Genomic DNA, 57,671 nt, shown 5'->3' with positions numbered 1-57,671 from the left:
ACGTCCAGAGACGTTTTGGGCGTTAATGCTCGTTCTGCCTTCGCATTGAGCATATAGCCCAACTGACCTTCCGCGTACACATAATCACGTACGCCTTTAGTCGAATGGTTTCGCACATACACAAAGCTCCGCACCAGGCCAGCGGACACGCCAACTTTAACTTGTTGAGCGATAGAGTAATTAGTAGATAATATAAAGGCTATAACCAATAAGGATCTGTGGAGCATAACAAAAAAATAGCAGACAGTCTATATGGACTGTCTGCTAAAGTAGAGATTAGAATAAAACTATTTATGTAGTCTGTTTATAATGCACAGCTGGCAAGCTACGCAGGCGCTCAGCGGCAAACTCGGGTGTCACGTCGCGCTGGGGGTTTGCTAGCAGCTCGTAGCCTACCATGAATTTGCGCACCGTAGCCGAGCGCAGCAGCGGCGGGAAGAAGTGCATATGTAAGTGCCAGCTTTCGTGTGCTTGTCCGTCGGTGGGGCGCTGGTGCAGGCCGGCGGAGTAAGGAAAGGAAATCTGAAACAGGTTGTCGTAGCGAATCGTGAGTTGCTTCAAAATAGCGGCAAAGGCGTCGCGCTCCTCACTGGTTAGCTGCTCGATGCTGGTCACGTGGCGGCGCGATACAAGCAGCGTTTCGTAGGGCCACACGGCCCAAAACGGCACTAGCACCACAAAATGCTCGTTTTCGAGCACCACGCGGGTTTTCTCCTGTAGCTCTACTTCCAGGTAAGCGCTGAGCAAGCTGCGGCCGTGCTCGGAGAAGTAGGCGGCCTGTTGCACTGTCTCCTTGGCCGGGTCGGCGGGCACGGTGCGCTGGGCCCAGATCTGGCCGTGGGGGTGGGGGTTGCTGGCGCCCATCATCGCGCCTTTGTTCTCAAATATCTGCACGTAGTTGATGTCCGGCATCGCGCCCAACTCCTGGTATTGCTCCACCCACAAGTCCACCACGGTGCGGATGGCCGGCTCGTCCATTTCGGGCAAAGTCAGATCGTGGCGGGGCGAAAAACAAATAACCCGCGCCACCCCAGATTCGGCCTCAGCGCGCAGCAAACCGCCCACACTTACCTCGCCCGTGGGCGCATCGGATTGCAGAGCTGCAAAGTCGTTGGCAAATACGAACGTGCTGTCGTACTGGGGGTTAATGACGCCGCCCGCGCGGGTATTGCCAGGGCACAGGTAGCACGTAGGGTCGTAGGTAGGCCGCTCGTCAATGGGAGTTTCCTCCTGTTGTCCCTGCCAGGGCCGCTTCGAGCGGTGGGGCGACACCAGTATCCACTCGCCCGTGAGTGGGTTATAGCGGCGGTGGGAGTGTTCGGCAGTATCAAATGTCATAGCAAGTAGAAATTAAGAGTGAGCAAGTAAGCAGCAGAATAGGGCCTCAAGTGTTGCCCCAGCGGGAATACTTTCTGCTGGGGGGCATTTTTAGCTACCTGCCGGTACGGCGTTCACTAGGTCCACGCCATCTACTATAACTACCTGATACGTTTCGAGCGGCAAATCCAACTGCTGCTTGTAGCCTGCCGTCATACGCTCCACGAAGTCTTCGGCATGCGCGGTTTCTACTAAGTTGATGGTGCAACCGCCGAAGCCGCCGCCCATCATGCGCGCGCCCAATACGCCCGGAGCGTCTTGGGCTAACTCTACTAGAACGTCCAGCTCTTTGCAACTCACTTCGTATTTGTCGCGGAGGCCGGCGTGCGAGCCGTACATTTCTTGGCCAAACGCGGGCATGTCACCCGCCAGCAAATGAAGGCAAGCCGCTTCTACCCGCTGGTTTTCCTCTACTACATAGGAGCAACGGCGGTACAGCAGGTCGCCTAGTTCTGTTTGGTGCTCTTTCAACATGGTGAGCGTGATATCCCGTAGGCTGTGCACGGCTGGATAATATTGCTTGATCAGCGCCACGCCCTGTTCGCACTCCTGACGACGAGTGTTATACTCCGAGCTGGCCAGGGAGTGCTTCACGCCTGAGTTGCAGAGGATTAGCCGGTACGTCGTCGTGTCGAAGGGGAAGTACTCGTAGTCCAAAGAGCGGCAATCCAGACGCACCACGTGCCCGGCGCGGCCATACAAACTGGCAAACTGGTCCATGAGGCCGCTTTTCACGCCCGCAAATTCATGCTCCGCCGCCTGCGACATATGTGCCATTTCCAGGCGGTCAAATTTGCCCCCCAGCAGCTTATTCAAGGCAAAAGCCAGCCCACACTCTACCGCCGCCGACGACGACATACCCGCCCCAATTGGGATGTCACCCCCAAACACACAGTCGAAGCCCGGTACCGCGAGGCCCTTGCGCTGCATTTGCGCTACCACGCCCTTCAAGTAGTTCGCCCACTGGATGTCGCTTTTTGTTACTTCCTCTGCCAGCGAAAACGTGTAGGTTTTGTCCAGATCATGCGCTACAAGATTAGCCATATCAGTCCCATTCAGCCCAACCGCAAAGTGAATCTCTTTGTCCACGGCCGCCGGCAGCACAAATCCCCCATTATAATCAGTGTGTTCCCCAATCAAATTGACGCGTCCGGGCGCACGCACAACGAGTGGCTCGTAACCAAAATGAGTTTGAAATGTGGCGACTATGGCTTGAGACATCATAAGAGTAATGGCTAGGGATGGACGGAAAATAAGAAAGGAAAAGCGAAGTGATAAAGGTGAAACTTGAGCGACAAATACGCAAACGATTGCGAAACTTTAATGCTAACATACCAACTCTAAATCTGCCTTAAAAGCAACATTAGGTGCCCTTCAACTGACCAGTATAAAAAAGCAACAGTACAGCTTAGCATAAGCATGTTTTGAGGCTAAGTTGGTTGAAAAAAGCGCAGGGTAAATGATGTAATCATCTGTTTGTCAAAGTTTAAAAGATGAGTTGTATTGAGGGAATATCCATTTTTGTCCAGTTCGTTTTTTCTCAGATAAGCTTTCTTAACTGCGGAATATATGTAAACGTAAGAGCAAAAAAGGCAGATGCAGAACAGTCGACTTTACTTGTTAGAATACAGAAATTTTGAGCAAAACTTTGCTGAAATGGCATCTGGCCCAGCGCAAATTGCATGATTTTAATTGACATTAGGTATTTTTCCTCTTATCCTTACAGTGTATAATTTCAATTTTTAAGAAAACACAGCCGCTTGTATCTGGATACTTCGCCCCAGATTTTGTTTTTAAGATCCATAGCTAGTCAGCGCAGCCCGAAGAGTACTTCGTTATCTGTTTGCTGATTTTTTTAGGCCTTTAACCGCAAACGTTTGCGCCGAGTGTGTAAACTTGAATTGTTGAACATCGATTCACTGCCTCTTTCACCTTAATTCCCACCAATTATTCTTCTCATATGAAAAAGCCCGTACCCAAACTGCGTTGGCTAGCACTTCCAGCGCTCATGTGCTCCTTGCCGCTTACGGTAGCTGCCAAAGCTCACGTGGCTGTCAGCGTCCGTGCCGCACTGCCTTATGCAGTGGTGCAAGCGGCCGATATTACCGTTACCGGCCGTGTTACCGATGAAAGAGGTGATGGTCTGCCCGGCGTGAACGTTGTGGTAAAAGGCACCACCAACGGCACCCAAACTGATGTAGATGGCCGTTATACCATCACCGCTCCCGACAATGCCACTTTAGTTATCTCCTATGTAGGCTACACCTCTAGGGAAATAGCCGTGGGAGGTCGTACAACCATTGACGTGCCTTTAACTCCCGATGCTCAGTCATTGAGTGAAGTGGTCGTGGTAGGTTACCTCACCCAGAATCGGCAGGATGTGACGGGCTCGGTGGCTTCGGTTTCCTCCGAGGATATTCGGCGGGCACCAGTAGCTACCGTGAACGAAGCCATTCAGGGCCGTCTGCCTGGCGTAACGGTTACGAGTTCGGGTCAGCCAGGCCAAGCATCTAACGTGAACGTGCGCGGTATCGGCACGCTGGGTGGTACCAGCAGTGGCCCGCTGTACATCATTGACGGCCTGTGGACTGATAACGTGCGTGACTTCAATCCGGCCGATGCTGAATCGGTGCAGGTATTAAAAGATGCTGCTTCGTTGGCCGCGTATGGTTCACGCGGTGCTAACGGCGTTATTATTATCACTACGCGTAAAGGTCGCACAGGTGCCCCGGCTATTAATTTCAATGCCTATGCCGGTGTACAGAACATAGCGAAGCGCTATGATTTCCTAGAAGCTCCAGAGTGGGCAGCTATTAACAACTTAGCGTACGAGAATGCGGGCTTACCACGCCAGCCTTCGTCCAACCAGCTGACAGGCACAAATACCGACTGGCAGGAGGAGCTATTTCAAACGGGTAGCATTCAGGATTATAACCTTGGCTTCTCGGGTGGTGGCGAATCGTCGAACTACTTGATTTCAGCAGGTTACTTCAAACAAAAAGGCACTATTGTAGGGCCAGAATTTGATCGGTATAGCTTACGTATAAACACGGGTTTCAACCGTGGTCGTTTACGTGTTGGCCAGAACGCTCTGCTCACCCGTGCCGACCAAGTAAGGGTAAACGCCTTTAATACGGGCGCTGGGGGAGGGGATGCTGTTCGCCTGCCCTTTATTGATGTAGTGCGTCTGCCCCCGACGCTACCAGTCTTGGATCCAGCTAATCCTGGTGGGTTTGCCTTTGGTAACTCCAATAATTCCACCTTTGGTACTAACCCTATTGCCTCGCAGAGCTTGCTGCGCAGCACCTCGCTTTCTAACCGTTTGCAGGGCAATGTTTATGGAGAACTAACAATTTTCGACTTCCTGCGCTACCGGCTCAACCTGGCGACAGAGTTTCACTCCTTCCGCGATGAGGACCGTCGCCGGTATGGACAGCAGCGCCAGAACGACCCGCTTAATCCTTCCTATTTTTATCAAGGCCGGGGAACGGAGTTGTTTTTGATGGCTGAGAATACCCTGACCTTTGATAAAAGCTTTGGTCAAAATAACTTCACGGGTGTAGTGGGCTATTCGGAGCAAAAAAATACATTCGAGATATCACGCGCTGTTAATCGGGGTTACGGTACGGGACCAACATACTATTGGTCATTGGATGCAGGTTCACAGAATCCAGCTGTCAGCGGGAGTACTGATGTCTGGACCAAGCGCTCCTATTTTGCTCAGGTAACCTATGATTATGACCAGCGCTACTTGCTGACGGGTGCCTACCGTCGCGACGGTTCTTCCCGTTTCAGCCCCGAAAATCTATATGGCAACTTCTACTCTGCCTCAGTTGGCTGGCGCGTTTCGGAGGAGGCTTTCTTTGATGGCATAACAGCTATCAGCAACCTGAAGGTACGGGGTAGCTACGGACAACTAGGTAATGATGGCTTGCCTGGTAACTACCTGTACCAGGGTTTCATCAATCCCAACGTTAACTATCCATTTGGAACAGGACAAACGGTGCTGAATGGCAACTCTCAAACCCAATTGGCTAGCACTGGTATTAAATGGGAAACCCGAGCTACTACAAACATTGGCTTTGACTTAGGAATGCTGGAAGACCGGTTTACGTTCTCCGCCGATTACTACGTATCGCGCACGAAAGATGCCTTGGTGAACCCTGATCCTGCTTTATCCTTAGGTAATGCTGGCATCAATCCTTACGTTAACCTAGGCCAAATTGAGAACCGTGGTTTCGAGTTTATTGCTAGTTACAACGAGAACCGGAGCAAGTTGCGCTACGGAATTCAAGCCAATCTGAGCACTCTGAAGAACAAAGTTCTGGAACTGACCAGGCCAGGCGAGGTATTCGTAGCTGGACCTGAAGGAGGCATCACTCGCACGGAAGTAGGCTACCCAGTTGGGTCATTCTACTTGTATCAGTTCGATGGCATTTTCCAGACTGGCGACAACATTGCCAACAGTGCTCAGCCTGATGCTCAGCCCGGCGACGTACGATATAAAGATCTGAATGGCGACCGGGTAATTAATGAAGCAGACCGGGCTCATTCAGGTAGCCCTTTTCCCAAAATCCAGTACGGTATCAATCTTACCTCAGGGTACGGTGGGTTTGACCTGGCTGTGTTCTTCCAAGGCATTGCGGGCAACGACGTATGGAACGGCACCCGCTTCTGGACCGACCGGCTAGATGAGAACAGTGCCTATCGGAGCGATTTGAATCCGTGGACTGTAACCAACCCCTCCAACAGCACGCCTCGGCCAGTGAAAGAAGGCCCATCGGCCCGTAACAATAGCCGGGCAGCTTCTACCCGCTGGCTAGAAAGCGGATCGTATCTGCGTATGAAAAACGTACAGCTTGGTTACACGATTCCCAAGACAATGCTGGAGCGTGTGAAAGGGATAGGTAGCTTGCGGGTTTACATCACAGGCCAAAACGTGTTCACGATAACGGACTACACCGGCTACGACCCCGAGACTATCGGTGGTGTAACGGGTGGTGTACTTACGCGCGGGCTCGATGAAGGCAGCTACCCCAACGTGCGCACCTTCACCGCAGGTATTCAGCTGGGCTTTTAGACTCCGGCGTTTCCTCCAACTTTCAACTGATCAGACATGAATATTTCAAAACTCGGACTTTGCGCGCTGGCTGGCTCTTTGCTGCTGACTACGGCCTGCGAAAAAGATCTGCTCAAACAGAATAACCCTAACATAGCCACTAGCCAGTCGTTCTGGCAAACCAGCGATGATGCGGTTAAAGGCGTAAACGCCGTATACAGCGGCTTGCAGCAACTCGGTACCTACCGGCGCTGGCTTCACTTTGCTTTAGACTTGCGCTCCGATGACGGCTTTAGCACTAGTCCTTGGGGCGAACTGGCCGACTTTACCAAGTTTCGGCAGGTAAACTACGATTTCGAGCCCTCGCGCGACATCTGGCGCGACCACTACCGCGCTATCAACCGGGCTAACCAGGTTATTGCGTCGGTGCCGGGCATCACCATGAACGAAGGCTTGAAAAAGCGCGTGATTGCGGAAGCTAGATTTCTGCGGGCGTTGTACTACTACAATCTGGTGTCTTTGTATGGCAATGTACCCTTGGCCTTAGAGCCGTCTACGGTAACGTCGCGGCCTGCGCAGGGTACGGAGGCTCAGGTGTGGGACCAGGTTATTGCCGATTTGCAGGCTGCTGAGCCTGACTTAGAGGTTTCTTACACCGGCAGTGATGTAGGCCGCGCGACCCGCGCGGCGGCAGCTACTTTGCTGGGCAAGGCGTACATGCAGCTCCGGCGTTGGCCCGAGGCATCCACTCAGTTTCAGAAGGTGATAGCCGACACGCGCTATAGCCTAGTAGCTGATTATCAGGATAACTTCAAGCACACTACCGAGTACAATTCGGAATCAATCTTTGAAGTTGGCTTCTCGGATGTGAACCTGGGGGGCAATGATGGCGACGACGCTAGCTCATCGGAAGGTGGCCAACGCTCGCAGTTCTGGGGAGTGCCCGGCGATGGCTTTACCGACGGTGAAGTGCGCCCTTGGGTACGCGACGAGTTCTTGACCGAAGCTACTGCCGCCGGTACCCGCGACCCACGGTTGGGTATTACTCTGTTTTATAATCCCCAGCTCACGCCGAATACCATTCCGCGTGGCCCTGAGCCCACGGTTTATGGCGAGCCATTTAATACCCGCTTCGCACCCGGCAGCACCAACAACTCGCGCATTTACTGGCGTAAATACTCCACCGATTACTATCGGGATTTCGAAAACTTCGACTCACCTATCAATCACCGGGTGATGCGCCTGGCCGACGTACTGCTGTTGCAAGCCGAAGCATTGAACGAGCAAGGGCAGACCGCCGCCGCTGTTCCGCTTATCAATCGGGTGCGGGCACGGGCTGGCATGACACCACTGGTAGCAGGCAGCTTTACGCAGGCCAGCTTGCGTACACGCATCATGCATGAGCGAGTAACGGAACTCACGGGTGAAGGTCTGCGCTGGTTTGACTTGAAGCGCTGGGGTGTGGTTGATCCGCAGCCCGGCATCGACCAAACTGCCGCGCTTAATGCTGCTAGAACCCGCGACCCCGATTTTACCAGCTTCGAGCTAAATAAGTCACGCTTGATACCTATCCCGCGTACGGACGTCGACGTAGCTCGCTTCACGCAGAACCCCGGATGGCAATAAGCTAAGTGTCAGCCTAGTTAATTGTTGCGTAACAGCCGCTCCGGCCCTGGTCGGGGCGGCTGTTACGTTGGCGGGCCTGCTAATTGGTTCACCGCGCAACAGGGTTTAGCGTATTGCTAGTATCCGTAACTAATACTCAACATTATGCTTTCCATTCTGCTTCGCCGCCTCCTGAGTAGTGTATTGGTGCTAGGGTTGGTGGCTTGTGAAAAAGACAAGCCACAGACCTCTGTTCCGCAGCCTACTCCTAGCGTTGATGCCATCACTTTCCAAAACCCAATCTTGTCCTCCGGCCCTGACCCATGGGTGACGGAGAAGGACGGCTTCTATTATTACATGCACACCACGGGCAATAACCTGCGGCTGTGGAAAACGGCGAAGATGTCGGAGTTGGGGTCGGCAACGAGCAAGGTAATTTGGACGCCGTCGGCTTCTGGTGTCGCCTCACGGGACATTTGGGCCCCCGAGATTCACTTTCTAGACGGGAAGTGGTACGTGTATTTCACGGCCGGTCCAGGTAATTGCTGCGGCGGACAGCGGCTGTGGGTGTTGGAAAACGCTGCTGCTGATCCAACTACCGGTACTTGGGTAGAGAAAGGTCAGATTGCGGTACCCAATCAGGATCTGTGGGCCATTGATGCCACTATTTTGGAGCAAAACAACAAGCGCTACCTGCTCTGGTCGGGTCAGGAAGCCGGATCTGTGGAGCAACGCTTATATATTGCCCCTATGAGTAACCCATGGACGATAAGCGGCCCCCGAGCCGAGTTGAGCCGACCTGAATACCCGTGGGAAAGAAACGGCGACCCTAAGGTGAACGAAGCTCCCCAGGTACTAAAGCGCAACAATAAAACCTTCATCGTATACTCGGCCAGCCACTGCAATACCGATGATTACGGCCTGGGTTTGCTCACTACCAGCAGCACCGCCGACCCAATGATTCCGACTTCCTGGACTAAGTTGGCTACGCCCGTCTTTATCAAAGATCCAGCGGACCGAGCCTATGGGCCGGGTCACAACAGCTTTTTTAAATCGAAAAACGGGCAGGAAGACTGGATTCTGTACCACGCCAACGCGGGCCCCAATCAAGGTTGCGGCGACGCCCGTAGTCCGCGCATGCAAAAGTTTACCTGGAACGCCGATGACACGCCCAACTTTGGGACCCCGGAGCCTATTGGGGTGCAGTTGCCGGAGCCGGGTGGCGAGTAAGCCTCAAATTGCCCCCCAGCGTGTCTCCACCTATTAAAGTACTTGTAGCTCTCTCCTTTATGACACTAAACAAGCCTACAAACCTGATTTTAGGGCTAGCCCTCAGCTTATTGGGCGCTTGCCAGCAAAAAGCCTCTACTGTTGTCAGCACCCCGACGGCCAATACGGCCGAAACACTGGCTGAAGCCGACGTGCCCGCACTGAACATCGTCAATCCCGTGTTGGCCGGCGACTTTCCTGATCCGTCGATTACCAAAGTGGGCGACACATACTGGGCCACGGCTACTTCCTCAAACTGGGGGCCGGTCTTTCCCTTGCTGAAATCGACGAACTTAACGGATTGGGAGCTGGCGGGGCATGTATTCCCCAATGAGCTGCCCGAGTGGGCCGATTACTACTTCTGGGCGCCGGAAATTAGTCAGGAAGGCAACAAAACGTATATCTATTATACCGCTCACCAAAAGGGCGGCAACTTGGCCGTAGGCATCGCCAGCGCCGATAGCCCCGAGGGGCCTTACCGCGACCATGGGCCCATAGTAGGGCAGGAGGTAGGCTCCATCGATGGGTTTCCGATGCGCGACGAGAAAGGTGAGCTGTACCTGATTTGGAAGGAAGATGGCAATAGCCGCAACCTGCCCACTCCCATTTGGGCTCAGCGCCTCAACGAGGAGCACACGGCCTTGATGGGAGAAAAAAAGGAGCTGTTTCGCAACACGGATCCATGGGAGGGCAACCTCGTGGAGGGCGTAGCTATGGTAAAGCGCAACGACTACTACTATGCCTTTTATGCCGGTAACGGCTGCTGTGGGCCCACCTGTACCTACGGCATAGGGGTGGCACGGGCGAAGAACCTGCTGGGCCCGTGGGAGAAATACGACAAGAACCCGATCCTGACCAAGAATGACAAGTGGGCTTGCCCCGGTCATGGTACCGTGTTCAACCGCGGCAACCGTTGGTACATGTTGCACCACGCTTACGATACGCGCAGCTTCGAATTTGTGGGCCGCCAAGGTGTAATAAGCGAATTCACCTGGACGGCCAATGAGTGGCCGGAGTTCCGGGCCGACAATACGGTGGCCGCCAGCACTGCTTCCGCTCCCAAGCCCCGCAACTTGAACGATGAATTTGACCAGGCTACCCTGCTGCCGACCTGGCAGTGGCCTGTTGAAGAGCGGCCCACAGTAGCCCTGCGCGACGGAAAGCTGCAACTCACGGCCCGTCCTCAGCACAGCGGCGCCGTACTCGGCCAGCACACCACCACCGCCAACTATACCGCTACCACTACGCTGCTTAACCCCAGTAAGCTGCCAGCTGGCACCGTAGCTGGATTGGCCGCCCACGGCGACCCGGAAAACACCCTGGCACTTACCACGGGCAACGGCAAAATGCAGCTCTGGCAACTGCAAAAAGGCAAACAGAAAACTTTAAGCGAAGTGAAAATGCCCCCCAACGCTGCCCTTACTTTACGAATGCAGGCCCAAGGTGGCAATCAGTTCCGCTTTGACTGGAGCACCGACGGCGGCAAAACCTGGCAAGCCATGCCGGGTATGAGTGCGCCCGTGAATGGCACCTACCTACCGCCTTGGGATCGGGGCGTGCGGGCTGGCGTGCTGGCAAAAGGTCCGGTTACGGCTACCGTGGCTTTTGAGAATTTTACCTTGGAAAATCAGTAATCGACGTTTGCAGCGTCATATGACTTAGTCACAGAGGGTGGGCAGGTCAGGATTGCGAGCAAAGGCAAACATGGTGTCAAGCTGGGAAGCCGTGACGCGGTCAGTAGAGAGGTCCAAGGCCGCAATCTCCTCTCGTCGCACCCAGCGTGCTCCTAAGGTTTCGGAGGTCTCGGAGGATAAATCGCCCCCCACTACCTCGCAGTGCACAAAGCATTTGTACACGTATGCATACTGAAGCGGGTGCATGTGCTTTCTCTTGTCGAGTAAGGCTAGTAGCCGCCTAGCCTGTACTTGCAGGCCACTTTCCTCACGCGCTTCTTTTACGGCTACTTCAAAGGGTGTCAGGCCTATATCGGCCCAGCCGCCGGGCAAGGTCCAGCGGTTACCATCCATTTTTTCCTGAACCAACAACACCTCGTTCTCTCCCCGAAACATAACTGCGCGCACGTCTACCTTAGGAGTTTGGTAGCCGGTTTCGGAGGCAAAGAGCGTTGTTATTTTTTCAAGTGGTACTCCAGATAGCTCTTGCATTAAAGCTGCACTGATAGAGCGTATTTCGGCGTAGCGCTCGGTGTCGTAAGCGTTTTCGGCGTATGTGAGACCGGCCTGCGCTAGCGCTTGCAGACGTTGAGTTAGAGCTAGTACAGCAGAAGCAGACATAGGTAAGCGTATAAGTAGTAGGAGAAGCCAGTAAACGACGATGCTTAGCTGACGTTTAAAATTATCAGTACAGTGAATGAATCAATTGTAAAATTAGATAATGGGTCTGATAACAAAGTTCGTTTAGCGTAGTAGGCTGATCTTAATGATGATACAAATACTATATAGTTCACTTACTCCGTTCAAGCATGCTGGTTACACATAGTGGCAGTTAACAAATACATATAATGAAAAGCCTCTCAAACTTCAATTGGGGGGCTTTTTTGTGTCATGGTAAATGCGTAAGAGCACGAGATACAGTAGCGCTTGCTGCCTCATAGTGACAATGACTCGTCTTCATTCTGTATTGTGCTATTGAATTTTTTCAATAATAGGTAGGAGCTGTCTTGTGCAATTATAGCGTATTAACTAGGTACTATTCTATGAAAAATGGCGTAAATGCTGCAGCCAAGCGGTTTTTGGGACGTCTCTAAGAAAATCTGCCTGGTTTTTGCGAAATTGTAGCTCTCTTATTACGGTCCTGATGGAGTGAGTATGAAGCATCTTGTCTTTGGTTGGTTTTGTTTGATAATAATGGGGGGAAGCGTGCCCTTGTGGGCGCAGCAAGCCAAGCCCCAAGCCCCCGCTCCCGGTGCGGCTGCTCCGGCGCCACGCAGCTCGGGCGGTAAGCTCTCACAAGAGCCGGCTCAATACATAGTAGATGTACAGGCCATGATGGCCAGTACCAACAATGCGGCGGCTAAAGCCACCGCGGCCAGCTTACAGCAACTGTGGGGAACCAACAAGCTCACCGCTACGCACCAAGCAACTATTGTGGCGATTTCCCAGCAGATGCTGGCCAAGAAATACCGTCCGCGCCCGCACTTCGACTCCTTCTTCCAGACCCTTCTGGCTGGAGCTACCAAGCAGAATCTCTCCGATCAGCAAATGACGGAACTACTGGGGGTAGTAGCCAAAGCGGTGGAAAAAGAGGAGCCAGCTACTACTGAGAAGTTTTTGGCTAGTGCTGCCCAGTTTTTGAACACCAAGACCCTGTATACCTCGCGCTACAATAATCTGCGGGTGCTGGGGGGCAATTTTAGCTTTGCCTACAACGAGAACGATAATCCGCTGCCCGCGCCGCCGCGCCCAAAGCCCGTAGCGCCCGCGCCCGTAGTTGCCAAGACTGAGCCGCTGGCTACCACGCCCAAGCCAGCCGCAGTTCCAGCTAAGCCTAAGCCCAAGAAAAAAAGCAACGACGGCTGGGATACCGCCGACCTCTGGGACTCCGGCAGCGACAATGGCTGGGGCAGCGATGATGGTTGGGGTACTCCCAAGAAGAAAGCCGCAGCGAAGGCGCCCGCCAAAATCAGCACGGCCAAAACGCCCGCTAAGGCTGCTGAGCCTGTCGTGAAAGCTCCCGAGCCTGCACCAACGCCCGCCTTCGACAACTACGACACCTATATGGCGCCGCCTACCCGCGGACCGGTGCTTATTATCAAAGACGCCGACCTAATGATGGCCACCGCCGGTGACAGCGTGGTGCTGCGCAAAACCAGTGGCATCGTAGTGCCCGGCCGTAGCAGCTTCGTGGGCCAGGGTGGACAAATGGCCTGGACGTTGAACAGCAACCCTGTAACGGCTGACCTAACTAGCTACGATTTCGATATTGCCAAAGCCGAGTTTACCGCTGAGCCCGTCACGCTCACATATCCGGCGGTGTTGGAAGCGCCTATTCAGGGGGCATTTTCTTACAAAAGCGTAAAGAAAAAGCCCGGTGCTACCGACTCAGGCTATCCGCGCTTTATCTCGCTGACCAACGATGCTCGCGTAAAGAATCTAGGCGACAACATTCGCTATGTGGGGGGCTTTTCGCTGGCTGGCAACAAAATGCTGAGCGCCTCGCTCGATGGCAGTTTATCACGCATTACTGTGCAGGCCGATGGCAAAACCAAGTTTGCTGCGGCTTCGCGGGCCTACGTGCTCGGCGATTCTCTGCTGACGGCTGCTCGTGCCGCCGTGACCATCTATCAGGACAAAGCGGACTCACTCACCCACCCCGGCGTTAAACTCAAATACAACAAGCGCAACCAGGTGTTGCAGCTAAACCGGGAGGATGGTTTGTACAAAACCACGCCGTACTACGACTCTTATCATCAGATGGAAATCGCGACGGAGCTGCTTACTTGGCCCATTCGCACGCCGCTGATCGACTTTTCGATGCTGACCGCCAAGAATCAGGTAACGGCCAGCTTCGAGTCGAAGGAGTTCTATACCAACACCCGCTACCAGCAGATTAAGGCTATAAATAAGCTGCATCCCCTGCAAATGGTAGTAGGCTATAGTCAAGCCCACGGCGACGTTAAATCCTTCACAGTAAGTCAAATGGCCACTGATTTGAAGGTGAAGGAGGCCAATGTGCGCTCGGCGGTGGCCGGTTTGGCGCGCGATGGCTACGTAGCCTGGAATGCGGAAGCCGACGAGGTTACCTTATTGCCCAAAGCGAGCCATTATGTGCGCTCCTCGCGCGGCAAGAAAGACTACGACCACATTGCCATCAAGTCGCTGTCGCCGAGCGGTAAGAACGCGACCCTAGATTTGAATAGCAACGACTTGATCGTGCGCGGCGTGGACCGCTTCAACTTCTCCGACGACTCCGTGACGGTGTACGTGAAGCCCGACAGCAGTACAATTCGCATTCAGAAAAACAGGGGCGTATTATTTAACGGAACGGTAGTCGCTTCCGCCTTTATCTTCAAGGGCAAAGAGTTCAGGTTCGACTACGACGGTTTCTTCATTGATCTGGTGAAGATTGACTCTATCATTGTAAAGGGCAAGAACTCGAAAGGCTCGGTGATGAAGACGCGCAAAGACGCCGATTTTGCCCTCACTAACAAAAAGAAAACATCGTCTGGTAAGCTTTACATCAACGACCCGAAGAATAAGTCAGGCCGGAAGCGGCTAGGTGCTTATCCATCCTTCGATGCTTCTACGGGTGCTTACGTGTTCTTCAACAAGCCCGAAGTACTAGGTGGCGCCTACGATACGGCCGTTTACTTCGACATTCCTCCTTTTCGCCTCGACTCGCTGAACAACAAGAACCGCTCGGCTGTCGGGTTCAAGGGTACGTTTATGTCGGGGGGCATTTTGCCGCCTATTCAAACCAAGCTGAGCCTGCAGGATGATGGCTCGCTGGGCTTCAATTACAACGCGCCTAAAGAGGGCTTGCCTGTGTACGGGGGCAAAGGCCGCCTGTACAATAAGGTGCAGATGAGCAACCGCGGTATTCAGGGCAATGGCGAGCTGACTTACTTGGTGGGTAAGCTGCAAAGTGAGCAGTTTATCTTCTACCAGGACTCCGTGGTGACCGCCGGCAAATCAGGGACTATTGCGCAGGGGCCGCTGAATGGGGTTAGCTACGCCAACGTCGCGCTGCTGCCCGGGTATGAGATGAAGTGGGTCGTAAAAGCCGACTCCATGTACATCAGCACTCCGAAAGATGGGATGGCGCTGAAGTTTTATGCCGGTGAGTATGGCTTTAAGGGTACTGCCATTTTAACGCCCGGTGGCCTGTACGGCGACGGACGGATGGATGGCCCCCAGTCCTTTATCCGCTCCCCGCAGTTTACATTTTTGCCCACCAGCTATAAGGGAAGAAAATCTACGCTCAGCATCAAGTCTTCGGAAGCCAACAAGCCGGCTCTGACGGCTAATGAGGTAGGATTCGACTACGACATCAAGCAGGGCTACGCCAACTTCACCCGTGAGGAAGGCAGCAAAGCCAGTATCGACCTGCCGTACTCTGACTTCAAAACTACGCTGAGCGGCGGCCGCTGGGATTTCAAGAAGAAGTTTGTACAGATGCGCGTGGCGCCCGGCGCCGACTCAACCAAGGCATATTTCTACTCGACTAAAGAAGAGCAAAAAGGCCTGAAATTCCGGGGTACCAGTGGGGAGTACGACCTAAGCCGCTACCGCCTCGTGGCTGGTGGCGTGCCTTACATTGCCTCCGCTGACGCCTGGATTGTACCCGACAGCAGCAAGGTATACGTGCTGGCCAACGCCCAAATGCGCTCCTTTAAGAACGCGGGCATCGTGATGGATACGCTAACCAAGTACCACGACCTGTACAAGGGTGAGATTGAAGTAAAGTCGCGCACGTCGTTTACTGGCAGTGCCTTGCATAGCTACCGCAATGCCACTGCTGATTCTTTTGCCATCAAGTTTGCCAACTTCACCGTGGACTCGGTGGCAACCCGTGGCAGCTTAGCGCAGACGGGCCGCGGGAGTGGTAAAGGGCTGCTGGGGGGCAAAAAAGAAAGTATTATGAGCCCGTTGGCGCCGCCGACTGTGGCGGTAGCCAACATTCAGGCCGCCGAGAAATTCCGGCTCGGGCCCCGTATTCCTTACCGGGGCAGTGTGCGGCTCAACTCGCAGCGGCGCGGCTTTATCTTCGATGGACAGGCCCGCTTGGACTTCACCTCCCAGCCCGCGGCCAGTGGTTGGTTTGCAGTCCAGGATAGTATCGACCCCAAGAATATGCGCATCAAGCTCCGTGACTTGACCACGGAAGACGGCACGCCCATGCTCACGGGCTTGTTCCTGTCGGGAAGTACGGCCAAGGTGTATCCACTCTTTGCTGCTCCCAAGCCCGATGTTACTGATCTGAACGTCTTTAAGGTAGATGGCACGCTGAGCTTCAATGCCAAGAAGCGCAACTACACCATCGCCCGCCACGACGCCAATGACATCAATATCTACGAAGGTCAGGTATTGAAGCTCGACGACTCTACGGGCACTATGACGTTTCGGGGCAAGATGGAGCTGATTCAATCCAACAAAGACTACGCTCTGACGGCTGCCGGCGTGGGCCGGGCCAACCCCGACAGCAACCGCTACGAGTTGGATACCTTCTTGGCCTTTGACATCAACATGCCTGAGAAAGCCATTGAAGCCATGGCCGCTGACATAGCCAATAACATCAAAGGAGCGCCCGAAGCACTAGATGGCTCTCAGAACGAGTTGTATAAGCTAGGAGAATTTATCGGCAGCAAAGCCGTACAGAGCTACGCTGCCAGCAAGGGTAAATATGTGCCGCTGCAAAAGCTCTCGTCCAAATTCCTGCATACAATCGTGCTGAATAAGGTAAACTTTGAGTGGTCGGAGAAGAAAAAGGCGTGGTATTCGGTGGGCAAAATTGGCTTAGCTAGTATTGGCAAGAAAGACCTAAACGCTCTGATTGACGGCTACATCGAAATCAAGCGCGAAAGTACCGGCGACGCCGTCGAGATTTATCTGGAAGCTGAGCCCCGCACGTGGTACTACATCAAGTACACTAACAACGTGGTGCTGGCGAAAGCCCAGCATGGCTCCTTCGACGAGATTATCAGCTTGAAGGCTAAAGGCGACTACAACACCGCCACCACCTATGGCTTCTACCTCGGCGACGACCAAGAAGTACAGCTTTTCCTCGACCATTTCCGCAAAGACTACCTCGGTGAGGATATCAAGAAGCGGAAGGTAGCGCCCATCTCCAGCGGCAACGACGAGGGCAACTTCGATAACATGGAGGACACCGGCAAAAAGAAGAAAAAGAAAAAGGAGCCGATAGTAGACCAGGGCACCACGCCTGCTCCCGATGCACCCGCTGAAGACACTGGCCGCAAGAAAAAGAAGAAAGACGAAGCCGTAGATCAAGCCGCTCCGCCGACTGAAAAGCCGGTAGAAGAGCCGAAAAAAGAGAAGGAGAAGAAGAAGAAGAAAAAAGCCGACGAAGAAGATCCTTTCGGTGATTCGTAACACATTCAGATTCTGCTTAAGAAAAAGCCCCCCAGAAATGATCTGGGGGGCTTTTTACTGCTAACGGTCATGCAGAGCGGGAGCGAAGCAGCTCGCGTGCTGATGATTGATTAGTAATCCTGCCACCGCTGGCGAGCTGCTTCGCTCCCGCTCTGCCTGACCGCCAGAATAATGATGATGGTCAGTGAAGAGAGGTCATGACAACCATTATGACCGCCATTTCAGTATTCTGTTATAGCTGCGCTGACACTTACGTATAAGTTAAGATAACAAGGCTTCTATCTTTGAGCACATCCGTACTTCCCGCCTCTTCACCCTATGAACATTGCTACTATACTCGGTCTGCTTGTGGCCGCTTACCTTATCGGCTCCATCCCCACGGCTTTGTGGGTAGGGAAGTGGTTTTTTGGTTTGGATATTCGGGAGCACGGTAGCGGTAACTCGGGCGCTACCAATACCTTTCGCGTACTGGGTAAGCGACCTGGCTCGGTCGTAATGGCCATTGATGTGCTGAAAGGCTGGGCGGCAACTTCGCTGGCTACAGTCATGCTGAACCGGGGGGCAATTCAGGCGGAGCACTTGCTATACTTCCAACTGGCGTGCGGCGTGCTGGCGGTAGTTGGCCATATCTATCCCATCTACGCGGGCTTTCGGGGCGGCAAGGGCGTGGCTACGGTGCTGGGCATGATGCTGGCCATTGCGCCGGGTACGGTGGGTGTGTGCATTCTGGTATTTCTAGCTGTGTTGCTGCTTTCTCGCTACGTGTCGCTCTCCTCTATGGCAGCGGGCGTCGCCTTCGCTCTTTTGCAACTGCTGCCCCCGTTTCGGCCGGATAATACGCTGCTATTAGTGTTCGGCTTCGTGCTGGCCGGTCTGCTGATTTATACTCATCGGGCTAACATTGGAAGACTTCGGGCTGGGACGGAGAGTAGGGTGCCGTTGTTTGGGCGCAAGTAGGTTTCTTGAATAATATCAACTACAACTTTTATGGGCTATCAATGCGTGTGTTGTGGGCAGATCCATGAAGGCTTGCCTGACATTGGTTCGGCTATGCCCTACATCTTATATGATATGCCAGAGGAGGAGCGAAAGGAAAGAGTACAATTAACGGCAGACACCTGCATCGTTGATGAAGAAGATTATTTTATTCGGGGAATAGTAGAAGTACCAGTTCACGGGCAGGAAGAAAGCTTTGGTTTTGGAGTTTGGGTTAGCCAAAAAAAGGAGCATTTTCATCTATATCAGCAACATCCAAATTCTTCAGAAATTGGTCCCTTTTTTGGGTGGCTTTGCACAGAAATCAAATCTTTCCCTTTTACCATCAGCTTGAAAACTATGGCGCATTTCCAAGGGCAGGGATTGCGGCCCTCCATCGAGTTGGAGCCTACTGAGCACCCCTTTGCCATAGCTCAACGCGAAGGAATTAGTTTGAATAGCGCGTGGGAAATAGTACATGAGTACTTGGCAAAGAGTATCAATAGATAACGAGGGCGAGATGCTGATTGTGGGCGGGGTATATAACCTGACCACGGGTAAAGTGGAGTTTTTGCTCGAGACATTGAAAGATTTGCCCGAATTCCGCGTATCAACGATTAAATGAGAACACAACATCACTTTATACTAAAGCGTCTGGCCCTCTGGGCTGGGCGCTGCGTTTTTGCCAGCCTGCTGCTGGCCGGCCCGGCAATGGGCCAAAATACCCGCCTTAATGACCGCAACACCATCGGCTGGTTTACCAATTTCAGCACGCTGCGCCTGACTGACCGTTGGAGCGGCCATTTCGAGTACCAGTTTCGCCGCGATGAGCTGGTCCTCAACTGGCAGCAGAGTCTGCTGCGTACGGGCCTGAACTACCACGCTACCGATAATTTTACCCTGCGGCTGGGCTACGCCTGGATTGAAACCTTCCCGTACGGCGACTTTCCGCTCCAAGCCGCCGGGCGGCGCTTTCCTGAGCACCGGGTTTATCAAATGGCTACGCTTAGCAACCCGATGGGGCGCGTAGAAATCACGCATCGGTTTATGCTCGAGCAGCGGTGGGTGGGCCGCTTTCTGAGCCCCAACAGCCCCCGCCCCGACGAAACCGTGTATCTGAACCGAGCCCGCTATATGCTGCGTCTGCAAGTGCCGCTCGGTCAGCCTTCACCTAAGGAACGCCAGGCCTACCTAGCCACCTACGACGAGGTATTTCTGGGCTTCGGCCGCAATGTGGGCGAAAATGTGTTCGACCAGAATCGTCTTGGAATATTGCTGGGCTACCGCTTCAGCCCTGCATTTCGATTGGAAGGCGGATTTTTACAGCAGATCGTGCAATTACCTCGTGAAATTGAAGGCCGCAACGTGTTTCAATACAACAATGGTTTCATTGTCAACACTATCGTGAACCTGGACATCCGCCGCAAGTAAGTCGGAGGGCAGACTTAAGGGTTGAGACATAAGAAGGGAAGGAGGCAGATGGAAGCCAGGCGAGCAGCTGCAAAAACTCTTCGTAGCGGGTGAGGCAATCGTTGTTACTTTTACTTCGCATTCCCAATCAATCTCACCACCCATGCCCACTTACCTCGATCAAAACAAAGAGCGTTTCCTCACTGAGCTGCTCGACTGGCTTCGTATTCCATCCGTTTCCGCCGATCCCAAGTTTCAGGGTGATGTGCTGAAGGCCGCTGACTTTCTCAAAACCCGACTTGAAGAAGCCGGTGTGGAGAATGTTGAGCTGTGCCAGACTGCCGGTTATCCCATCGTGTACGGCGACAAAATAGTTGACCCCAGCCTGCCCACGGTGCTCGTGTACGGCCACTATGATGTGCAGCCCGCCGACCCGTATGAGCTATGGACGTCTCCGCCTTTTGAGCCGGTAATCAAAGACGAGAAGATTTACGCCCGTGGCGCCTGCGACGATAAAGGCCAGGTGTACATGCACGTAAAAGCCTTCGAGATGATGAGCCAGGACGGTGGCGTGCCCTGCAACGTGAAGTTCATGATAGAGGGCGAGGAAGAGGTAGGCTCTAATAACCTCGGCATCTTCGTGAAGACCAACAAGGAGAAGCTGAAGGCCGATGTTATTTTAATCTCGGATACCGGCATGTTGTCTAATGATGTGCCCAGCATCGAAGTAGGCTTGCGCGGTTTGAGCTACCACGAGGTAGAAGTAACTGGCCCCAACCGCGACCTGCACTCTGGTATTTACGGCGGTGCAGTGCCCAACCCCATCAACGTGCTGTGCAAGATGATTGCCAGCCTGCACGACGAGAACAACCACATCACCGTAGCCGGCTTCTACGACAACGTAGATGAGCTAAGCGCCGATGAGCGCGCCGAAATGGCCAAAGCGCCGCATTCTGACGAGGATTTCAAGCAAAGCATTGGCCTGAAAGATATCTACGGCGAGAAAGGCTATAGCACCATCGAGCGCACCAGCATCCGGCCCACGCTGGACGTGAACGGCATTTGGGGTGGCTACACGGGCGAAGGCGCCAAAACGGTGATTGCCTCCAAGGCCTACGCCAAAATCTCGATGCGCTTAGTACCCCACCAGACCTCGGACGAAATCACCCAGAAGTTTCAGGAGCACTTCACGAAAATTGCCCCCCAGGGCGTCACGGTGAAGGTAACGCCTCACCACGGCGGTGAGCCCGTCGTTACGCCCACCGATTCGATAGCGTACCTGGCGGCGGCTAAAGCCATTGAAACCACCTACGGCAAAAAGCCAGTGCCCACGCGCGGCGGCGGTTCCATTCCGATTGTGGCCATGTTCAAGTCGGAGCTCGGGCTGGATTCGGTACTGCTCGGGTTTGGCCTCGATTCGGATGCCATTCACTCACCCAATGAACACTTCGGAGTATTCAACTTCCTCAAAGGAATTGAAACCATTCCGCACTTCTACCGCAACTACGCGGCCGCATCGGCTCAGTAAGGCGCCTATCTGTTGAAGTAAAAAGCCCCCCATATACTGCTGGGGGGCTTTTTTACTTCTTACGCTTATTAAAAAACCGGTAAGCGACATAAAACTGCAACGCCCCGTTGCGGGCTTGCAACTGCTCCGACTCGTCATTGCCAAACCCGACCCTTTTGAAAATGTTGGTGAGGCCGCCGTTGTAGCGCCAGCCTGCGCTGAGTCCGCCTGGGTCTTGGTAGCCAAAGCCAAAGGCATAGCCGTACTCAATCTCGCGGAAGGGGCCCTCTTCCACGCTCAAGGCATCTACGTTCTCAAGGTTACTTTTTACCGACAGTAGGCGCCCCATTTGGGGACCCGCTTCAAAGAAGATATCGGTAGTCGTGTAGCGCAAGAGCACCAGTCCATCTAGGTATCGCAGCTCCGATAAGATGCTGGGCCCATACACCAGCGACTTGTCGCCCTTAATGATGTACAATCCTTCCGACTGCAACGAAAACCGCTCGCCTACGCCTAGGTTTAGGGTAGCGCCCCCGTGGTAGCCCACGCGCAACTTGCTATCCACTATATCCTTGCCGACGCCGCTGCTCAGGCTTCCCCCCACTTTAAGGCCCGGCCGCAGACGCACGAGCTGCCCATAGCTAGTAGTGCTAGCCAGTAGCAGCAGTATCAGGCCTAAAAAGAGGTGTTTCATACAATACGAAGGAAGCGCGTGAAGCTAGTAACGAAGCGGTAGGCAAAAGTAAGTACAGATGCGCCGGCTTTTTTCTTAACCATTATTAACCACAAAGAAGCCCGTTCTCCAAGTTAGAGAGCGGGCTTCTTTGTGGTTAATAGTGGTTTCTAGTTGCCACCGAAAACGTAGCCTAGCGAAAATTGAATTACTGAGTTGCGCGTCTTCTGCTCGTCAGTTTGATTTTCTCTAATAGGCGAGAGACCACCATTGTAGCGTACCGTCAGGCTAGGGCCGGAAGCAAACTGGTAGCCAACACCGGCCACATAACCAATATCAAATCGGTTGTAACCGTCAATATTATCAAACTCACTGGTCACACCAGCAATCTCCTGCTTATCTTTTTTTCCTACTAAATAGCCAAACTGCGGTCCGGCTTCAAAAATTAGCCCATCAGCATTGATACGCGCAAGCACTGGTAAATCAATGTAGTGAAGACGAGAGGTATATTTCTTACCATCTCCTTCCAAGCGTGAGCCTTTTTGGGAGTAAAGAAGCTCTGGCTGTAAGGAAAAGAAGCCATCGCTGCTTAAAGGAGCATTAATCGTAATACCACCGTGAGGAGCAATCAAGGATTTAAACTCAGCATCCTGTGCTTTTTCGATATTCTCTACGCCTTTGCCAGCATGGTTGGCTAGGTTAACGCCAGCTCTCAAGCCCAGTTTTACGCCTTGTGCATGGCTGAAAGAAGCAACACCAGCAGTTAGCAGAAGGGAAAGAAAAACCTTTTTCATTGGTTAAGAATAAAAATAAGATGGTTGACACGCTTCATACAGTCAAAAGCATGGATGCTATAGTTGTGCTTCATAACTATGCCAGATATTTAAATATTCTAATAAATAATAAAAAAAACACCTAACAGATAGAGTTAGGTGTTCTGTGTTAAGGATTTAGAAATTACTCTAACGGTTCGGAATCAAATAACCGAGCGAGAGTTGAAATACGGAGTTGCGAGCGTTGCGCAACTCGTCGTCGCGATAGCCATTTTTGGCAAAATCGGTGAAGGCACCGTTATAGCGCAGGCCGAGCAGCAGGCCAATGGGGCTTTGATAACCCAGGCCGGCCGCATAGCCTATTTCATTGCGTCGCACATTGTCCAAGTCGCGGTTATCGACGCGGGAGTACGTGGTGCCGTTGCTGAGACGGCGTTCTGAATTGTCCTTCACGCTCAGCAAGTAGCTGTACTGCGGGCCGGCCTCAAAGAAAAGCCCCCCAGCGTTGACCTTCAGCAGTACCGGCACATCAATGTAGTTGTAGGTCTGCTCGCCCTTGTAGGTGTACGTCTGGCCCAAAACGGTGAATGAGTCGTCGGCATACTTGTAGCCTTTTTGCGAGAACAGCACCTCCGGCTGAATAGAGAGGAAACCGTCGCCCACTAAGCCCACATTCAGCATCAAGCCGCCATGGAAGCCATACTTATTGTCATATACATCTTCGTTGGTTAAGTCACCAGAAAGGTTGGAAAGGTTAGCACCGCCCTTCACACCAAAGCGGATTCCTTGGGCGTAGGCGTCGGATGAAGCGAAGGCCGCAGCCGTAAGCATGCTGGCTAGTACAAATGCAGTTTTTTTCATAATGCAAATAGGTTAAGTATTGATAGTTTGTTAACGATAATTATTTATAAGTGTTTCATTATCAAATTAATGCAACATTAAAATGAGTTCTATGGCTATTCATAATTGCCATAAAAAAGCGGGTTGCCAGAATATGGCAACCCGCTCTAATAAGCTCAACTACAGACGACTATCGGGTCGGAATCAGGTAGCCCAACTGTAGGGTAAAAGCGTTGTTAAATGCTTTTGGCTCGTTGTCCTGATCTTTGGTGTCAATCAGCGAGTTGAAGCCGCGCGCATAGCGCAGGCCTAAGCTGATGCCGCCTTCGGTCATGTAGCCGATACCAGCAACACCGCTAATATCAAACTGCGCCAAGTCAGACTTGTAAGCGTCATCGCGGCTGATGCCGGTGTAGTCAAGGAAATTGCCGTTGTTCTCTACTTTGTCCTTGTCGCCGTTGGTAAACTTAGTGGTGGTCTGGCTCTTGTTCTTCGAACCGAACAAGTAGCTCACCTGTGGGCCAAGCTCGAAGAAAAGCCCCCCAGCGTTGATTTTAGCCAACAATGGCACGTCTAGGTAGTGCAACACGCGCTGCTGCTCCACTTCCAGCTTCTCAATGCCAGCGCCCGGGTTTTTCTGGGTCGAGCTGATTTCGTAGCCTTTGCGGTTGTACAGCAACTCGGGAGCGAAGGAGAAGAAGCCATCGGAGCTAACCGGGATGCTCAGCGATACACCGGCGTTGTAGCCAAACTTGTAATCGCCAAAATCACCGCTATAGCCCGCGCCCGTAATCTGCTCTACGTTATCACCGCTAATGTTAGAGTAAGTGGCACCGGCTTTTAAGCCAATGCGAAAGCCGCCCGGGTCCTGAGCTTGGGCGACGGAAGCCGTCAAAAGGCCTAGAGCTAGTACTGCAAACTTTTTCATAAAAAAGGTAAAAATGGTTTTGGTAAGACTCTGTAAATCCGATACTAAGCTCGGTTCAACAAACGATTGTCAGGGCCTCATACCGTAAAATGGAGAGTAAAAGTTGCGGCTCAGGAGGTATTTAATATTGAAGCAGCACCGTTGCGGCGTCTGCCAGAGAGCTATTGTTTCCGCCAAGTACAAAGTGCTCAAGTGCTTAGTCGCACGAGGCTAGACAGCATGTTTCCATCGGGTTGTGCCACAGGTTTTATTACTTTTGGGCTGCGACGTGCTGCTCTATGGTTATTTTTGGTCGATTGAATTTTGGTCGTATTGTTTTATTTGCCTGCGCCGCACTAGGCTTTTGTCGTCCGTTGGCGCGCGCGCAAGCAACGAACGCGGACGGGCAGACCCGCTCGCCGCTGATTTTGGGGGCTTACGTGCAAGGCGGATTTATCATTGCCCATACGCCGCGGGTAGCTCACCTAGTAACGGCCCACCCAACGGGATTTGAGATAAATGCGCAGCGCCAAACCACCGGAAATGCCCCCTGGCACGCTTGGTACCGCTACCCAAAAGTGGGCGTGGCCTTCATCTACTACGACTACCACAATCCGGTGCTGGGCAAGTCGTATGCGGCTACGGTATACCTGAATAAGGCGTTTCTGCGCACGGCGCGGCACGAGCTGAACTTGCGCATGGGTACCGGCTTGGGCTATTTCACCAATGGCTTCAATCAAGAAACTAACCATAAGAATCTGATTGTCAGTTCGCGCCTGAATGCCACGCTACAGCTACGGGCCGAATACGATGTGGCCATTTCGGAGCACTTGGGCTTGTTGGTGGGTGTGGGGCTCAACCATTATTCCAACGGCGCTACCACCAAGCCTAACTTGGGTATTAATATCCCGACGGTGATGCTGGGCCTGAATTATCATCAGCAGCGTCCATTTCGGCCTAAAGCTGAGGTGCCCGGCTACCAACCCGAAGATATTGGTCGCAACTTCTGGAACATAAGCGCTACGGCTGGCTACAAGCAGCGCAACGAGTCGAACCGGCAGAAGTATCTGGTCAATTCTGCCACGGTGCTGGTCGGCCGACGCGTGAACCGCAAGAGCAACTTAGTAGCAGGCGCAGAGGGCTTTTACGACCGGGGCCTACTGGCTGAGCAGCGCGACACAACCCGCAATGGCGAGGCCTTAATTGACGTAAAAAAAGCCGGCGTGTTCGTCGGTCACGACCTGCTGTTCGGGCGCATGTCCGTGGTTACGCACCTGGGCATTTATGTGTATAACCCATACAAATCCAATAGCTTTTACTACGAGCGTATCGGTTTGAAATACCACTTTACCGAGCAGCTTTTCGGCTCCGTAGACTTAAAGGTGCATCGCGGCGCTGCCGACGTAATCGAGTGGCGACTAGGCATAAAGCTGTAAGCATTTTCGCAGCACTGGACCCTGGCCTACAGGGCAATTGCTGCACAACCATATATCGGGGTTTGTGGGCGCTTATATAGCGGCCGTATCGGCGTTTTCGGCCACCAGCCTCACGTTCATTCCTGCTCCCTGGAATTTTCTGTGGCCCACGCTAGTCATGGTGCCACCGCTCATCTGGGTGCAGCGCCGCTACAAAGCTAAGTTTGACCAAGGGCGGCGCCTTGAACAGCTCTTGGAGGTACGTCTGCAAATCCAAGTGCCGACGCCAGAGCGCCAACAGCTAGAGAGCAACACCGCCTTATAAGTCGCTTTTCTGCACCAACGCTTGATTGATGCGCTTCACCAGCGCCGGGCCCTCGTAGATAAAGCCTGTGTAAAGCTGCACCAGCGCCGCACCAGCAGCGAGCTTCTCCTGAGCGTCGGCGGCCGAAAAAATGCCCCCCACACCCATAATAGGAAACTGCCCATCCGATTTTTGGTGCAGATACCGAATTACCTCCGTGGCGCGCTGGCGCAGTGGACGCCCGCTTAAGCCGCCCGCACCTAGCTGCTGCACCCGCTGGGGGGCAATTTGCAAGCCTTCCCGACTAATGGTAGTGTTGGTAGCTACCAAGCCGCTGAGCTGCGTTTCCCGCGCGATAAGCAGGATGTCGTCGAGCTGACCGTCGGTCAGGTCGGGCGCGATTTTGAGCAGGAGAGGCTTGGGCGTAGGGCGGGCCTGGTTGCGGGCCTGCACTTGCTGCAACAAGTCAATGAGTGGCCCTTTTTCCTGGAGCTGACGAAGGTTAGGCGTATTGGGCGAACTGACGTTGACCACGAAATAGTCAACTACATCAAACAGCGCGTCGAAACATGCTACATAGTCGGCTCCGGCTTGCTCGTTCGGCGTGTCTTTGTTCTTACCAATGTTGCCGCCAATAATCATGGACGAGCGGCGCTGGCGCAGCCGGGCCACCACGGCTTCGGCGCCTTCATTGTTGAAGCCCATGCGGTTAATCAGGGCCGCGTCGGCAGGCAGTCGAAACAGGCGTGGAGTCGGATTACCTGGTTGGGGCCGCGGGGTAACAGTTCCTATTTCTACAAAGCTAAAACCCAGGGCCGCTAGCTCGTCGGTGAGGTCGGCGTTTTTGTCGAAGCCGGCCGCTAAGCCCACGGGGTTTTTGAATTTCAACCCAAAAACCTCCCTTTCCAGGCTAGGGTGATGAAAATCGTAGAGGCCACGCAGCAGGGCCGCCGTGCCGGGCAGGCGGTAGCCGCGCTTGAGGTTATCAAAAACAAAGTGATGCGCGCGCTCCGCGTCGAGCTGAAAAAGGAGAGGTTTGACGAAGCGCTTATACATTTAACAATTATCAATTAACATTTAGCAACTTAGCTACGGGCGTTGAGCAGGGCAACCAGTTGACGGGCACTATTAAATGAAATCATCCGGCCCAGCCTTCCCGGTCCAGGCTTCGGTATTGAATGGCTTCGGCTAAGTGTTCAATGCGAATCTCCTCTGTGCCGGCCAGATCGGCGATGGTGCGGGCTACTTTCAATATGCGGTCGTAGGCGCGGGCCGAAAGGCCAAGCCGTTCCATAGCCGTCTTCAGCAAAGCTCGCCCGGCTGTGTTAATCTGGCAAATATCCTTGACCATTTGCGAAGGCATCATGGCGTTGGAGTGAATGTCGGGGAAGTCTTTGAAGCGGGCGTTTTGCACGGCGCGGGCCTTCTCTACGCGCTGCTGAATATCGGCGCTGCTCTCTGACTTGCGGGTTTCCGTCATCTGGTCGAAGGTAACGGGCGTCACCTCCACGTGCAAGTCAATTCGGTCCAGCAGCGGCCCACTTACTTTGTTGAGGTAGCGTTGTACCACGCCGGGGCCGCAAACGCACTCTTTCTCTGGGTGATTATAGTAACCGCACGGGCAGGGGTTCATGCTGGCGATAAGCATGAAGTTGGCTGGAAACTCGATGCTCACCTTAGCCCGCGAAATGGTTACTCGACGCTCTTCCAAAGGCTGACGCATCACTTCCAGCACCGTGCGTTTAAACTCCGGCAACTCATCCAGAAACAGAACCCCATTGTGCGAGAGCGAGATTTCGCCCGGTTGCGGGTTGCCGCCACCACCTACCAGTGCTACATCCGAAATGGTATGGTGAGGCGACCGAAATGGCCGCGTAGTAAGCAAGGAAGCATTCGAACCAAGCTTACCGGCTACCGAGTGAATCTTGGTGGTTTCCAGCGCTTCCTGCATCGATAGCATAGGCAGGATGCTGGGCAGGCGCTTGGCTAGCATCGTTTTGCCCGCCCCGGGTGGGCCAATCATAATGGCATTATGCCCCCCAGCGGCCGCTATTTCTAGGGCGCGCTTGATATTTTCCTGGCCCTGCACATCAGCGAAATCGGCGGTGTACTGGTTGACGGTGTGCTGAAATACGTCGCGGGTGTCAATGCGTAGGGGGGCAATTTCCAAGCGACCCTCAAAGAAGTCGATGGCCTGCTGCATGCTGTCCACCGGAATCACATCCAGGTTGTTCACGATGGCGGCTTCCTGGGCGTTTTCGCGAGGGAGAATAAAGCCTTTAAAGCCCTCTTTACGGGCCTGAATAGCAATGGGCAGTACACCTCGAATAGGCCGCAGACTGCCATCAAGGGCCAACTCGCCCATGATGATATAATCGCCTAGCTGTTCGGTATTTAGTTGCTGAGAAGCGTGCAGAATGCCCAGGGCAATGGGCAAGTCATAGGCTGAGCCTTCCTTGCGCACGTCGGCGGGGGCCATATTTACTACCACCTTAGTGCGCGGCATCTTATACCCTCGAAACTTCAGCGCCGCCTCAATCCGCTGCTGGCTTTCCTTAATAGCATTATCGGCCAAGCCGACTACATAAAATAGCGTTCCCTGCGTTACAACTACCTCAATTGTAATGGTATTGGCATTAACTCCCTGCACGGCTGAGCCGTAGGTTTTGGTAAGCATTGATGCTAAGAAAATAGTATAGGTTGAAAGCTGGATCAAAGATAGAAACGAAAAAGCCGGCTTAACTGGAAAGCAGCGTTTTTAAGTCGGCTACTTGCACTTACATTAAGTGATACTCACGCTTGAGGCAAGATGATCTTAGCAGCCTCGAAAATCTCGTGACTGCGAGATGGGCTATAGGAAAATGCTGAAAACAAAGCGTGTGGAAGCTATTAAAGTCATAGATAACGAGCGCTTGCCCTAGTTTTTGCTAGAAACAAGTTTTATCATACCACGCTTAAACTGATTTAACACCAAGCTGGCTGAAGGTCTTATAGGCTTATTGGCTCAATTATTGGGTTATCTCTATGTCTTAATAAAATGGTACGATTCTAATAATTATTTTCCAGGAATCGGCTGAATTATATCACTGTTATTTCTAGCCAACGTGTTCTTGAAAAGAAACTTACTCTTAGCAGCTACACCCATTGTGCTAATACTGGCAGCACTAGAACTAGCGCCAACTGCTCTTCCTTATACCATTGATACGAGCAGCTTAGTGATGCCAGCTAGCGAATGGACACTAAGCCGTGCTCAAAATGGCAACTTGATTTCTACGCTAAAGGATAATCGGACAGGACGACTAAGTGCCTTTTCCGCTTCTGTATTTCAAAGAGGCTATCAAGCTGACTTTCAGCTAAATCCTAAGATATATCACCAGCCTCAGCTGACCAAAGGGGATACGGTAGCCAGCATGTACTCCAACCAAGACCAGGAGCGGCTGGTACAGTTGCAGGGCGAACTAGCTGTGCAGCAAGCCGAATTAGAGCTTATCAACTCCGGCCAAAAGTCTGCGGACGTTGAAGGGGTGGCAAACCAGCTGGCGTTGGCCAAGCAGGAGTTAGCAACCCAGCGCACGCTAACTCAACGCACCGAGGCCCTTCATCAGGACTCGTTGACGTCTCAGCAGGACTATGAGCTTGCAGTTAATATGCTCCGGGTGCGCGAATTGAATGTGCGCATGATTGAGGCTGGGTATAAGTCGGCCACTACGGGGGGCAAACCGGAGCAAGTCCGGGTTATTCGTACGCGCATCAATTCACTTGAGCAGCAAATTCAACAAATCAAGCACAGCCTGAAGGAGTTGACGGTGGTAACGCCGGTTTCGGGAACCGTGCTACTGCAAAAAGCGGCGGCAAATCCAACGGAGGAAGTATTGGTGTCCGTGGCTGATAATTCGGCCTACGTGGTGTTGCTGCCTGTGAATTACCTGGAAAAAAACTACGTCCAGGTGGAGCAGAAAATAGAGGTAGCAATTACGGGAACGACTCAAACTGCCATTGGCAGAATAATCGGTATAGACAACACGGTCCAGATTGTCGATGGTCGGCAAGCCTTCTTTGTTACGGCTCTAATCGAGGATAAGAGCGCTCCTCTGGTTCCGGGAATGGTGGTCAGAACGACTATTTCGTGCCAACCGATCTCTATAAAGGGCCACGTAGCGCGCACCATGGAGTCGATGCTCCTGTACTAAGCGCCAGCTCATATCCCCTTTCTTATTCTAGTTTGAATACTGCTCACCGCTGAGCTTTACCTTTTATGCAGCAGGACGTTAAGGCGATTTTTGATTTTACTATCACGGTGCGGGAGGTACTGGGCAACACGCTATGGGCTATGCTATGCGGTTTGCTGATCTCCTTTTTCTACATCATTGCTTTTCGGAAGGGCGGGTACTCCGTAAATCTGATCAGATCCATCGTGATGCTGACCATGATTACTGCTTTTGTAATGATGGTAGTGGGGGATAATCTAGCGCAGGCGTTTAGCATGGTGGGCATTTTATCCATCATCCGATTCCGGACGGCTACGAAAGCAGCGCAGGACTTCATGTTCCTTTTCTTCGCTTTAGCCATTGGTTTGGCCTGCGGAGAAGGCTTGTATTCAGTGGCGCTGGTTGGGTGCTTGCTCATTGGAGTAGTGACCATTGCCATGGCTCGGGGCTTTGCCAATACCCGGCAGGAAGACTTCGTGCTGACCATTATTCGCAAAGCTGAGTTGAGCAACGGAAGTGACTACACGCCTATTCTAGAGACCTTTTGCAAGCGCTTCAAGATGGTGAGCACTCAGTCATCCCAATTGAAAAAGGGCTCGCTTACGCAGTTCTCCTACACGGCCCACTTAAAGTCTGATGATAACAGTCAAGGACTGCTTGATGCCTTAAAGGGATTGGAAGGTGTCAAACAGGTTACACTGGCCTTACAAGAGTAGTCTCATGCGCCGCAACTCGATGACTACGCTGGTACCACGTCTCAGAAGTAGCTGGACACGTCTTGTTTGCCCGATAAAATTTGGGACCGCTATCATGTGTCTTTTGTGGGGCCACACTGCTTCAGCTCAGAAAGTATGGACGCTAGATGAGTGCCTGTCCTTTGCACAAACCCACAACCTGCAAGTGCAACAAGCTAGCCTGCTCCAGGACAAAAGCCTTGTGCAGCTCGACGCGGCCAAAAACTCCTTCCTGCCTACCGTCAACGCGCGGGTGCGCTCCAATGGTAATTGGGGCTTTCTGATCGATCCATCCACAAACGAGCTATCCGATCAATTCAATTTTGGCAATCAGGCGGCCATAAACTTCAATCTAAACTTGTTCGATGGTTTTGCAACTGCTTCTCAAGTAAAGCTGCGCCGTCAGCAGGTTGCAGCAGCAGGGTACGTGCATCAGATTAGTACGAACACGATTTCTCTGGAAGTTATATACTCGTTTTTGCAGGTTGTGCTCGGGCAAGAGCAGCTAGCTAATTCCAAACTGCGGGCTGCTTATTTAGCTGAGCAGCAGCGGAAAGTGAAAGCGCAGGTAGAGAAAGGAGTTCTCAACAAAAGAGATTTGTTGAACTTACAGTCGCAGGTAGCGGCGGAGGACCTGCTAACCGTTTACGCTGAGAATAGCGTAGAGCAAGCTTTGTTTAGTTTAAAACAGATTATTGGCTTACCCTTCACGGAAGATATAGCTGTGAAGCCCGTCGAAATTGCCGACCAGTGGCTGACAACAGAGCTGTCAGGTGATGAGGTACTGGCTACTGCGGCTACAACACTTCCCGATTTGAAGGCGGCTCAAGCCAGAATTGAGGCCGCGCACCATAATTGGCAATTGGGTCGAGCGGCGTATAAGCCCGTATTGGCGCTCACAGCTCAGGTAGCAACGCGTACATCGAACTACAAACCTCAAGGTTTTGAGAACCAAGTGGTCGATAACCTGAACCGGCGCGTTGGCTTATCGTTGAATATGCCTCTTTTCAACCGCTTTCAGCTACAAAGCACCGACCAGCTGGCCAAGCTAGACATAGAGTCTGCCAAGCTAAACTACCAGCAAGTAGACCGGGAACTGAGCGGCAAAATCAGGAGTGCGCTATTAGCTTATAAAGCGGCAGCCAAAAAGTATCAGGCGTTGCAGCTACAGTATGGCGTAGTCGGCGAGGAGCATCGCTACGCGGCCAAAATGCTGGAATTAGGCGGTATTGATGCTGTAGAGTACAGCGTAACCCGAAGCCGGCTGATAACGGCGCAGTCAGAATTGGTGCAGGCTAAATACGACTGTTTTTTTAAGCAACAGATCGTAAGCTTTTACCAAGGCAAGCCGTTAGCTTTTTAATTGTAGGCCTACTGAAATTCCGCTTTCGAGTAAGCGCATAAAACCTACTGTGCGCAGAAGTGAGACCTTATTTCACTAGGTCTTCGATCAGCATAATCATAATATGGATGGCCTTGATATGGATTTCCTGAATCCTATCGGCAAAGCCAGAGTGAGGCGCCCGAATCTCGACATCGCAGAGGGCGGCTAATTGCCCCCCATCTTTGCCTGTGAGACCTACCACGCGCATACCGGCGGCTTTAGCGGCCTCAGCAGCACGCAACACATTGGGCGAATTGCCGCTGGTACTGATGGCGAGCAGCACATCGCCGGGGCGGCCTATGGCCTGTACAAACCGGCTAAATATGTGGTCGTAGCCGTAGTCATTGGCCACGCAACTCATGTGCGAGGCTTCGGTGATGGCAATTGCGCCCAGGGCCGGGCGGTCGTGGCGGTAGCGACCAGAAAGCTCCTCGGCAAAGTGCTGGGCATCGCAGAGGGAGCCACCATTGCCGCAGCTCAGAATTTTGCCCCCCAAGCGCAGGCTGTCAGCCATAAGGCGGGCAGCCTGCTCAATGTGGGTAATGTTAGCTGGATCAGCTAAAAAACGGTCGAGGACCGTGCGAGCCTCGGTAAGCTCGGCCTGAATGCGGTCAGTAAGCGAATCGGTCACTACTAGGGTTGAGAAGAGGGATATTGCGTGGGCCGCGGCGTCTCGAGGTCGGCGGCGGAAGCGGGAGGAACGTTGGAATGCGGTGGCGTCTCTACCACATTAGGGTTAGTTGTGGGGGGCAAATTTGTACCCGAAGTAGGCGTAGGATCAGCGGGCACTACATACACGGGATCGAGGCGCGTAGTGGTTGTGGTGGTAGTAGGCGTTGGGTTTGGTGCTGGGGTTGAAGTAACAACGGGCGCAGCTGGGGCAACGGGAGTGTCAGCTACTACTGAGCGAGTAGCGGTAGCTGGCGCAACGGGGGCGGCCGTTGTTACCGGACGTTGTTGCAACTCCCGGTCACGTTGTTCCATCTGATGATCGTAGAGGCGAGCCTTTAGCTCATTCACTTTGCCAGTCTGACGGGTTACATCGCGCTGAAGAGCTACGTTGTAGAGATTCTCAACCAGCAGTTCCAGGGCCAGGAGCACAGCCCCAATGATGAACATGGTATTGTAAAACGTTGCCAAATCGTTATTCAACCCTACCGACGACATAATAAGGTCGCGGGAAGCCGGCGTGAGTATAAACAGCAGCGCCAGGAGCAGATACACCATGACGAGAACATTGACCAAACGTTTGAAGGCAAGCATAGTATGAAAAGCTAAGTGGAGAGATAAGTTGGGGTCGGACTACGCAGGAGCTCCAGCTGGAACTTGATGACGGGCTAAATATAGGCCTTTAACCATCCTCACTGCGAAGTGCAACCCCGACACCATTTTGCTAAACGCAAGCTGGGCGCCCACGGTTGGCTTTGAGCGCTTCTCTAAGCGTCTGGGGGGCATTTTTACAAACTTTGGCTGCCAAGGTGAGCGTAAAACGTCCCCAAAATTCTACACCAGCGCGCCGTTGGTTTGCAGCAGGTTAAGGCGCTGGTATAAACCGCCAGTGTGGGTCATCAGCTCCTCGTGAGTGCCGCGTTCCACGATGCGGCCGTGCTGGAGCACCACGATTTCGTCGGCGTGCTGCACAGTGCTCAGGCGATGGGCAATAACCAGCGAGGTCCGGCTTTGCATCAGCCGCGTGAGAGCCTCCTGCACTAGCTTTTCCGATTCGGTATCAAGTGCCGACGTGGCTTCGTCCAAGATCAAGATGGGCGGATTACGCAGAATGGCGCGGGCAATGCTCAGGCGTTGGCGCTGCCCACCTGACAGGCGCGAGCCCCGATCACCGATAAAGGTTTGGTAGCCCTGCGGCGTTTGCATGATAAACTCGTGGGCATTGGCAATTTTAGCCGCTTCAATTACTTGGGCCTCCGTGGCCTCGGTGTTGAAACGGATATTGTTGAAGATGGTGTCGTTAAACAGAATGCTTTCCTGCGTGACGATGCCCATCTGGTCGCGCACGGAATGGATGGTGCAGGTGCGCACATCATGGCCATCGATGAGAATTTGCCCCCCAGTGGGATCGTAGAAGCGCGGGAGTAGGTCGGCCAGAGTGGACTTACCGCCGCCCGATGGGCCCACTAGCGCCACCGTTTTACCCTTGGGAATGATGAGGTTGATGTCGCTAAGCACGGGCTGGTCGCCGTAGCTGAACTGCAGGTTGCGTAGCTCAATCTGGTGCTCGAAGGCAGGGAGCACGCGAGCATCAGGCAAGTCGCGAATGGCGGGTTCGGTGTCAACCACTTTCAGAATACGCTCACCGGCCACCAAGCCGCGCTGAATGTAGCTGAAGGCACTCGACAGCGCTTTAGCCGGCACCAGCACCTGCGAAAACAAGATCAGATAACCAATAAAGTCTGAGGCCGACAACTCCGACTCGCCCGAGAGCACCAGCGTGCCACCGTAATACAACAGCCCGGCAACCACGCCCACGCCCAAGAATTCGGATATCGGCGACGACAAATCCCGTGAATTAGCCATGGCGCGCAGGGTGCGGGCGTATTCGTTGTTCTGTTCCCGAAACTTGCCCATAATGTAGGGTTGGGCATTGAAGGCCTTGATAACCCGAATGCCCCCCAGCGTCTCGTCGATGACCGACAGCATGGAGCCCAGCGACTCCTGGCCTTCCTGCGCCTGCCGCTTCAGCCGCTTGGAAATGCCCGAAATCAGCAGCCCTGACACCGGCAGAATGAGTAGCGTAAACAGCGTCAGCTTCACCGACATATACAGCAGCAGCGCAAAGTAAGCCACGATATACAACGGGTCGCGGATGACACCCGTCAGCGTGTTTACCACCGAAGCTTCCACTTCCTGCACGTCGTTGGTGAGGCGCGACATCAGGTCGCCTTTGCGCTCATTGGAAAAGTAACCGAGCTGAAGCTGCGTAATCCGCTCGTACAGGGCGTAGCGCATATTCCGAATTACTCGGGCCCGGACGCGCGCCACAATGCGCAAACTCAGGTATTTAAAGAGGTTGCTTAGAAAAACCGATACGATCAGAATACCGCAGACAAAGCTTAGTGCGCCCATTTTGCCCCGCGCGGCTGTTACCTGGCTGAAGTAATACTCGAACGTTGTTTTGATGTAGTCGATGGACAGCGCGAAGGCTGGCGGCGCGCTGGGGGCGACGGTCGTATGCTCAGCGGTAGTGCCAAAAAGCACGTTGAGCAGGGGGATGATGAGGGTGAAATTGCAAAGCCCGAATATGATGCCTAGTACCGTGTATAAGAAATACAGCGGTATGAAGTTGGCAAATGGCCGTGCATAGCCCAGAATGCGAAGGTAAGTTTTCATGGAGGCCGCAAAGGTAAGGCATTCGCGGAGCGAAGTGATATGCGTGGAGCGCTAAGCTCGCGCTCGGGCACAAAGGTGATATTAGCCTACTACTTTTAGCAACAGCTTCTTCACCCAGCCATTGCGTGCCACGCCAAAGCCTGCATTCACTAGCCAAGGTTTAGTAGAGATAAACCGCATAAGACGGTAGCTGCGCGCCAGCTTTTTGCCGATCTGCTGATATACCTGCTGCTCGTACCACTTCATTTGAATGGCACTGAAGTCTTGCTGCGCGAAGCAGCGTTGAGCTTGCTGGGCGGCCAGTATTCCGCTTTGAATAGCTGTGTCAATGCCGTGGCCTTGCAATGGGTCAATGAGGGAAGCCGCGTCGCCGCAGAGCAGAAAGCGGGGGCCGCTAATCGGCCGAGATTTGCCCCCCAGCGGGAGCCCGAAGCCACTAACTTCACTGAGCTGCTGGGCTTGAGCAAACCGACTGGCTACTTTCGGGTGCTCGCGTGTAATAGCTAGTAGCACTTTTTTTAAATCCAGTTTCTGCGCCGCCACATCAGCCGAGAGCATACCGAAGCCAACATTATAGATGCCACCCCCCACGGGAAAAATCCAGAAGTAGCCCGCCAGATATTCGCGTAGAAAATAAAACTCGGTGGTCGTCTCGTCAGCGTCAGTTAGGCCCTGGAAGTAGGCGCGCACGGCTACGCATTGGTGGGCGCGGTCGAGGGGACGCTTTGTGAGCTTGCGGGCCGCCACCGAGTTGGCGCCGTCGCAGCCGATGAGTAGTTGGCAGGTGAGTGGCGCTTGCTCGTCGGCCGGCGTCAGCGTGACTTGCTCGGTACTGACACTAATGTCCTTAATCGGAAAATTAAGTTTGATTTCGGTTGGCGTATGAGCCTTAACCATCTCCAGCAAGCGTGCATCAAAGTGCAGGCGCGGGCTGTTGAAAGTTTTGATTTGCCAGCGCACGCTTATGTCGCCGCCATCGGGGGCAAACAGACGACTATCGCGGGTTTCGGCCTTGTGCGGCAGCGCGTATACTTCCTCGTACAAGGCGGGCGAAAGCTTGCGAATGGCTTTGAGCGCCAACCCAGGAATGGCATCGCCGCAGACTTTATCGCGCGGAAACTGATCTTTATCGACCAACGCCACCCGTAAACCGCTCTCCCGCAACGCCAAGGCGCAAGCCGTGCCCGCTGGCCCGGCCCCGAGAATAACGACGTCGTAGTGATTGGTCATAAAATCTGCCCCGGCGCCGAGCTATTAAAACTCGTGCAGACGCTGGGCAATGTTCCAGCGGAAAGATACTGACGGAAACACCGTGCTATTGGTCAAGTTATCGACGTCAGGGCTGGTGATGCGGCGCATGATGAGCTTGCCATCCAGCCACACGTTATGGCGGACTTGGTAAGTGGCCGTGAAATCGGTGTGAATAAGGTTGGTCTGGATACCGTCGCCCACCCGGAATTCATCGATGCGAACGTTGCCGTTTTCCTGAAGCGGGCGGCTGGTGTAAGGCAGGCGCACATTACCGCCATAGTTAACCAGAAAGCCATCTTCTCCGACAACATCGTTGCCCTGCACCGTGTAGAATCCTTTCGCTACCAGGTTCAGGCGAGGTAGTGGCTGGTAGCTGATAATGCCGAGCAGCTCGTACAAATTGCCCCCCATAGGATGGGCCAGCGGCTGATTATAGTGCTGGTAGTTGCGGTACTGATCGAGGTGCTGATAAGTGTAGGGCCGGATATAGTTGAACTCGCCCTGAATATCCAAGTTGCTGATACCCGCCACGTTCAGGTAGCGCCCGCCCAGCTGAAAAGATTGCTTGTTGCGCCATGAGCCTTGCCCAGCACGTACTTCACTGATGACAAACTCATCGAGCACCAACTGCCCATACAGTTGCAAGCGGCGCTTGATATTCCACTTAAAATCGAGGCCAAGCAGGGCGTTATCGTTCGAGCCGATGGCCTGCTCCACGGAGCGGTAGAAGATAATTGGGTTGAGGTACTGCAACTCGTAGCGGCCCTTGCCGCGCCCAAAGACTACCGACTCGAACACGCCCACGTTGAAATTAGGCGCCAGGTCGAGGCTGAGATGGTGAAGGGCGAAGTACTTCTTTTGATAAATGGTGTCTTGGTTGGCTTTTTCAGCCGTCATTTCCGCAAACAGGTTCTGGTAATTGAATTTCCAGATGCGGGTGTTTACCTTCAAAAACAGATAAGGCGCCGCGTAATCGGATAGAATAAGCGAGCGGTAGCCATTGCCGATTACATTACGGTCGTAGCCAAACTGTAAGTTAATATGTTTGGTGGCCGAATAAGTCAGGTAGCCGCGGCCCGAAAGGAAGTCATATTGGTCACCGGTGTTTTTATAGGGTTTCCAGAAGGCTTCGTGGGGCACAATATTGTCGCGTTGCACTCGCTGCTGCATGTATAACGGCGCGCCTATCTGGTTGTCGGCCAAGAAGGTATAGAAGCCCAGCTTATTGTCGATGGTGCCTTCTACCTGCACGCCCCGAGTATTGAGGTAGCGCAGACCGTCGCTGTCAGAGTCGCGGCCCAATCCGAGGTTGGCTACCGGGTTTACGCGCAAAGTAAAGCTAGGCGTCTCGACGTGATAAAAATCGGACTGCTTGCGGTAAAAGCGCCCTAAGACGGGCCGCTTGCTGGTATTAGCTACTGCACTCGCTTGGGTAAACTGCCAGTTGTCGCGCAGGAAATAGTCGGCATTGAAACGGTCAGCGCGGGAAATGCCTGCCGTGGTACTGTCGCGGCGAATGCGCTCGGCTAGGCGGGCCACACTGGCGCGGGTGTAAGGCCGCACCGCTGTATGCGGGTCGTTAAGCGAATCGGGACCGTAAATAATGGCGTAGCGGTCAATGAGGCGGTACACGTCGCTATCGAGGGGCACGTAGGTGGTACCCTGGACATCGCTTTGTGGCTGAACCGGAGCCACCGGTTTGGTGCGCGTGGTATCGTAGCGCAGATACGTGGGGCCCGCGGGGTCAACCTGGGCCATGCCCCGACCAGCTAACAAGCTCAGCGCAGTGAGCAATAGTACTTTTTTTCTCATAAATACAGTAAGAACCACACGGCCACTCTGACGCTCGGCTGGACAAAACTACGCACTTGGGGGGCAAATTTGCTTACTCACGAAAATCGGTCCGGCTTCTTTCGGCGTGTTTCGCCAAGTAGGGTTTTGCCAGCTTGCACAGCTATACAGGCGCATTATTCCTCATTTAAACTTGCCTGCTTGGCATCGTGCTGTTCAGCTGCCAGATACTAATAACGTCGTGAAGCGCAATGTCGTGTCCCTGCGTTTGATGCAGCTGTTCCATCTCCACGGTCAAAAGCGCAAATTTGCCCCCAGACGGTGTTCTTTTGCCCTGCTCTACCGTATTAGGCTGCGTAACTTTCAACACTTCCCTTGCCGCTCCGCTACCTCCGTCATTTCGAACTGAACCTGCCAGCCTGGGATGCTTGCCTGGCCGCAGCCCCCGAAGCTTTGCCCTACGCGTGGGCTTGGTGGCTGGCGGCTACGGCCGGCCGTTGGGATGCCGTGGTGGAAATAAAAGAGGAAACGGGCGCTTACGTATCCGTATTTCCGCTGCCCACGAAAACGCGCCCGTGGGGCCGCGACGTGTACCAGCCGCCCTTTACCCAGCAACTTGGCCTCGTAACTACCGCCGCCAGTCGGCACCGCAACGTGCTCGATTATCTGGCGTTGTTGCCAGCAGCTCGGTTCGCTCATTTCTATTTGCAGCTAAGCACGCAAAATGAGCTGGTGGCGGCTCCTGCTACCTTCAAGTTGGTGCAGCGCCAAACTTACCGGCTAAGCTTGGCTCCCGCCTATTCGGCGTTGGCAGCAGCCTACACACCCGATTACCGGCGGCGCCTCAGCCGCAATCAACAGCAGGAAGCACCGCTTACGGTAAAGGAAACGGTGTCAGTGGAAGCTATTGCTCAGTTATTTAAAAGTGAAAAACAAGAAGCTGGACTGAAGGCACAAGATTATCAGCGCCTGTATAGGCTGGTGCAAGCGCTCCAAACGCATGGGCGCTTGCTGGTATTGGAGGTGCGCGCGCCCGACACTGGAGCGCTACTGGCCGGAGCGCTATTTGTGCGACACGCCAGCTTCGTCATTTATTTGTTCGCAGCGGCCTCTTCAGAAGGCAAAAAAGCTGGTGCTCCGCTGCTCCTGCTCGACCATGTCATTCAACGCCACGCGGGCTCGCCGGGCCTGATTCTCGATTTTGAGGGTAGCATGATTCCGTCTATTGCCCGATTTTTCGCCAACTTCGGCGCGGTGCCCGTGCCCTACGTGGCCCTCACTCAAACCCGCCAACCCTGGTATTTGCAATGGATGCGCTAACTCCTACTCCCGAGGCTACGCCCGACCTCTCTGACCGTGTGCGCATTGTGTGCGCCGAACCTTCCATAGCTAACCATTTCTTGGCCGAGCTGCGCGATGTGGATGTGCAGCGCGACAGTCTGCGCTTCCGCCGCAACCTTCAGCGCTTGGGTGAAATTATAGCTTACCGCATCAGCTCTTACTTGAGCTACACTGATAAAGCCGTGCAAACGCCCTTGGGCACGGCCAACAGCCAGCAACTCCGCGACTTTCCGGTGCTAGCCACGGTACTGCGGGCCGGTTTGCCGTTTCACCAAGGCTTCCTAAACTATTTTGACCAGTCGCCTAGTGCTTTTGCCGCCGCTTACCGTATCGAGGGTACCTCGCAGGTGCAGGTGCAGGTCGATTATCTGGCCGCGCCCAGCTTAGATGAGCGGGTGCTTATCCTAGCCGACCCGATGTTGGCGACCGGTAAGTCGTTGGTGCTCACGTATCGGGCTATGCTGCGTTTCGGCACGCCCCGGCAGGTGCATATTGCCGCCGTCATTGCCAGCCCTGAGGGCGTAGCCTACGTGACCCGCGAAATACCCGAAGCCACGCTATGGGTAGCCGCCGTCGACGAGGGCCTAAATGAGCAAGCCTACATTATGCCCGGCCTCGGCGATGCAGGCGACTTGTCGTACGGTAGCAAGCTGTAAGGTTGAGCTCCTTTTATGTATAAGAGCCGCGTCGTGTTGGCGCTGAGGTAATGCGGCTTATAAACTACTGACGACGTATAAGGAACCAAAGGTGGTACGGGCTTCGTGTTACCTTTGCAACTGCACCGTCAGCTGTTATTTTTCTTCAAGCTGCAACTACATATCTCCGTGCTACCTGAACTAGCCAAAGAACTGGCCCAATACGCGTCTGTTTACCTGCTGAGCTCGCTTAAGTTTTTCGCGGGTCCGGTGGCGGGTACGGCTGCTGGTCTGCCTTTCTGCTGGACCTGGGGGCTTACTGTGGCCGGTATGATGACTAGCGTCCTGATTGTGTCGGGCGTGGGGCGGGTGTGGGCTCTACACCTGCGCGAACGGCGCCAGCGACGCGGCAAACCCTTATTTAGCAAGCGTAGCCGGCGTATCGTGAGTATCTTCCGCCGTTTCGGGATGCCCGGCATCGCCTTCCTGACGCCTATTTTATTTAGTCCTATCGGCGGTACTGTCATTGCCACGCAACTGCACGTGCCCCGGTCACGCATTCTGCTCCATATGCTCTGGAGTGCTACCCTGTGGGGAGTGGCCTTCACAATATTATCGGTCAAGTTCAGTCATTTACCGATATTCCAACACTAAGCACTGGCATTGGGTCTAGTACGTAGAAATGCCCCCCAGAACTCAGGTTCTGGGGGGCATTTCTACGTACTAGACCGGATCCTAAAATACCTGAATATGGGTATTGTCAGGGCCTAGATTGTGGTGTTGCTTTGGTAGAAGTCTAAGTGGAAAAATTTGTGTAAATTAAAGTTGCGCGTACGTTCTGCTTCGCTTGCTTCGGCCGGGTCCAATCCTTCGCTCCTCGGCTCTCCGTTTAACACGCACTGCTATGAAAGCCCCGTTTGTCACCCCACAAGGCCGCCCAGCGGCTATATATCAGCGGTCCTCCACTGGGCCTGTACTGGTTTTTTTGCATACTAATGCTCTGGGTGTCAGAGTGTACTTACCGCTGTGTGAAGAGACAGTGCGAGCGGGCTATCGTCTGCTTGCGGTGAGCGAATAAGGCAGCCGATACGCGGCGCTTTCCTACTTACGACGACTATTGCGGGCCTTTGCCACGGCTTTCTTCGCTGGCGATGATGACCGACCCTTCGACGGGTTGGCTTTGCGGCCCTTTACGCTCCGGTTAGGACCCTCCACATAAGGCAAACCCGTGCGCTTGTCAATGTCCTTCTGCAAAGGAATTTTCTTTTCGTGGAAAGCTCCTTTGAAGTTAGGATCGAGGCGGCGGCGACGATCATCAATCTCCCGGTCCATATCCTGTTGCTCATCGAAGGCAGTGGCGGCCACCGTCACGTCCGGAGGTAGGGGCAACTCTGGAATCGTCTGGTTGATTAGCTCCGCAATACGGCCCATGTGGTGCATTTCAGCGGCATTGGCGAACGTAATAGCCGCCCCGGTGTGCTGGGCACGCCCCGTGCGCCCGATGCGGTGCACATAGTCGTCGTATACCAGCGGCACGTCGAAGTTGATAACGTGGCTTACCTGCGGCACATCTATGCCGCGGGCCGCTACATCGGTAGCAACCAAAAAGCGCAGCTCACCGTTGCGGAAGGCTTCCATCGCATTGATGCGCACGTTTTGGCCTTTGTTGCCATGAATGGCGCGTACCTCGCCTGTGATTTTGCGTCCCAAGAAGTGCGCTACATTGTCGGCGTGCTCCTTAGTGCGGCAAAAAATCATCACGCGGTTAAAGGTCTCCTCATCGCGCACCAGATAGCCGAGCAGGTTGATCTTGGTGAGCAAATTGGGCACCTGATACATCGACTGACTCACGTTCTGAGCGGAGGTGGCCGCCGGCGTAACCTCCACGCGCACCGGGAACTCCAAAAACTCTTCACTCAGCGTCGCCACCTTATCCGGCATCGTAGCCGAAAACAGTACGTTCTGCCGCTTGGTCGGTATGATTTCCAAAATGCGTCGGATTTGGGGCATAAAGCCCATATCCATCATTTTATCAGCCTCATCGAGCACCAGCGTCTTCAATTCCTTGAGCACCAAATCACCTTTCAAGTAGAGCTCCAGCAAGCGTCCCGGCGTGGCAATCAGAATGTCAACGCCTTTGGCTAGCGTCTCAATTTGGGTTTTGGGCCCCAAACCGCCGTAGATAGCATAGATGCGCAGGTCTGTGTGAGTGGCTAAGCGCTGCAAGTGCGTTTCGAGTTGGATAGCCAACTCGCGGGTGGGCGCCAGCACCAAAGCCCGTGGGTGAATGCCCTGGGCATATTTCACCTTCATAAGCAGCGGCAAGCCGAAGGCCGCGGTTTTGCCGGTACCCGTTTGGGCAATACCTAGCACGTCGTGGCCAGCAAGTAGAATTGGAATGGTTTGCTGCTGAACGGGCGTAGGCTCGGTGAAGCCGGCTTCGGTCACGGCCGTAAGCAGCTGTTTATTCAGCTTAAAATCGGCGAAAGTAAGGGGCGAAGACGGGGCGTCGGACATGGTAAAAAGCTATTGCGAAAGACAAAGGTACGCCACTTGTGCTGCACCAAGGCAGCTACCTAGCCTACGTTGGGGGGCAAATAGCAGTTCACATAGACTCAGGTGGATAGCTACTGCCAGCCAGAGGCTTTTTACGAGTTACGTATTTCCTTAAAAAAATTTAGCTCGGATTTTTTGAATAACCCCACCAGACCGCTACTTTTGTCCCTCCATTACCCATCTGGTAGGCATAGCTCAGCTGGTTAGAGCATCGGATTGTGATTCCGAAGGCCGTGGGTTCGAGCCCCATTGCTTACCCTTAAAAAAGTCCCCGGAAGTTTTTCCGGGGACTTTTTTGTTGCTTGCACCGTTGTCTGGCTTTCCACCATCTGCTTGAATCACTTTTATTCCCTTTTCTTATGAGTCTGGTTGTTATCGGTTCCGTAGCGTTCGACGCGCTGGAAACTCCTTTTGGCAAAACTGACAAGATTATAGGTGGCGCTGCTACCTATATCAGTTTGTCGGCCTCTTACTCGGTAAAGCCCGTGAAGCTGGTGGCCGTAGTGGGCGACGATTTTCCGCAGTCGGATATATTGCTACTGCAGGAGCATGGCGCTGATACCGAAGGTTTACAGATTAAGGAAGGGGAGAAGTCGTTTTTCTGGTCGGGCAAGTACTCCCGCGACCTGAACTCGCGCGAAACCCTTCAGACCGAGCTCAACGTGCTGGCTGATTTCGACCCCATCATTCCCGATTCCTATCAGGATTGCAAGTACCTGATGTTGGGCAACCTAACGCCCCAAATTCAGCGCCTCGTAATTCAGCGCCTCGTGAATCGGCCCAAGCTGATTGTGCTCGACACGATGAACTTCTGGATGGATGTAGCGCTGGAAGAGTTGATTTCAACCATTGAAATGGTTGATGTATTGAGCATCAACGACGAGGAAGCTCGTCAGCTTTCCGGTGAGTATTCGTTGGTAAAAGCCGCTCGGAAAATTTTGGCTCTTGGGCCTAAGTATTTGATTATTAAGAAGGGCGAGCACGGTGCCTTATTGTTTTGCAAGAATAAGGTGTTCTTCGCGCCAGCGCTGCCCCTGGAGGAAGTTTTCGACCCAACCGGCGCCGGCGACACGTTTGCGGGTGGCTTTATCGGCTACCTGGCCGCTACCGACGACATTAGCTTCGATAACATGAAGCGCGCCGTCATTCACGGTTCTGCTATGGCCTCTTTCTGCGTGGAAAAGTTTGGCACTGAGCGTCTTATCAATCTGACAAAAGAAGAGATTGAAGCCCGTGAGCGTCAATTTGCTGAGCTAGTAAACGTGGACCCTATCAGCATAGAAGCATAGTGCTTCAGAGCTAAAAAAGCCCCCCAGTCGATAAGGCTGGGGGGCTTTTTTATGACTAAGTATAGGGAAGCTCAGGCAACAAAACTCAAGCGTAGCGGGTAAAAGAGATAAAGAGAATTTTCTCTTGTCTTTATTTTAAGCTCTAGTATCATGGCAGAAAATAAGAAGCCCTCGAAAAGGAAGAGCCCTGCGCCTAACGCGCCCCAGCATAATCCCAACCCCGTAGCGCCTGATATGCACCCTACTTCCAACAGTGGCGGTACACAGGTGCAGAATGTAAGCCAGAACCATATTACAGAGTCGGGTAATGAAACCAGAGGAAACTCCCCAGGTGGCAACCTCAATGAGATATTGTCGCAGCGTACCAACAAGCCGCGCAGCAGCCCTAATCCTTCCCAGCAAAAGGCGAAGTAAGCACCAACTCGATTTGTGCTAAAAGCTCCTCAGTAATAGTGCTGGGGGGCTTTTTTATGTTTATACGCCCCTCTTTTAGGGCAACTTAATTTCCGGATTTTGGTAAAAAGGGAGAAAGAATCTTCTCATCCTTAGCTCTACTCAAATGGCAGAAAATAAGAAGCCTTCTAAGCGGAAGTCTGTGGCGCCAAACTCGCCGCAGAACGACCCTGCCCCGACCCCCGCGAATATGGATGGAGGCTCCAGGAGCGGCGGTACCAAAGTGCAGAACGTCAATCAAAACATCATTACACAGTCAGGTAACGACATTAAGGGCAATACGCCTGGGGGTAATATCAACGAAATCCTATCGGCCCGCAGGAACAAGCCCCGGAGCAGCCCCAATCCGCCTCAGCAAAAGCTGAAGTAAGTGACACTCTCCTTACAAAAAGCCCCCCAACAGCAACGTTGGGGGGCTTTTTTATGGTTGTGGTGGCTGAGGAAGCAGCAGGCGAGCATACCGTATTTCGGGGGTGCTATCAGGATGGAATTGCCGGACGATCAGGGTTTTATTGTCAAGCCACCGAACTTCCTCCGGACCCCAAGTATTGACAACGCGGCTCCAGCGCAGCAGCGGGATGCCGCCTTCCAACGACCAAACCTGTAGCCCATTAGGGGAATAATGCGCTTCCATATCGGAGTTGACTGTTGCTAGGTGAGTTCCGTCGGGAGCTAGCACGGGTGGGCCCAAAAGACGGGTGCGCCGACCGGTTTGCCGATTGATCAGCAGTACAAAGCCCGATTCCCACCGCGTAACATCAACTACCCAAAAATTGCTGCCCACCAGCGGCCCCCGAAAGCGGTAGATCACGTGGGTGGTTTCGTCAGGATCAGTCACGTTGTTCGTGAGCGTGAGCACGCGGCCATTGGTGAGAGTCAGTAGAAGCTGGTCGGCTTGGCGCCGGGCGCGGCCTTTTGTCTGAGCTATATATTTCTGCTCGCTAGTATCGGTGTCAACGCCTTTAAGACGCGCAAAATCAGCTTCGCGCGCTGGTATTAGCTGAACTATGCTACCATTACGCAGCCGAAGCGTATCGGCCTCCGACCGCAGAGGGCGACCAGCAGGCACGGGAGTGGCTGCGACAGGTGCTTCTGGCTCGGGCCGAGTAGCGGCCACGGCCGGCGCGGAGCGCTTAGTTTGAGTAGTACCCTGTGAGGCGTCGGTATCACAACTGACCAGACAAATGCCTCCCAGCGTTATTAATAGCGGTAGCATATTCATAGAAGCACAGATTTTAAAAGTCTTGCTTAAGCCACTGGCGGAAGCTGGCTTGCTGCTCTGGCGTGGCATCGGAACGTTTTTCAATGGTAATCTTGGGCCAAAAGCGCCGCTCTGGATCGGCCTCCAACGGCACGGTAAGCAAGCGGCTTTGGCGAAATACACTTACCTCGTAGCGCGGCGCGCCATCACTGAGCAGCACTTGCAGGTTCATCTCAACCCGTCGCCCATTTACGGCCACAATCTCATCATCAACGGTGAGGGCCGCGGCGGCAGGGGAGTGGGGCAGAATGCTGGTTACTTGCGTGCGCTCATTCTTCACAACCGTCCGGAAGCCGAATAATCCCTCGGCCGCCGATACGTTTTCTTCTTGCAGCAACGTGCAGCCCACAAAGTGCAGGGCTTTAGTCAACGGCTCTTCCAGCGGGGCAGTGCCGTAGATAAAGCTGTTGAAATACTGACGCATAGAGCGCCCGGCTACTTCTTCTACTATTCGGATGTAGTCGTCTTCGGTATAGCCTACACCCGGCTGCCCAAACTCTAGCCAGAGGCGGCGCATCACATCATCGAGACTACGCTGGTGTTTGGAAAGCTGGCGCAATGCCAAGTCGAGCAGCAAAGCCACCAAAGCGCCCTTGTGATATACGGACACTTTACGGTCGGGCACGCCAGGCTTGTAGCCATCGAGCCAGAGGTCCACCGACGCATCGGCTAAGGATAGGTTGAAGCGGCCATCATCTTCATAATGCTTGCGCAGCACCGTATTCAGTTCCTGGAAATACTGGTCCGCCGTACGTACGCCGCTGCGGGCCAGCAGGTATTCGCCATAATAAGTGGTAATACCCTCAGCGATGTAGCAGGTACGGAAGTACTGCTCATGCGTGTAGTCGTAAGGCAATAGCTCGGTAGGCCGAATGCTTTTAATGTTCCAAGTATGAAACAACTCATGGCTGCTTACCCCCAGAAACTCCTTATATAAGCCTTCGGTCATCAGCAGCGGCGCGGGTCCCAGTGTGATAACGGTGGAGTTGGTGTGCTCCACGCCGTGGTAGTGGGGATAGGGCAGAATCTGATTAAGAAAATGGTAGTCCGCCACCGGAAAGCCCCCAAACAAGCTTAGCTGCTCCTCCGTGAAAGCGGTAAAATCTTTAAGTAGGCGGGGCCAATCGGGCGTGCATTCGCCTTGCACCCAAATATGAAAGGGAATATCCTGCGCCTGATACTCATGGTGTTGAAGCGTAGGGCTGGCAATGAGCGGGCATTCCACCAGATGGTCGAAGCTGTCGGCCTGAAGCATGTGGGGGGCTTTTTGCGGTAGTCCGCAGGCAATCTGCCAATTCTCGGGGAGCTCTAGGGTCAGCTCGCAGGGCTCATGCTGATGACCTTCGGCATACATGAAGCACTGCACCCCATTCATGTATAGCTGGCTTTCATCGAGCCAGGAGCCGCCGGCATCCATTTGGTGGGCGTAGAAGTTGTAGCGCACCCGCACGGTCCGGCCAGCCGCACTCGCCACCTGCCACCGGTCTTTGGTGATCTTCTGAAAAAACAGCGCCTCGCCCGAATCTGCATCGTCTACCAGCACCCGCTGAATTTTTTGCGCAAAGTTCTGCAACTCATAGCGGCCCGGTCGCCACGCCGGCAGCTGCAACTCCAGGGGCTGCGTCGCATCGGCGGGTACAATTAGCGTTAGCTGAATCTGAAGATAAAAAGTAAGCGGGTTCTCAAAGGCGACGTGGTAATGAATCATAAACGGGCGGTATGCTGCAGGAATAGAATGTACGGCTGTGCTTTAAGAACAGATTAAAAGGCAACCCTCAAATGTATTCGGCTCCACTTCCGACGCAAGCTCAAGTGCTCACCATAAAGCCTTATTCTTGCTTAAAATGAATAAAGCTTAACCTACTTTATCTTGAGGTTTGGCATTTTCGATTGAAGCCCGTACCTTTGCCGGCCATCCCCGAATAGCATTCCAAGACGATGAAAAGAACATTTCAACCCTCGCAGCGCAAGCGCCGCAACAAGCACGGATTCCGCTCACGCATGGAAACCGCCAACGGCCGCCGTGTGCTGGCCTCACGCCGCGCCAAAGGCCGCAAGCGCCTGACGGTATCCGACGAGGGTCGTCATAAGCGCTAAACCGCTGACGGCTCCCGCCGATTCGCCCCAGCCACTCAGTTCTATGACGCCGGGCGCGCGCTCCTACGCATTTCCGAAAGAAGAACACTTGTGCCGCAAGAAGCTCATCGACGAGCTTTTCGGCCGGGGTTCTTCTTTTGGTTTATACCCCTTGCGGCTGGTATGGCTGCCCGCCGCTGCGCCTACTACTGATCCGCCCCAAGTGCTGGTGAGCGTGTCGAAGCGCTCTTTTAAGCGCGCCGTGGACCGCAACCGCCTCAAGCGTTTGATGCGTGAGGCGTATCGGTTAAATAAATACCGCTTGCTGGAAGCACCTGGGGGGCATTCTGTTGCGCTGCTGGCAATTATCTACTCAGGCAAGGAAAAAAAGCCTTTCGCGCTGGTCGAAAAAAAATTAATTTCAGGGCTGGAGCGTTTGCTGACTGATGCAACTCCTACCGTTGAGGTAGTGCCTGTGTCGTAGGTTGTTTTCCACGCTTTCAGCCTCATTATGCGCAAAAAATATTTGGCCGGCCTGGTTTTAGGCGGGGCCGCGTTGCTCGCCTCTTTTCGTAGTGCCTCCGACAATGAGCGCTATTTCGAGATTGCCAAAAACCTCGACATTTTCGCCACTCTCTTCAAGGAGGTGAATACCTATTACGTGGACGAGATTACGCCCGCGAAAATGGTGAAAACGGGCATCGACGCTATGCTCAAGTCCTTGGACCCGTACACCAACTACATCCCCGAGGACGACATTGAGGATTTCCGCACTATGACTACTGGCCAATACGGCGGCATTGGCGCAGTAGTAGTGAAGCGAGGTGGCAAAACCGTGGTGCAGGCTGCTTATGAGGGCTACCCGGCGCAAAAAGCTGGTTTGCTGCCCGGTGATGAGATTATCACCATCAACGGCATCAACGTAGCGGCGAAGAATAACTCCGACATCAGTAAGCTGTTGAAAGGCCAGGCCAATTCTGTAGCGAAGCTGCTCGTGACGCGCTACGGGCAGGATGTGCCAGTAGAAATCAACATTACCCGCGACAAGATCCAGGTAGAAAATGTGCCTTACTATGGCATGTTGACTCCTGAAATCGGCTACTTCCAGCTCGCCGGCTTCACCATCGACGCTGGTAAAGAAGCGCGCCTAGCCGTGATGAAGCTCAAAGAGCAGGGCGCGAAAAAGATAGTATTCGACATTCGCGACAACCCTGGCGGACTGTTGAACGAGGCCGTGAACGTATCGAACCTGTTTGTAAACAAGGGGCTCGATATCGTCAGCACGAAGGGAAAGGTGACGGACTGGAACAAGACGTACAAGGCCCTCGACTCACCCCTCGATACACAAATGCCTGTCGTGGTACTCACGAGCAGCCGCTCAGCTTCGGCCTCGGAAATCGTGTCGGGTGTGCTGCAAGACTATGACCGCGCGGTTTTGGTTGGGAAACGTACGTTTGGTAAGGGACTAGTGCAGGCTACGCGGCCTTTGTCCTATAATTCTCAGCTCAAAGTAACGACGGCCAAATACTACATTCCCAGTGGTCGTTGCATTCAAGAAATTGACTACGCGCACCGCGCCGAAGATGGCACGCTAGGTAAAGTGCCTGATTCTCTGCGTACCGCGTTCAAAACTACCAGCGGCCGCGTTGTATACGATGGCGGCGGGGTGGCGCCTGATGTAGAAGTAAAGGAGCGGACTATTGCGGACATTACTCGCGTGCTGCTTCAGAAAAACTACCTGTTTGACTATGCCACTCGCTACCGCGCCGCGCACGCTACCATTCCGCCGGCCCGCGAGTTTCACCTCTCAGAGCCTGAGTACCAAAAGTTCATTCAGTTCTTGGATGGCAAAGATTTGAGCTATTCCACGGATATGGAAAAAAGCCTCACGCAACTAAGTGCTAAGGCTAAAGAGGAAAAACACTACGACGACGTAAAAGCCGAGATAGAAGCAATTCGTCGGAAAGTATCGACCAACAAAAGCAACGACTTAACCCGCTTTAAGCCCGAGATTCGGGAACTACTAGAGCAGGAAATCGTATCGCGTTACTACTTCCAGAAAGGCCAGATTGAAGCCAGCTTCGACGACGACCCGGATATCTTGATGGCCTTAAACGTGCTGAATGACGCGCCACGTTATGCAGCTTTGTTGAAGCCAGGCACACCGGAAGCTAAGAATAGGCCCGAGGTGAAGAAATCTGGTGGTAAGTAGCCGCAGCTTATCTCTAAGAAAAAAGCAGACTCATTGTGGGTCTGCTTTTTTCTTGGCTTATGGCGAAGGGCAAGTTTATAGCGTCACTTGGTCATAGGCCTTCTGCTGGTTGTACCTTTGCGCAAATAGCCTACGCTTATGCTCATTCTTTCCCTCGAAACGTCATCTCCCATTTGCTCAGTAGCCCTGCACCGGGCCGGCGTGTTAGTTGGTCAAACTGAGTTGCGGCTTGAAAAATCGCACTCCTCGCACATAAGCGTATTGATTGACCAGGTGCTGGAAAACACCGGTCACACGTTGCGTGATATAGCAGCAGTAGCACTGTCGGATGGGCCGGGCTCGTACACGGGCTTGCGTATTGGGGGCGCGGCGGCGAAAGGATTGTGCTTTGCGCTCGATATTCCACTGCTGGCGGTCAGTACGTTGCAGGCGCTGGCCTGGCAAGTGGCTGCATATACCGCCTCTCCCGAAACGCATCTATATTGCCCGATGCTGGATGCGCGGCGAATGGAAGTCTATACGGCCCTTTATACCCACGATGGACAGGAAATTTTGCCCCCCACGGCGATGGTGCTTACCCCAGAGGCAATGAGCGAACAATTGGGGGGGCAACGCGTGTTATTCTTTGGTAATGGAGCTGCTAAGTTTGAATCTGTATTGGCTGATCACTCTCATGCTGGATTCCTGACGGGCATCGAGCCGTCGGCGGTGGCGGTAGGAGCTTTGGCTTGGGGGGCTTTTCAGCGACAGGAGTTTCGAGACGTCGCGTACTACGAGCCATTTTACTTGAAAGACGTGTACACTACAACTCCCAAGACACCACAAACTAGCTGATATTCAGCCAGTCAATTCACGCACAAAAACGTATTAAATCTACTCTTAAGGAATTCTGTTGAGGAGTAGCTGAGAGTAATTATAGCACCAATTCCGAATTTCTTTGGTCTAAATAGTATCATGGAAGAAATAATCAACCGCGTGGCGCAAAGCGCCCTTACTACCCTCAACCTGGAGTTGCTGCTGCACCCCGGCGAGCGAGTGGTGTATGATATCAAAGACAACCTGTTTCAAGGGCTTATTCTGCGCGAAAAGGACTTTCGCGAGTTTGTAAAGACCCACGATTGGAGCCAGTACGACGGCAAAAACGTCGCTATCATCTGCTCTGTCGATGCTATTGTACCCACCTGGGCTTATATGCTGCTAGCAACTAAGCTGCAAGGCCACGCGCATCGCTATGTGTTTGGCAACCTAGAAGCGCTGGAGCAGGAGTTGTTTCACGAAGCTATTGCCGCCATTGATGCCGAAGAGTACCGCGACGCGAAAGTGGTGGTAAAAGGCTGCGGAAACGTGCCTGTACCAACCTACGCCTATGTAGCCATCATGCAAAAGCTCCTGCCCGTGGCGGCTAGCATGATGTACGGCGAGCCCTGCAGCACAGTGCCTCTATATAAGCGTCCGAAAGCCTAAGCGTTGCCCCATCTATCTTAACAGTGGGGTTGGGCTGCATAATCGTGGCTAACCCTGAACTTGTACAGTCTTGCTAAAGGACGCTTTACTGATAAGCGTCCTTTGTGCTTCATTGCTGACCTCTATCCACCTGCATGACCAAAGCCGCCGCGCCCTCCTATAAGATTGGTCTCACGACTGGAGTCGCCCTTGTAGTGGCTAATATGATAGGCACTGGCGTTTTCACCACTCTGGGCTTTCAGGTGCTGGATATCCAAAGCGGCTTTGTTATCCTGATGCTCTGGGTGGTGGGGGGCTTTATTGCGTTGTGCGGCGCGCTATGTTACGGCGAGTTAGCCGCAGCCATGCCCCGCTCCGGGGGTGAATACCACTATCTCTCCCAAATTTATCATCCAGCCGTTGGTTTTTTATCCGGTTGGGTATCGGCTACCGTGGGGTTTGCTGCTCCCACAGCACTGGGCGCAATGGCCTTAGGCAGCTACGCCACCAGCGTGTGGCCAGGCCTGAATCCGTTGTGGCTATCGGTAGCAGTAGTGCTAGCTCTGACGACGGTTCATGCCAGCAGCCGACGAGCAGGCAGTCGGTTGCAAGTCGTGGTTACGGCAGTGAAAGTGGTGGTGCTCATAGCCTTTATTGGGGCCGGCTGGGCGCTAGCCGAGCCACAAACCACCCGGTTTGCCCCCCAGGCCGCCGATTGGGCCCAACTCTTTAGCCCTGCTTTTGCCGTGTCGCTTATTTATGTTTCCTACGCCTATTCAGGCTGGAATGCGGCGGTTTATTTGGCAGGAGAGGTAGACGCGCCTCAGCGAAATCTGCCGCGCATTTTGCTGATAGGCACGGCCATCGTGCTGGTACTGTACGTCGGACTCAACTTTATCTTTCTTTACTCTACGCCCATTTCGCGATTAGCTGGGCAGGTGGAAGTAGGCTACGTAGCCGCCGATCAGCTTTTTGGTCCCTTAGCTGGGCGACTCATGGGGGGCATTATTGCGAGCCTGCTCGTTTCTACTGTGAGTTCTATGGTTTTTGCCGGTCCACGGATTATTCAGGTAATGGGTGAGGACTTACCAGGGTTGCGCGGCCTAGCTCAGGTAAGTAAAGAAGGTATTCCGGTGCGGGCTATGCTTTTCCAGACCGCCCTCACGCTACTATTCATTTTCACGGCCACCTTCAAAGCAGTCTTGCTTTACGCGGGCTTTGTGCTCAGCTTATTTACTTTCCTAACCGTATTAGGTCTATTTGTATTGCGCCGGAAGCACCCGGAGTTAGCGCGTCCCTACCGTGCTTGGGGTTATCCTCTCACGCCTCTGTTGTTTTTGGGCCTGAGTGGCTGGACCCTCCTGTTTATTTTGCGTGACAACCCCACCGAATCATTATATGGGCTAGCTACGCTGCTGGTAGGGTTGGTGGTGTATTATGGGGGGCAAAAAATGGGATTACGTGCAACGTAACTATATTGGAGTTCAAACTATTATAGGTATAACCTTCCTAACAAAGATATTTCTTGCCAGATAGCATCACATCTCAGCCTACACGCTGGAAACAAACAGCTTACCAAATCATTTTTGAGGCAGATACGCGCGCTGGCCAAGCCTTCGACGTAGCCTTACTGTGGGCTATTCTGCTGAGTGTATTGGTCGTGATGCTGGAAAGCGTGAGCAGTATAAGGCAGGAGTATGGCGTGTATTTGCGGGCTGTTGAATGGTTCTTTACGGTGCTGTTTACGCTTGAGTACATTGCTCGACTCATAGTTGTGCGCCGGCCGCTGAATTACATGTTCAGCTTTCTGGGAGTTATAGATTTCTTAGCCATTATTCCCACGTTTGTAAGCCTCGTTCTGGTGGGAAGCCAATACTTATTGGTTGTTCGCATCATTCGGCTCCTGCGCATTTTTCGCATTCTCAAACTCAGTCGTTTCATAAGTGAAGCTGCCGTTATCTCAGGGGCCTTAAAAGCTAGTCGGCACAAAATCCTGGTGTTCTTGACCTCGGTGCTGACCTTGGTAGTGGTAACGGGAACGCTGATGTATGTGATTGAAGGCGGAAAAAACGGCTTTACGAGTATTCCCAAGAGTATTTACTGGGCAATCGTTACCCTCACCACTGTGGGCTACGGGGACATTTCGCCCACTACAGTGCTTGGCCAAACGCTAGCTTCGCTAATTATGGTGCTGGGATACGCCATTATTGCTGTGCCAACGGGTATTGTAACAGCTGAACTAGCGCGCCCTCACCTGAGTGCCCACAAACAAGTGATTTGTCACGTTTGTCAAGCCACCGATCATCAGAGTGACGCCAAGTTTTGTCGTAACTGTGGCGAGAGGCTTTAAGCAGTAAGCAAATTTCTGGGCAGCTTCGGCCACTTTAATCCGCGCAGTATCGGCTGTCTGTTGCAAATTTGCCCCCCAGCGTCGGGTTACACCATTCAGCATCCCGACTTGAAGCCTCCTCTTTATATGTCCTTTTGTCTTCGTCGATCTGTTCTAGCAATTGGTTTAGCCCTCTTAGCTGCCTGCGCCGATCCAAAATCTTCCAACTCGGAAGTATCTCTGCCCCATACTGTGACCACCAACCCTGACCACGATACGGCAACGGCTACAGCGGCCCCGGTGCGGAAAGAGAAATTGACCCCCGACACAGCTTATGTGCATGATGTAGCAGCTTTTTTGGCCGGAATGCCTCCTAGTCAGCAGAGCCAGCTTCACGCGCTGGCTAGTCAGCCTGATTGGCAATCCTTTGCTGCTGATGCTGATAAAAGCTGGACTAATTACCACCAAACCCGCACAGCCATCATTCAGCGCTGGGCCGCTTCCGAATTGGATTCGGTGCGCCGGAATAGCCCTACGGTATTTTACCCTTTCAGTGGTCCCGATTTTCTGAATGCCTTTACCATGTTTCCCGCCAGCCAAACCTACGTGCTCGTAGGTTTAGAGCCCGTGGGCTCGGTGCCGCAGCGTTCTACCCTCGATATGCCCGAGCTGTACCCGGCCGTGAAAGCTTCTCTGTGGTCGGTATTGAGTTTTAGCTTCTTCCGCACCAACGATATGGCCGTTGACCTGAAATCGGTAGAACTAGATGGCGCTTTGCCGCTGATTATGTTGTTTGCCGCTCGTACCGATAATCAAATTATCTCTATCCGCCACGTGCAGCTTGGTTCGGATGCGCAGCTAGTTCCGGCTGATACTACCGTGCAGGCCAAGCCAAATCTGAAGATCGTGCCGGGAGCGGAGATTGTGCTGAGAACGAAAGATGGGCAGGAAAAAAAGGTGTACTACTTCTCCGCCGACCTGAACGACTGGCAGCTAAACGCATCGAAGGGCGCTATTCTGCGGTACGTAGAAAACTTAGGCCCCCTAACTACCTATGTGAAAGCCGCCACGTATCTAATGCACAAGCCATATTTTAGCAAAGTGCGCAATCTTATCTTGGAGCATAGTCCTTACATCTTGCAAGATGACTCGGGTATTGCGATGAAATACTTCCGCCCCACTGATTGGCAGCTAACCTACTATGGTGTCTACCGTCGCCCTATTAATCTGTTTGCCAGCCATTATCAGCCGGAGCTTACCGCTTCTTACAGCGATTCTTTGCAACGCCCGCGTCCGCTGCCCTTTGGCACTGGCTATAACTGGCGGCAAAAAGACTCCAACCTGTTGTTAGCTCAGCGGCGCAAAGCATCTGCTCTATAGCGCCATCATACAACCAAGCTATTTGATAACGCAAGCTCTGGCAGTCTACTCCTATTATATATAGGAGTAGGAGAGGGGGAATAGCGCACTCTATATAATATAGGTATGCACTTCAGTCAACTTCTTATGGGGGAGGCCATCGTTGGCATGGCTTTAATAAGTGCGCTCTGCTTTACTAAGCAACCTCCATCCAGCTATTTTGCCCCCCAGCCTCACACTGACGCGCAAAAGAACTTCGTATTAGATAGCTTACTGCATAGCGATCCACAGTTAGCTGCCATCGCCGATCGGCAAGAGGAATATGAACTGCAAATTATCTACACGCAGATCGACCGCGATGCTCAAAACCAACCACGCTTCACCCAACATAGCTTTGGTTCTGATGCTCGCCGCTATTTCAATCCGGCTAGCCTGGTAAAGCTGCCTGTTGCCGCTTTAGCACTGGAAAAGCTGCATGCCATAAACAAACCCAGCCTTACGCTAGATAGTCCCATGGCCACGGGCACGGCTTTTCGTTGCCAAACCAGTGTACCCTACATTCCCACTACCGACCCCGACCGTATTCCCTCGGTTGGTAATTACATTAAGCGGATGCTGCTCGTCAGCGACAACAACTCCTATAATAGACTGTATGAGTTCTTGGGTCAGCGCCCTCTCAATGAAAGGATTCAAACGCTGGGCTATACTACCCGCATCGTCCGCCGTTTTGCCCCCTGCGATACTATTGCCAATCGGCATACCAATCCTATCACCTTTTATAGCACTGGGGGACAAATTATTCATCAACAAGCAGCTACAGTCAATGAACGTCCATTTGGATATCCTCTAGGTCGTATTTACAAAGGGCAGGCGCATTTTGCTAGTGGCCGCTTGGTACGCAAGCCTTATAATTTTACTACGGCTAACTACATGCCTTTGCAGGATATAACAGACATGCTCAAGGCTATTCTATTTCCAGCCGCCGTACCTGTCAGCCAGCGCTTTGCGCTCACCCCCAATGATTACGCCTTCCTCCGGCGCTCGTTAAGTAGTTCTCCCCATAGCTCGGGCTTTAAGCCATACAGCAGCGCCGCTTATTTCGATGCTTATAAAAAGTATCTCTATTACGGCCGCCATACTTCAGTCTCCTTAGAGTCAGGGCTCGCGATGTATAATGTAGTGGGTATGTCTCACGGCTACTTAGCTGATGTGGCTTACTTCACTGATCACACTCACAACACAGAGTTTATGATCAGCGCTGTACTCTATGTAAACCGAGACGGTATTCTTAATGATGGCTCCTACGAGTACACGAGCATTGGCCTACCATTCTTAGCTAAGCTAGGCCAGGTAATCCGCCAATATGAGAGCCGAAGGCTTTAATGAAACTCTAATTTGTGCAGAGAGCGAAAGCTCTAGCATAAAATCTAAATTTTTTCGGCTAACTGTGAACTCATAAACCACCATAATTGGTTGTGCCTCAGTCTACGACTATAGACACGGTTTCGGGCGACTAACCCCAGTAAAAAAAATATTGTGCGTATCGCGTTTGGAAACTCCATTTGCTTGCTGCACTTTTGCACTCCCAATCTGAAACGCGGGTGGGAAACGAAAGCTTGATTAACTCTTTCAAACCTCTACTTGTAGTAGTCTTTTCTCAAAAGGCGAGACAATCAGAAGCAGAAAAAATATTTCAATCTTGCTTGTTTCTTGTGATTCCCTTTTCGTATCTTTGCACTCCCAAATCGAAAGGGCTTGGGAATAGGAAATGAGAAAATTAAAATTTCTCTAAGGCTTGACAAGAGACAAAAAGGG

General features: G+C 53.1%; 47 protein-coding genes and 1 tRNA gene (1 of these 48 running past the window's edge). 30 read left to right on the top strand and 18 right to left on the bottom strand.

Features of this window, described 5'->3' with window-relative positions; all coding sequences use genetic code 11:
• The 3 genes from ACW9KT_RS15940 to galK form a co-directional block, all read right to left on the bottom strand.
• Positions 1-227, bottom strand: the beginning of a protein-coding gene (locus ACW9KT_RS15940) for a hypothetical protein (protein ID WP_457082144.1). 502 nt of this gene lie to the left of the window's left edge; 227 of the gene's 729 nt are visible here — the first part of the coding sequence; the start codon lies at positions 225-227; its stop codon lies beyond the left edge, outside the window.
• Positions 228-291: 64 nt separating this feature from the next.
• Complete coding sequence (locus tag ACW9KT_RS15935; protein WP_457082142.1) at positions 292-1,338, bottom strand: UDP-glucose--hexose-1-phosphate uridylyltransferase; 1,047 nt, start codon at positions 1,336-1,338, stop codon at positions 292-294.
• A gap of 90 nt (positions 1,339-1,428) precedes the next feature.
• Positions 1,429-2,601, bottom strand: coding sequence for a galactokinase (gene galK / locus ACW9KT_RS15930; RefSeq protein WP_457082141.1), 1,173 nt, complete (start codon positions 2,599-2,601; stop codon positions 1,429-1,431).
• 736 nt (positions 2,602-3,337) lie between these two features.
• On the opposite strand from galK, the gene ACW9KT_RS15925 reads away from it, so the two are divergent.
• From ACW9KT_RS15925 to ACW9KT_RS15910, 4 genes are all read left to right on the top strand, one after another.
• On the top strand, positions 3,338-6,457 hold the full coding sequence (locus ACW9KT_RS15925) for a SusC/RagA family TonB-linked outer membrane protein (RefSeq protein ID WP_457082139.1): 3,120 nt from the start codon (positions 3,338-3,340) through the stop codon (positions 6,455-6,457).
• A gap of 36 nt (positions 6,458-6,493) precedes the next feature.
• Positions 6,494-8,062: a RagB/SusD family nutrient uptake outer membrane protein gene (locus tag ACW9KT_RS15920; RefSeq protein WP_457082137.1), complete on the top strand. Its 1,569-nt coding sequence runs from the start codon at positions 6,494-6,496 to the stop codon at positions 8,060-8,062.
• Positions 8,063-8,206: 144 nt separating this feature from the next.
• Positions 8,207-9,271 (top strand): glycoside hydrolase family 43 protein, encoded by a 1,065-nt coding sequence (locus tag ACW9KT_RS15915; RefSeq protein ID WP_457082135.1) that lies wholly within the window; start codon positions 8,207-8,209, stop codon positions 9,269-9,271.
• Between the two features lie 59 nt (positions 9,272-9,330).
• Positions 9,331-10,944 carry a family 43 glycosylhydrolase gene (locus ACW9KT_RS15910; RefSeq protein WP_457082133.1) on the top strand — a complete coding sequence of 538 codons (1,614 nt, stop codon included), beginning with the start codon at positions 9,331-9,333 and terminating at the stop codon, positions 10,942-10,944.
• A gap of 24 nt (positions 10,945-10,968) precedes the next feature.
• Here ACW9KT_RS15910 and ACW9KT_RS15905 read toward each other — a convergent pair whose 3' ends face one another.
• Complete coding sequence (locus tag ACW9KT_RS15905; RefSeq protein WP_457082131.1) at positions 10,969-11,604, bottom strand: NUDIX hydrolase; 636 nt, start codon at positions 11,602-11,604, stop codon at positions 10,969-10,971.
• Between the two features lie 534 nt (positions 11,605-12,138).
• Here ACW9KT_RS15905 and ACW9KT_RS15900 point away from each other — a divergent pair.
• The 5 genes from ACW9KT_RS15900 to ACW9KT_RS15880 all read left to right on the top strand — a co-directional run bounded on the left by ACW9KT_RS15900 (position 12,139) and on the right by ACW9KT_RS15880 (position 21,295).
• Positions 12,139-17,382, top strand: a complete 5,244-nt coding sequence (locus ACW9KT_RS15900) for a hypothetical protein (protein WP_457082129.1) — start codon at positions 12,139-12,141, stop codon at positions 17,380-17,382.
• Positions 17,383-17,700: 318 nt separating this feature from the next.
• Positions 17,701-18,339, top strand: a complete 639-nt coding sequence (gene plsY / locus ACW9KT_RS15895; RefSeq protein ID WP_457082127.1) for a glycerol-3-phosphate 1-O-acyltransferase PlsY — start codon at positions 17,701-17,703, stop codon at positions 18,337-18,339.
• A 30-nt stretch (positions 18,340-18,369) separates the two neighbouring features.
• A complete protein-coding gene (locus tag ACW9KT_RS15890; RefSeq protein WP_457082125.1) occupies positions 18,370-18,867 on the top strand; it encodes a DUF2199 domain-containing protein in 498 nt (165 codons plus the stop codon).
• A gap of 111 nt (positions 18,868-18,978) precedes the next feature.
• Positions 18,979-19,788, top strand: a complete 810-nt coding sequence (locus ACW9KT_RS15885; RefSeq protein WP_457082123.1) for a DUF2490 domain-containing protein — start codon at positions 18,979-18,981, stop codon at positions 19,786-19,788.
• A 142-nt stretch (positions 19,789-19,930) separates the two neighbouring features.
• A complete protein-coding gene (locus ACW9KT_RS15880; RefSeq protein WP_457082121.1) occupies positions 19,931-21,295 on the top strand; it encodes a dipeptidase in 1,365 nt (454 codons plus the stop codon).
• 52 nt (positions 21,296-21,347) lie between these two features.
• Here the strand turns inward: ACW9KT_RS15880 and ACW9KT_RS15875 are convergent, their stop codons facing one another.
• The 4 genes from ACW9KT_RS15875 to ACW9KT_RS15860 form a co-directional block, all read right to left on the bottom strand.
• Positions 21,348-21,968: a porin family protein gene (locus ACW9KT_RS15875; RefSeq protein ID WP_457082119.1), complete on the bottom strand. Its 621-nt coding sequence runs from the start codon at positions 21,966-21,968 to the stop codon at positions 21,348-21,350.
• A gap of 149 nt (positions 21,969-22,117) precedes the next feature.
• Positions 22,118-22,741 carry a porin family protein gene (locus ACW9KT_RS15870; RefSeq protein WP_457082117.1) on the bottom strand — a complete coding sequence of 208 codons (624 nt, stop codon included), beginning with the start codon at positions 22,739-22,741 and terminating at the stop codon, positions 22,118-22,120.
• 168 nt (positions 22,742-22,909) lie between these two features.
• Complete coding sequence (locus tag ACW9KT_RS15865; RefSeq protein ID WP_457082116.1) at positions 22,910-23,581, bottom strand: porin family protein; 672 nt, start codon at positions 23,579-23,581, stop codon at positions 22,910-22,912.
• A gap of 169 nt (positions 23,582-23,750) precedes the next feature.
• Positions 23,751-24,488: a porin family protein gene (locus tag ACW9KT_RS15860; protein WP_457082114.1), complete on the bottom strand. Its 738-nt coding sequence runs from the start codon at positions 24,486-24,488 to the stop codon at positions 23,751-23,753.
• Between the two features lie 296 nt (positions 24,489-24,784).
• On the opposite strand from ACW9KT_RS15860, the gene ACW9KT_RS15855 reads away from it, so the two are divergent.
• Positions 24,785-25,903: an acyloxyacyl hydrolase gene (locus tag ACW9KT_RS15855; protein WP_457082112.1), complete on the top strand. Its 1,119-nt coding sequence runs from the start codon at positions 24,785-24,787 to the stop codon at positions 25,901-25,903.
• Between the two features lie 37 nt (positions 25,904-25,940).
• The gene (locus tag ACW9KT_RS15850; protein ID WP_457082110.1) at positions 25,941-26,207 is read left to right on the top strand and encodes a hypothetical protein; all 267 of its coding nucleotides are present in this window, start codon (positions 25,941-25,943) and stop codon (positions 26,205-26,207) included.
• On the opposite strand, the gene ACW9KT_RS15845 is transcribed toward ACW9KT_RS15850, so the two are convergent.
• Together ACW9KT_RS15845 and ACW9KT_RS15840 are read right to left on the bottom strand one after the other, a co-directional pair.
• Positions 26,202-27,242, bottom strand: a complete 1,041-nt coding sequence (locus ACW9KT_RS15845) for a quinone-dependent dihydroorotate dehydrogenase (RefSeq protein WP_457082108.1) — start codon at positions 27,240-27,242, stop codon at positions 26,202-26,204. The two genes, ACW9KT_RS15850 and ACW9KT_RS15845, sit on opposite strands and share 6 nt — an antisense overlap.
• Positions 27,243-27,324: 82 nt before the next feature.
• Positions 27,325-28,863: a YifB family Mg chelatase-like AAA ATPase gene (locus ACW9KT_RS15840; RefSeq protein ID WP_457082107.1), complete on the bottom strand. Its 1,539-nt coding sequence runs from the start codon at positions 28,861-28,863 to the stop codon at positions 27,325-27,327.
• A gap of 433 nt (positions 28,864-29,296) precedes the next feature.
• On the opposite strand from ACW9KT_RS15840, the gene ACW9KT_RS15835 reads away from it, so the two are divergent.
• The 3 genes from ACW9KT_RS15835 (at position 29,297) to ACW9KT_RS15825 (ending at position 32,491) form a co-directional block, all read left to right on the top strand.
• On the top strand, positions 29,297-30,376 hold the full coding sequence (locus ACW9KT_RS15835) for an HlyD family secretion protein (protein ID WP_457082105.1): 1,080 nt from the start codon (positions 29,297-29,299) through the stop codon (positions 30,374-30,376).
• 65 nt (positions 30,377-30,441) lie between these two features.
• On the top strand, positions 30,442-31,110 hold the full coding sequence (locus ACW9KT_RS15830) for a DUF4956 domain-containing protein (protein WP_457082103.1): 669 nt from the start codon (positions 30,442-30,444) through the stop codon (positions 31,108-31,110).
• A gap of 94 nt (positions 31,111-31,204) precedes the next feature.
• Entirely contained in the window at positions 31,205-32,491 is a 1,287-nt protein-coding gene (locus ACW9KT_RS15825; protein WP_457082101.1) for a TolC family protein, read from the top strand.
• Positions 32,492-32,558: 67 nt separating this feature from the next.
• On the opposite strand, the gene lpcA is transcribed toward ACW9KT_RS15825, so the two are convergent.
• The 5 genes from lpcA to ACW9KT_RS15800 form a co-directional block, all read right to left on the bottom strand.
• A complete protein-coding gene (gene lpcA / locus ACW9KT_RS15820) occupies positions 32,559-33,143 on the bottom strand; it encodes a D-sedoheptulose 7-phosphate isomerase (protein ID WP_457082099.1) in 585 nt (194 codons plus the stop codon).
• 2 nt (positions 33,144-33,145) lie between these two features.
• On the bottom strand, positions 33,146-33,775 hold the full coding sequence (locus ACW9KT_RS15815; RefSeq protein WP_457082098.1) for a hypothetical protein: 630 nt from the start codon (positions 33,773-33,775) through the stop codon (positions 33,146-33,148).
• Between the two features lie 240 nt (positions 33,776-34,015).
• Entirely contained in the window at positions 34,016-35,860 is a 1,845-nt protein-coding gene (locus ACW9KT_RS15810) for an ABC transporter ATP-binding protein (protein ID WP_457082096.1), read from the bottom strand.
• An 81-nt stretch (positions 35,861-35,941) separates the two neighbouring features.
• Positions 35,942-37,090: an NAD(P)/FAD-dependent oxidoreductase gene (locus tag ACW9KT_RS15805; protein ID WP_457082094.1), complete on the bottom strand. Its 1,149-nt coding sequence runs from the start codon at positions 37,088-37,090 to the stop codon at positions 35,942-35,944.
• 24 nt (positions 37,091-37,114) lie between these two features.
• A complete protein-coding gene (locus ACW9KT_RS15800; RefSeq protein ID WP_457082092.1) occupies positions 37,115-38,923 on the bottom strand; it encodes a hypothetical protein in 1,809 nt (602 codons plus the stop codon).
• Positions 38,924-39,277: 354 nt separating this feature from the next.
• Here ACW9KT_RS15800 and ACW9KT_RS15795 point away from each other — a divergent pair, with 354 nt between their 5' ends.
• From ACW9KT_RS15795 to ACW9KT_RS15785, 3 genes are all read left to right on the top strand, one after another.
• Positions 39,278-40,222 (top strand): GNAT family N-acetyltransferase, encoded by a 945-nt coding sequence (locus tag ACW9KT_RS15795; protein WP_457082089.1) that lies wholly within the window; start codon positions 39,278-39,280, stop codon positions 40,220-40,222.
• Positions 40,210-40,899 (top strand): uracil phosphoribosyltransferase, encoded by a 690-nt coding sequence (gene upp / locus ACW9KT_RS15790; protein ID WP_457082087.1) that lies wholly within the window; start codon positions 40,210-40,212, stop codon positions 40,897-40,899. The genes ACW9KT_RS15795 and upp overlap by 13 nt, the downstream gene beginning before the upstream one ends.
• 114 nt (positions 40,900-41,013) lie before the next feature.
• Positions 41,014-41,532: a hypothetical protein gene (locus tag ACW9KT_RS15785; protein ID WP_457082085.1), complete on the top strand. Its 519-nt coding sequence runs from the start codon at positions 41,014-41,016 to the stop codon at positions 41,530-41,532.
• A 447-nt stretch (positions 41,533-41,979) separates the two neighbouring features.
• Here the strand turns inward: ACW9KT_RS15785 and ACW9KT_RS15780 are convergent, their stop codons facing one another.
• A complete protein-coding gene (locus ACW9KT_RS15780) occupies positions 41,980-43,395 on the bottom strand; it encodes a DEAD/DEAH box helicase (RefSeq protein WP_457082083.1) in 1,416 nt (471 codons plus the stop codon).
• Positions 43,396-43,618: 223 nt separating this feature from the next.
• Here ACW9KT_RS15780 and ACW9KT_RS15775 point away from each other — a divergent pair.
• The 4 genes from ACW9KT_RS15775 (at position 43,619) to ACW9KT_RS15760 (ending at position 45,546) form a co-directional block, all read left to right on the top strand.
• Positions 43,619-43,692 (top strand) — tRNA-His (locus tag ACW9KT_RS15775).
• A 101-nt stretch (positions 43,693-43,793) separates the two neighbouring features.
• Positions 43,794-44,723: a PfkB family carbohydrate kinase gene (locus tag ACW9KT_RS15770; protein WP_457082082.1), complete on the top strand. Its 930-nt coding sequence runs from the start codon at positions 43,794-43,796 to the stop codon at positions 44,721-44,723.
• Between the two features lie 234 nt (positions 44,724-44,957).
• Complete coding sequence (locus ACW9KT_RS15765; RefSeq protein ID WP_457082080.1) at positions 44,958-45,137, top strand: hypothetical protein; 180 nt, start codon at positions 44,958-44,960, stop codon at positions 45,135-45,137.
• Between the two features lie 145 nt (positions 45,138-45,282).
• On the top strand, positions 45,283-45,546 hold the full coding sequence (locus tag ACW9KT_RS15760) for a hypothetical protein (protein ID WP_457082078.1): 264 nt from the start codon (positions 45,283-45,285) through the stop codon (positions 45,544-45,546).
• Positions 45,547-45,597: 51 nt separating this feature from the next.
• Here the strand turns inward: ACW9KT_RS15760 and ACW9KT_RS15755 are convergent, their stop codons facing one another.
• Both ACW9KT_RS15755 and ACW9KT_RS15750 read right to left on the bottom strand, forming a co-directional pair.
• On the bottom strand, positions 45,598-46,398 hold the full coding sequence (locus ACW9KT_RS15755; RefSeq protein ID WP_457082076.1) for a hypothetical protein: 801 nt from the start codon (positions 46,396-46,398) through the stop codon (positions 45,598-45,600).
• 13 nt (positions 46,399-46,411) lie between these two features.
• Positions 46,412-48,145 (bottom strand): M61 family metallopeptidase, encoded by a 1,734-nt coding sequence (locus tag ACW9KT_RS15750; protein WP_457082074.1) that lies wholly within the window; start codon positions 48,143-48,145, stop codon positions 46,412-46,414.
• Between the two features lie 230 nt (positions 48,146-48,375).
• Between ACW9KT_RS15750 and rpmH the strand changes: the two genes are divergently transcribed.
• The 9 genes from rpmH (at position 48,376) to ACW9KT_RS15705 (ending at position 57,239) form a co-directional block, all read left to right on the top strand.
• Positions 48,376-48,534, top strand: coding sequence for a 50S ribosomal protein L34 (gene rpmH / locus ACW9KT_RS15745; protein ID WP_084444044.1), 159 nt, complete (start codon positions 48,376-48,378; stop codon positions 48,532-48,534).
• Between the two features lie 43 nt (positions 48,535-48,577).
• On the top strand, positions 48,578-48,997 hold the full coding sequence (gene rnpA, locus ACW9KT_RS15740) for a ribonuclease P protein component (RefSeq protein WP_457082072.1): 420 nt from the start codon (positions 48,578-48,580) through the stop codon (positions 48,995-48,997).
• A gap of 27 nt (positions 48,998-49,024) precedes the next feature.
• Positions 49,025-50,725, top strand: coding sequence for a S41 family peptidase (locus ACW9KT_RS15735; RefSeq protein ID WP_457082070.1), 1,701 nt, complete (start codon positions 49,025-49,027; stop codon positions 50,723-50,725).
• 138 nt (positions 50,726-50,863) lie between these two features.
• Positions 50,864-51,559, top strand: coding sequence for a tRNA (adenosine(37)-N6)-threonylcarbamoyltransferase complex dimerization subunit type 1 TsaB (tsaB, locus tag ACW9KT_RS15730; protein ID WP_457082068.1), 696 nt, complete (start codon positions 50,864-50,866; stop codon positions 51,557-51,559).
• Between the two features lie 120 nt (positions 51,560-51,679).
• Positions 51,680-52,189 (top strand): DUF2480 family protein, encoded by a 510-nt coding sequence (locus ACW9KT_RS15725; RefSeq protein ID WP_457082066.1) that lies wholly within the window; start codon positions 51,680-51,682, stop codon positions 52,187-52,189.
• A 134-nt stretch (positions 52,190-52,323) separates the two neighbouring features.
• Positions 52,324-53,640, top strand: coding sequence for an APC family permease (locus ACW9KT_RS15720; protein ID WP_457082064.1), 1,317 nt, complete (start codon positions 52,324-52,326; stop codon positions 53,638-53,640).
• A 53-nt stretch (positions 53,641-53,693) separates the two neighbouring features.
• Positions 53,694-54,518: an ion transporter gene (locus ACW9KT_RS15715; RefSeq protein WP_457082062.1), complete on the top strand. Its 825-nt coding sequence runs from the start codon at positions 53,694-53,696 to the stop codon at positions 54,516-54,518.
• Positions 54,519-54,749: 231 nt separating this feature from the next.
• On the top strand, positions 54,750-55,877 hold the full coding sequence (locus ACW9KT_RS15710) for a hypothetical protein (protein WP_457082060.1): 1,128 nt from the start codon (positions 54,750-54,752) through the stop codon (positions 55,875-55,877).
• Between the two features lie 126 nt (positions 55,878-56,003).
• A complete protein-coding gene (locus tag ACW9KT_RS15705; RefSeq protein ID WP_457082058.1) occupies positions 56,004-57,239 on the top strand; it encodes a serine hydrolase in 1,236 nt (411 codons plus the stop codon).
• Positions 57,240-57,671 lie beyond the last annotated feature (432 nt).

Source organism: Hymenobacter sp. HD11105, from assembly GCF_054051685.1.
The sequence above is the reverse complement of the archived record's forward strand: the minus strand, read 5'-3'. Positions and strand labels throughout refer to the sequence as shown.

Excerpts from the sequence above, each read along its gene's own strand:
- ACW9KT_RS15935 (WP_457082142.1), bottom strand. The coding sequence starts at position 1,338 with ATGACATTTGATACTGCCGAACACTCCCACCGCCGCTATAACCCACTC.
- galK (WP_457082141.1), bottom strand. The coding sequence starts at position 2,601 with ATGATGTCTCAAGCCATAGTCGCCACATTTCAAACTCATTTTGGTTAC.
- ACW9KT_RS15925 (WP_457082139.1), top strand. The coding sequence starts at position 3,338 with ATGAAAAAGCCCGTACCCAAACTGCGTTGGCTAGCACTTCCAGCGCTC.
- ACW9KT_RS15920 (WP_457082137.1), top strand. The coding sequence starts at position 6,494 with ATGAATATTTCAAAACTCGGACTTTGCGCGCTGGCTGGCTCTTTGCTG.
- ACW9KT_RS15915 (WP_457082135.1), top strand. The coding sequence starts at position 8,207 with ATGCTTTCCATTCTGCTTCGCCGCCTCCTGAGTAGTGTATTGGTGCTA.
- ACW9KT_RS15910 (WP_457082133.1), top strand. The coding sequence starts at position 9,331 with ATGACACTAAACAAGCCTACAAACCTGATTTTAGGGCTAGCCCTCAGC.
- ACW9KT_RS15905 (WP_457082131.1), bottom strand. The coding sequence starts at position 11,604 with ATGTCTGCTTCTGCTGTACTAGCTCTAACTCAACGTCTGCAAGCGCTA.
- ACW9KT_RS15900 (WP_457082129.1), top strand. The coding sequence starts at position 12,139 with ATGAAGCATCTTGTCTTTGGTTGGTTTTGTTTGATAATAATGGGGGGA.
- plsY (WP_457082127.1), top strand. The coding sequence starts at position 17,701 with ATGAACATTGCTACTATACTCGGTCTGCTTGTGGCCGCTTACCTTATC.
- ACW9KT_RS15890 (WP_457082125.1), top strand. The coding sequence starts at position 18,370 with ATGGGCTATCAATGCGTGTGTTGTGGGCAGATCCATGAAGGCTTGCCT.
- ACW9KT_RS15885 (WP_457082123.1), top strand. The coding sequence starts at position 18,979 with ATGAGAACACAACATCACTTTATACTAAAGCGTCTGGCCCTCTGGGCT.
- ACW9KT_RS15880 (WP_457082121.1), top strand. The coding sequence starts at position 19,931 with ATGCCCACTTACCTCGATCAAAACAAAGAGCGTTTCCTCACTGAGCTG.
- ACW9KT_RS15875 (WP_457082119.1), bottom strand. The coding sequence starts at position 21,968 with ATGAAACACCTCTTTTTAGGCCTGATACTGCTGCTACTGGCTAGCACT.
- ACW9KT_RS15870 (WP_457082117.1), bottom strand. The coding sequence starts at position 22,741 with ATGAAAAAGGTTTTTCTTTCCCTTCTGCTAACTGCTGGTGTTGCTTCT.
- ACW9KT_RS15865 (WP_457082116.1), bottom strand. The coding sequence starts at position 23,581 with ATGAAAAAAACTGCATTTGTACTAGCCAGCATGCTTACGGCTGCGGCC.
- ACW9KT_RS15860 (WP_457082114.1), bottom strand. The coding sequence starts at position 24,488 with ATGAAAAAGTTTGCAGTACTAGCTCTAGGCCTTTTGACGGCTTCCGTC.
- ACW9KT_RS15845 (WP_457082108.1), bottom strand. The coding sequence starts at position 27,242 with ATGTATAAGCGCTTCGTCAAACCTCTCCTTTTTCAGCTCGACGCGGAG.
- ACW9KT_RS15840 (WP_457082107.1), bottom strand. The coding sequence starts at position 28,863 with ATGCTTACCAAAACCTACGGCTCAGCCGTGCAGGGAGTTAATGCCAAT.
- ACW9KT_RS15830 (WP_457082103.1), top strand. The coding sequence starts at position 30,442 with ATGCAGCAGGACGTTAAGGCGATTTTTGATTTTACTATCACGGTGCGG.
- ACW9KT_RS15825 (WP_457082101.1), top strand. The coding sequence starts at position 31,205 with ATGTGTCTTTTGTGGGGCCACACTGCTTCAGCTCAGAAAGTATGGACG.
- ACW9KT_RS15815 (WP_457082098.1), bottom strand. The coding sequence starts at position 33,775 with ATGCTTGCCTTCAAACGTTTGGTCAATGTTCTCGTCATGGTGTATCTG.
- ACW9KT_RS15810 (WP_457082096.1), bottom strand. The coding sequence starts at position 35,860 with ATGAAAACTTACCTTCGCATTCTGGGCTATGCACGGCCATTTGCCAAC.
- ACW9KT_RS15805 (WP_457082094.1), bottom strand. The coding sequence starts at position 37,090 with ATGACCAATCACTACGACGTCGTTATTCTCGGGGCCGGGCCAGCGGGC.
- ACW9KT_RS15800 (WP_457082092.1), bottom strand. The coding sequence starts at position 38,923 with ATGAGAAAAAAAGTACTATTGCTCACTGCGCTGAGCTTGTTAGCTGGT.
- upp (WP_457082087.1), top strand. The coding sequence starts at position 40,210 with ATGGATGCGCTAACTCCTACTCCCGAGGCTACGCCCGACCTCTCTGAC.
- ACW9KT_RS15780 (WP_457082083.1), bottom strand. The coding sequence starts at position 43,395 with ATGTCCGACGCCCCGTCTTCGCCCCTTACTTTCGCCGATTTTAAGCTG.
- ACW9KT_RS15770 (WP_457082082.1), top strand. The coding sequence starts at position 43,794 with ATGAGTCTGGTTGTTATCGGTTCCGTAGCGTTCGACGCGCTGGAAACT.
- ACW9KT_RS15765 (WP_457082080.1), top strand. The coding sequence starts at position 44,958 with ATGCACCCTACTTCCAACAGTGGCGGTACACAGGTGCAGAATGTAAGC.
- ACW9KT_RS15760 (WP_457082078.1), top strand. The coding sequence starts at position 45,283 with ATGGCAGAAAATAAGAAGCCTTCTAAGCGGAAGTCTGTGGCGCCAAAC.
- ACW9KT_RS15755 (WP_457082076.1), bottom strand. The coding sequence starts at position 46,398 with ATGAATATGCTACCGCTATTAATAACGCTGGGAGGCATTTGTCTGGTC.
- ACW9KT_RS15750 (WP_457082074.1), bottom strand. The coding sequence starts at position 48,145 with ATGATTCATTACCACGTCGCCTTTGAGAACCCGCTTACTTTTTATCTT.
- rpmH (WP_084444044.1), top strand. The coding sequence starts at position 48,376 with ATGAAAAGAACATTTCAACCCTCGCAGCGCAAGCGCCGCAACAAGCAC.
- rnpA (WP_457082072.1), top strand. The coding sequence starts at position 48,578 with ATGACGCCGGGCGCGCGCTCCTACGCATTTCCGAAAGAAGAACACTTG.
- ACW9KT_RS15735 (WP_457082070.1), top strand. The coding sequence starts at position 49,025 with ATGCGCAAAAAATATTTGGCCGGCCTGGTTTTAGGCGGGGCCGCGTTG.
- tsaB (WP_457082068.1), top strand. The coding sequence starts at position 50,864 with ATGCTCATTCTTTCCCTCGAAACGTCATCTCCCATTTGCTCAGTAGCC.
- ACW9KT_RS15725 (WP_457082066.1), top strand. The coding sequence starts at position 51,680 with ATGGAAGAAATAATCAACCGCGTGGCGCAAAGCGCCCTTACTACCCTC.
- ACW9KT_RS15720 (WP_457082064.1), top strand. The coding sequence starts at position 52,324 with ATGACCAAAGCCGCCGCGCCCTCCTATAAGATTGGTCTCACGACTGGA.
- ACW9KT_RS15705 (WP_457082058.1), top strand. The coding sequence starts at position 56,004 with ATGGGGGAGGCCATCGTTGGCATGGCTTTAATAAGTGCGCTCTGCTTT.